The organism is Rhodococcus sp. BP-160, from assembly GCF_019836205.1.
In the GTDB taxonomy this organism is placed as follows: Bacteria; Actinomycetota; Actinomycetes; order Mycobacteriales; family Mycobacteriaceae; genus Rhodococcoides.
Genome location: NZ_JABUEK010000001.1, coordinates 572,185 through 628,722, shown reverse-complemented (window position 1 = coordinate 628,722; position 56,538 = coordinate 572,185). Strand labels below are relative to the sequence as shown.

Sequence of the window (56,538 nt, the reverse complement as noted above, 5' to 3'; positions counted from 1 at the left end):
GGCGCGAATTCTGACAGCTCCCGTCGAGGACCTCGTGGGCACGGACATCTCGGCCCACGCGCTCGCGGCGCTACGGGACAGTGCGGTGCGGGAGGTCACCGTGCTCGGTCGACGCGGTCCCGAGGTCGCCGCCTTCACCCGGTCCGAGTGCCAGGCGCTCGTCGATCGCACATCGGTGCCCGTTCTGGTCGCGGGCGACGACGATCTCTCCTCGGTCCTGGCGGCGCTGCCGCTGTCCGCGTCCGCTGCACCGCTCGCCGCCGCACCGCGCGCCGACGAGGCCGAGACGGGTGACGGCGCGCCGCGCATCGTCTTCTCGTTCGGGCGCGCACCGGTGGCGGTACGCCCGGGAGCGCTCGACGTCCGCGGATCCGGCGCGTCCGACGCGGGTGTCGTCAGCTCGATTCCCGCCGACCTGGTGCTGCAGGCGACCGGGTATCGCGGGTCTGCACTTCCCGGACTTCCCTTCGACGCGGACCGCGGAACCGTGCGCAACGTCGAGGGTCGCGTCGTGGACTCCGACGACCGCCCGGTGGCCGGGGCCTATGTCGTGGGATGGGCCAAGCGTGGCGCCACGGGAGGTATCGGCGACAACAAGCTCGATGCCGAGCGCACCGTCGAGCTGATGCTCGCGGACTCCCTCTCCGCAGCCACGTCGTCGGGTCGCGCGACGGCCGGCCGACGACCATTGTTCGGCCGCACCGGCCGATAGGCGAGCCGCGGCGAGCGACCGTTCCCGGTCTCCACCGTCAGCCCCGGACAGCACCTCCAGGAGGTGTGGTCCGGGGCTGACTGCGTTCCCGGGTGTCGGTGTGACGCTGTGAGAGCGCCCGAGTCGCCGTCGTGGGGCGCGAATTCGCCACGAATCGCCGACCAGCTCTTCGTGGCTTTTCACGAAATTCAGTCTGCTTCGTCGGTGCAGTTCTACGAAGAGTCACCAAAGCGACCCGGAATACGAACGGGTAACTCGGATATAGGTTGTCGTAACGGGTCAATGACCTGCGGTTCGTTCTCGGGCCTCGAAAAGGGCAGTTCCGTCGCACGTCACCGATTTCGGGGCGGAATCCACTTTTTGCTCGGGAAGCGGGACAATAAGTGTGTGGATTCGTCGTCCGGCGAGTCCGTGGTCTGTTGGTCGGGGCGCCGGACGGCGATCCGACAACTCTGTCCGAGAGGTGTCCGATGTCGACGACTCTGCTCGCCCCCACCCGCCTGATCACACAAGGGAGCACGCGCCTTGCAGATCGTGATAGTGGGACCGTTCTGGTGATGAGTTCCCCGTCCGCCGATCGTGGGCTCTGGGACGAGTACCTCGCCTGCGCCACGCGGTCCTACGAGCGCCACGGAGTGGGCGTCGCGCTCGACGTCGAGCGCGTCGCCGACGGTGCGGACACCGCTGTGTTCTACGCGGCCGTGGACCGTGCGGGGCAGGTCGTCGCCGGCGTCCGCGGCCAGGGCCCGTACCTCAGCGTGGACCAGTCGCACGCTCTGGTGGAGTGGGAGGGCAACGCCGCTCGGCCCGACGTCGCGGAACTCATCCACGGTCGACTGCCCGCCGGTGTCGTGGAGATGAAGACCGCGTTCGTCTCCGCGGACGCCGAGCATCCCGGTGCGCTCTCCGCGCTGCTGTCCCGTACGGCGCTGCCCACGATGGTCTTCACGGGCGCCCGGTACGTCATGGCCACGGCGGCCGATCACGTGCTGCGACGGTGGGAGTCCGGCGGCGGCCGCGTGGCCGAGAACATCGCCCCGGCCGCGTACCCCGACGAGCGCTACCGGACCCGCATGATGTGGTGGGACCGGTTCTCGATCATGGACGACGTGACCGAGGACGTGTGGGCACGCATCACTCGCGAGACGGAGGTGCTGACGGGCCGCGATCTGGTTCTGGCGGCGTGATCGCCGGGGTCACCGGTACCAGTCGGCGAGCCACCGAGCGCAACGTCACTGCCGCCGCGAGCGGCAGGACCGCCGCGGCCGCCCACGGAACCGCCTCGCCTGCAGGCGTGTCGGGCATCGCGTCGATGATCGCGCCGAGCGCGACCGACCCCACGAGCACCCCGATCCCGCCCAGCGAGGCCAGCAGACCGTAGTACGAGCCCGTGCTGCGCTCCCGCGCCATCCGCGGGACCAGGTCGCGCGCGAACGGCATGGCGATCATCTGACCTACCGTCAGCAGCACGACGAACGCGGCGGGCCCCACGAGCCCTGCGGCACCCTCGGTGCCGAGCAGTGCGGCCACGGCCGCCGCGGCGAACGCGGTCGCCATGACGGCGAAACCCAGTGGGAGCACGCGTACCAGCGGGAACCGGCGCAGTGCTCGGGTCACGCTCATCTGCCCGGCGACGACGAGTGCCGACGCCGCGGCGAAGAACCATCCCAGTGGTGCCTGCGATCCCCACACCTGCTCGACCCGCAGCGGCAGCAGGAGATAGAGCTGGTTGTACGCGACGAGCTGCGCGCTCATCGCGGCGGCGAAGACGAGGAACAGACGGTTGCGGGCGATCTCCCGCCAGTCGTCGAGCCAGGTGTCCGTGGTCGACTCGGCGCGTCGAGCTGGCAGCAGCACCACGTGCGCGAGCGTGATGACGACGAAGACCCCGGCCGCGACGAGGCAGGTCAGTCGGAAGTCCACCGCGAGCAGCGCGGAGCCCAGCAGCGGACCGGTGAACGCGCCGATCTGGCCGAACACGGTGAACAACGCGAACGCGTCCAGGCGGGACTGGCCACCCGTGCGTTCACCCTCGCCCGCTTCCAGCGCCACCGCGCCCTCGACGGCCGGCGAGAACAGCGCCGCGGCCACGCCGGTGAGCGCCGTGGCTGCGAGGACGGCCGGAAGGCTCTGGGCCAGAGCCAGTCCCACGAATCCGAGGACGCGCAGGAGGCAGCCCGTCAGCACCACCGGTTTGACGCCGAGGCGGTCCGCCAGCGTTCCGCCGACGACGAAGAGTCCCTGCTGCGAGAACGTGCGGACTCCGAGCACGACACCGACCAGCGCGGCGCCGAGACCGAGGTCGGACGTCAGGTGCACGGACAGGTACGGCAGCACCATGAAGAAGCCGATGTTGAAGGCCATCTGCGTGAGGACGAGCAGTCTCACGGTGGGCGTGGCCGCACGGAGGTCGTGCCAGGGGAGCACTCGACCGCGTCGAGACGCCCTCAGCACGCGGAGACCGGGGTGGGACGGTCGGCCTGCGCGGCGGGACCGTCGGTGGACCGACGCCCACGGCGGGACCGGACGGCACTCGACAGCGAGACCGCCGTGACCGACAGCAGTACGAGGCTCACCAGGGGCGCGAGGGCCACCCAGGGCGCCCGCTCCACCGTGGACACCCCGTCGGCCAGCACGAGACCCCAGTCGGGACTGGGTGGTTGCGGTCCGAGCCCCAGGAAGCCCAGGGCGGCGAGTGCCAGGGCGATACCCGGCAGCCGCACCACCCCGTGACGCAGAACGGCGGGACCGACCGCCGGCAGCACCGACCCGAACAGCACGCGCAGTCGACCCGCGCCGAGGGTGGGCAGGACGGCGACGTACGGCCTGGCCGCGACCTCGGCCGACAGCGCTGCAGTGTGCGCGGCCAGGGGTGCCCACGAGACCAGCAGGACAGCCACGGCGGCCGCCGCGGCGCCGGGGCCCACGACGGAGGCGACGATCACGCCGGCGATGACCGGTGGCGCGGCGTTGGTCACCTCGATCGGACCGGTGAACACCCGCGCCGCCGAACCGAGAACCAGACCCACCAGCACACATCCCAGTGCGACCGTCGCGGACACGGTGACGGTGTGCGCCGCACCGTGAGCGACGCGGGCGAGCACGTCGCGTCCCGACGCGTCGGTGCCGAAGGGATGCGCGAGGGACGGTGGCAGGAACTTGCCTCGCGTGGTGGCGAACGGGTCGCGGGGCAGGCCGACGAGCACCATGGTGCCCAACGCACTCGCGGCGACGGCGGGCACGACGAACGGGAACCGACCCGCGGCGACTCGAGCGGTGGGTACCGGGACGGCGTGATCGTGCACCGACCGGCCGAGCAGTGCCCGGTGGGCGGCCTGCGCGGCCACACCGATGAACACGCTGACCCCCATGAGCAGCAGGATGTCGGCCTGCAGCGCCGGAAGGTCCTGCGACTGAGCGTGTCCGAGCATCGATCGTCCGATCCCGGGGATGGCGAAGACGCGTTCGACCGCGACAGCTCCACCGAGCAGACCCACCATCACGAGGGCGATCTGGGACGTGAGCGACGAGGCCGCGCGACGCAGCACCGCACGGGCGAGCGTGCCACGGTCCACGTCGGCGACCGTCCACGTGGTCACCCATGCCTCGGTGAACGACACCGACACGGCATCGGCGAGCAGACGGCCGAGCAGCCCGCCGGCCGGGAGACCGAGTGCGAGAGCCGGGAGGATCGCCGAGGTCGGGCCGGTCCAGCCGTAGGACGGGAGCGACAGCCACACACTGCCGACGATCACCGCGACGGACGCCAGCAGAAACTCCGGCACCGAGGTGAGAACCGAGGCGCCGACACCCGACGAGCGGGTGGGCCGCCCCCGTAGCCCGGCGCGCAGTGCCGGAGCCACGATCACCGTCGCCACCGCACAGGCCACCGCGAGGGCGAACCCCATCAGGGTCGTCGAGACGGCGAGCGCGTCGAGGGCGCCCGGAAGGACGGGCCTGCCGGTGTTCCACGACGTGCCGAGATCGCCCCGCAGAACTCCGCCGAACCACCTGCGCAGCAGTGTGATCGGACCCACATCGAGTCCCAGATCGGCGCGGATCGCGGCGAGTGCGGCGGGTGTCGGCTCCTGGTCCGCGGAGCGCGCACGCAGGATCGACAACGCCGGGTCGCGGCCCGACAGCCACGGCAGCAGTGCGACCACCACGATCACGCCCGCGACGGACAGCAGCCGAGAGGCGGAGACGAGGACGCGGCCGGACGTCATCCGACCGTGGTCTCGGTGGTGACCAACATCCGTTCCCGCGGATCGCGCGCCGCACCCGACACCGACGCGGCCTCACCCTGCACGACGCGCTCGTGCAGCATCGGCACCACCGCATCGCGCTCGAGTATCAGCCGCTCCGCCTCGAGGACGGCGGCTCGGCGCGCTGCTCCCGGCTCGGTCGCCGAGGCGGTGGACAGAGCGGCGTCGACGGCGGGGTCGCAGAACTGCGCGATGGTGAAGGAACCGGCGCAGGCGAAGTCGGAGTACAGGTAGGCGACGGGGTCACCCGAGTCGAGCACGGTCGCCCGCGACAGGACGAACGCATCGAACGCGCCGGCGAGAGCATCGGCCTCGATGAACTGGTACTCCCGGACCACCTGCTCCACCTCGAAACCGCGGGCCTCGAGCTCCTGCTGCAACAACACCGCCACCTCGGGCAGTTCCGCGCGATCGGTGAAGGTGCCCAGGGTGATCCGTCGCCCCGCGGGATCGCCGGCCGGGGCGGTCGTGCGTGCGGGCCGGTCCGCCGTCCACGACAGGGCGGGACCCAGCAGTCCGCGGGCCACGTCGGCGCGGTTCTCGTAGACCTGGTCGACGAGTCGATCGGTGTCGACGGCCTCCCGCGCTGCGGCGCGCATCGACGGGTCGGCGAAGGCGCCCGTCCTGTTGTTCAGGTAGAGGGTGTTGGTGCGCGGCATGGGCACCTCGTGCACGAGAGCCGGATCGACCAGCGCCGCCTGCGACACCGGCACCGCCTCGACGATGTCGGCGGTACCGTTCCGCAGCGCCGCGGCCCGGGCCGTGCCGTCGGGGACGAAACTCACGTCGATGCCCGAGGCCTTCGCCGGACCACCCCAGTAGTCGTCGTTGCGATCGAGTGTCGCCGTGGACGTGCCGTCGACGGCGGTGAGCACGAACGCACCGGTGCCGTGTCCGACGGGATCGACGGGACCACCGCCCGCGTACGCGCCCGGCGAGAGGATGGCCAGCTGTGGGCTCGACAGTCGTTGCGGTACCAGCGGATCCACCGTCGCGGTGCGCACGGTCACGGTGTCCGTGCCGTCCGCCTCGACGGTCATGTCGACACCGTCGAGAATGCGGGGCTTCGGCGAGGCGGTGGTGGCCGCGGTGAGTGCGGTGACCACCGCGGCGGCGTCGAGCGGCGTCCCGTCGTGGAACCGGACGTCGGGCCGCAGGTCGATGCTCCAGGTCGTGTCGTCCACGCGAGTCCATGAGGTGGCGAGGGCAGGCTGTGCCTCGCCGAGATCGTCCAGTACGACGAGGGTCTCGGCCGTCGACCATCGGGACAACTTGAAGGCGTCGTCGCTCAGCGGGGTCAGCCCGGAGCGCGGCGGCTGCAGCATCGCCACACGCACTCGGCCGCTCCCGTCGTCGGCGGACGGTGATGCCGCGAAACAGCCGGACAGCGCGAGCACCGACACGGTGAGAACGGCGGAGAGGGGCAGCATTCGGCGGGGGGACCGCATCATGGGCATTCTTTCGAGGGAAGGTCGGACGGAACGAACTACAGGTGCGCGCGGACGGGAAGACGCGGTACCGCATCGACCAGGGCGCGGGTGTGGGTGTGCTGCGGGGACCCGAGAACCGTGGTGGTGCAGCCACTCTCGACGATCACGCCGTCGGCCATGACCAGAAGACGGTCACTCGTGCGGGCGGCGACGGCGAGATCGTGCGTCACCAGCAGCGACGCGGTGCCGTCGCGGTCGCACACGGTCTCGAGGACGTCCAGGACGAGATCTCGCAGGGGCAGGTCGAGTCCACTGACCGGTTCGTCGGCGACGAGGTAGCGGGGTCGGCACGCGAGGGCGCGAGCGATGGCCACCCGTTGTCTCTGGCCGCCAGAGAGCTCACCGGTGCGGGCGCCGACCATCGACGCGGCCACCTCCACCGAGTCCAGAGCCGCGAGGGCGCGAGCGCGGTGATCGCCCTCGCACCGCAGCCACCGCAGCGGTGCGGCGACCGAGTCGAGCACGGTGCGACGCGGGTCCAGTGAGGAACCGGGATCCTGCGGAACGTACTGCACCTCGCGGCGGAACCAGCGGGTCGAGCGGGCCGTTCCCGGCCGGATCGCGGCGCCGTCGAGTGTCACCTCGCCGGAGCCGGGTGTCTCCATCGCCAGCAGCATCCGGAGCAGGGTCGACTTGCCCGAGCCGGAGGCGCCGACGAGTGCGATTCGCTCCGAGGGCGCGACGGAGACGGTGACGTCGTCGACCGCGAGCGTGTGTCCGTCGTACCGGCGCGTCAGTGCGCGGCCGTGCAGACCGGGAGATCCCGACGTCACGATGCGACCGGGGCGGAGTGCAGCGCCGCGTCGGCGGACCGTGCGCGCGAGACGAGCCTCGCCGTGACGGGATGGCGCGGTGCTGCGAGAATGTCTGTGACGGTGCCTGTCTCGATGATCGTTCCCCGGTCGGCGACCACGACGCGGTCGCAGAGAGCGGCGGCGACGGCCAGATCGTGCGTGACGAACAGCAGGGCGGGTCCTCGATCGCCGCCGGTCGCGGCGCCGAGAGTCGCGACGACGGTGCTCTGGCTGACCACGTCGAGTGCCGTGGTGGGCTCGTCGGCCACGATCACCGGGGCATTCGAGGCCAGAGCCATCGCAATGCAGACACGCTGACGCTGCCCGCCGGAGAGCTGGGCCGGACGCGCTGCCGCGATGCGCTCGGGATCGGTGAAAGCCATGCCCCGCAACAGTTCCTCTCGATCGGCACGTCGCCGACTCGCCTCGCCGCGATGGCGCAGTGCGAGATCGAGCTGCCGTCCGACGGTGCGGAAGGGGGCGAGTGCGGACGACGCGTCCTGGAAGACCATCGCCGCCCGGGCGTCACGGGGGCGGCGGGGGACGGGCGTGCCCGCCACGTCGTGACCACCGATGCGCACGTGACCGGCGACGACCAGGTCGGGAGGAGTGACGCCGACGACGGCGGACGCGATCACGGATTTCCCGGAGCCGGACGCGCCGACCAGTGCGACACGGTGTCCCGCAACGACATCGAACGTGATGCCGGTCACGAGCGTGGTGACGCCGACCCGGACGGTCAGGTCCTCGACCTCGAGCACGGTGGTGTTCCTCCGCCTTCTGTCGATACTGATAATCGTTGTCGTCGAGACAGTAGGGGTTCGTGACGATGGGGGCAAACCGGCCGACGTCGCCCGTCCGATCCGACAACGGTTGTCGGTAACGCTATGATCGCTGCACGTCGTCCTCGCAGGCGATCCACCGTCACCGATCCGCAGCTGCTCGCAGCGCGGTGCAGAGGGAGTCCCACCATGATGTTTCCCGTCATCGCCAAGGCGGCGTCCACCGTCGTGACCGGGGTCGTGGGCGTCGCGGCCTACAACGGTGTGAAGAAGGTCGTCGAGCGTGCACCGCTGCGCGAGGCTGCCGTCCGGGTCACCGAGGTGAGCCTGCGGGGGGTGCGCAAGGCGGAGGTCAAGGCCGAGTCCGCCCGTCTCGCGGTCTCCGACGTGGTCGCCGAGGCGAAGGATCGCATGGGTGAGGAGGTGCGGCCCCCGGCGGCGTCCGACGTCGGTCACGGCCACGACCACTGAGCGCCGACGTGAGCACCGCGGTCGCCGCTCGCACGGACACCGATCCCGCCGAGACGCCGACACCCGCAGCACCCGAGGTCCTGTCCCACGGCGCCGGCAGGATGCGCGTCCGACTCGACTGGATCGCCGGCAGTGACGTCCGCGCGGTCGCGGTCGAGGACTTTCTCGACGCCGTTCCCGGTGTCCGCGCCGTGCACGCCTTCCCTCGGACGGCGTCCGTCGTCGTCTGGTACTCCCGCTCCCGTACCGACGCCGCGTCGGTGCTGGCCGCGCTGACGGCCGTACCCGCGGCGACCGCGCTCACGCCGGGCCAGGCCGCGGTGCGCACACCACGGTCGGCAGACGTCGGTACCGGCGAGCTGCTGCGCATGACGGTGGGCGGAGCGGCCCTGGTCCTGCTGGGCCTGCGCCGGTACGCGCTGCGCCGACCTCCCGTGCTGGGCCCCACCAGTCGGCTCGTCGCCACCGGGGTCACCGTCTTCACCGGCTATCCCTTCCTGAAGGGCGCCGTGCGGTCCCTCACGGGAGGCCGCGCGGCCGGAACGGACGCCCTGGTGTCCGCGGCGACGGTCGCGAGCCTCGTCCTGCGTGAGAACGTCGTCGCCCTCACCGTGCTGTGGCTGCTGAACATCGGCGAGTACCTCCAGGAGTTGACGCTGCGACGCACCAGGCGTGCCATCTCGGATCTGCTCAGCGGCACCCACGACACCGCGTGGATCCGGACCGGTGACGGTGCCGAGGTCTCCGTGGACATCGACTCGCTCGAGGTCGGCGACGAGGTCGTGGTGCACGACCACGTCGGAGTCCCGGTCGACGGCACCGTGATCGAGGGCGACGCCGTCGTCGACCAGTCCGCCATCACCGGCGAGACGCTGCCGGTCACTGTGACCGTGGGGACCCGGCTGTCGGCCGGATCCGTCGTGTTGCGCGGCCGCGTCGTCGTCCGCGCGTCGGCCGTGGGTCGCGACACGGCGATCGGCCGCATCATCGCCCGGGTCGAAGAGGCGCAGGAGGATCGCGCGCCCATCCAGACGGTGGGCGACAACTTCTCCCGTCGCTTCGTGCCCGCGTCGTTCCTGCTCTCGGCCGCCACGCTGCTCGTCACCCGTGACGTCCGCCGGGCCATGACCATGCTGCTCGTCGCGTGCCCGTGCGCGGTCGGTCTGTCCACCCCCACCGCCATCAGCGCTGCCATCGGCAACGGTGCCCGGCGCGGAATCCTCATCAAGGGCGGGTCCCACCTCGAACAGGCAGGCCGTGTCGACGCCGTCGTCTTCGACAAGACGGGAACGCTGACGGTCGGGCGCCCGGTGGTGACCAACGTGATCGCGTTCCACGACGCGTGGGAGCCGGAGCAGGTGCTCGCCTATGCGGCCAGCTCCGAGATTCACTCTCGGCATCCGTTGGCGGAAGCCGTGATTCGCAGTACCGAGGAACGTCGCATCGAGATTCCACCGCACGAGGAGTGCGAGGTGCTCGTCGGGTTGGGCATGCGGACCGTCTCGGACGGCCGGACGCTGCTGCTGGGCGGTGCGTCGCTGCTGCGCAGAGAGAACGTCGAGGTCTCCGAGGAGGCGTCCGACTGGGTGTCCCGTCTGCAGCACCGTGCCGAGACGCCTCTGCTCCTCGCGGTCGACGGCGTGTTGGTCGGGCTGGTCAGTCTGCGCGACGAGATCCGCCACAACGCCGCCGAGGTACTGCGCGCGTTGCGGGCCGACGGTGTGCACCGCATCGTGATGCTCACCGGGGACAACCCGGCCACGGCCGCCGCCGTCGCGGCCGAGCTCGGTATCGACGAGTGGCGCGCCGAGGTCATGCCCGAGGACAAGCTCGACGTCGTCCGCGCCCTGCAGGCCGAGGGCCACATCGTCGCGGTCGTCGGCGACGGCACCAACGACGCGCCGGCGCTCGCGGCCGCGGACATCGGCATCGCGATGGGCGCCGCCGGGACCGACGTCGCGGTGGAGACCGCGGACGTCGCTCTCGCCGGGGACGACCTGGCGCGACTGCTCGACGTGCGCGCGCTGGGGCGGCGCTCGGTGGCCGTCATCCGCCAGAACTACGCCATGTCGATCGCGGTCAACGCGATCGGGCTGGCCGTGAGTGCCGGCGGAGCGCTGTCACCGGTACTCGCGGCGATCCTGCACAACGCGTCGTCCGTCATCGTCGTCGGAAACAGCGCGAGACTCATCGAGTACAGGCCCGGATCCGGGTAGGTTCGACAGGATGACGACCACCGCACCGCGCACCACCGCAGCACCCGTCGGACCGCTCGATCTCTTCGCCGCCGACTCCCTGCTCGACGAGGACGAGCGGGACATCGCGGCCACGGTCCGCGCGTTCGTCGACAAGCGGCTCAGGCCCGAGGTGGGGGACTGGTTCGAGGCCGGCACGCTACCGCGGGAGATCGCTCGCGAGTTCGGCGGCATGGGTCTGATGGGCATGCACCTCGAGGGGTACGGCTGCGCCGGGACCAACGCGGTGAGCTACGGCCTCGCGTGCATGGAACTCGAGGCGGGTGACAGCGGGTTCCGGAGTTTCGTCTCCGTGCAGGGCTCGCTGTCCATGTTCTCGATCCACCGGTACGGGTCGGAGGAGCAGAAGCAGGAATGGCTCCCGCGTCTCGCCACCGGGGAGGCCATCGGATGTTTCGGACTGACCGAGGCCGACTTCGGTTCCAACCCGTCCGGGATGCGCACCCGTGCGCGACGGGACGGCGACGACTGGATCCTCTCCGGCTCCAAGATGTGGATCACCAACGGCACCCTGGCCGACGTGGCGACGGTGTGGGCGCGGACCGACGAGGGCTTCCGTGGGTTCGTCGTGCCCACGGACGCACCGGGATTCGCCGCGCACGCCATCGGTAAGAAGCTGTCGCTGCGCGCCTCGGTGACAGCGGAACTCGTCTTCGACGACATCCGGCTCCCGTCGTCGGCGATGCTGCCCGGTGCCACCAGCCTCGGAGCTCCGCTCTCCTGCCTCAACGAGGCGCGGTTCGGCATCGTGTTCGGCGCTCTCGGCGCAGCGCGGGACAGCCTCGAGACCGCCATCGCGTACGCGAGTTCTCGCGAGGTGTTCGACCGGCCGCTCGCGAGTTTCCAGCTGACGCAACAGAAGCTGGCCGACATGACACTCGAGCTCGGCAAGGGGTTCCTTCTCGCCGTCCACCTCGGCAGGATCAAGGACCGCGGTGAGATCACGCCGGATCAGGTGAGTCTGGGCAAGCTCAACAACGTCCGCGAGGCCATCGCCATAGCCCGCGAGTGCCGCACGATCCTGGGCGGTAGCGGCATCACTCTGGAGTACTCACCTCTGCGGCACGCCAACAACCTGGAGTCCGTGCTCACGTACGAGGGGACCAGCGAGATGCACATGCTGTCCATCGGTAAGGCGCTGACGGGACAACAGGCGTTCCGCTGACCTGTCACCGCTTCTTCGCGGTCTGCTTCCTGTTCTCCTTGTCGATGGCGTCGACCAACTCGTCCTTGGTCATCGTCGAGCGGCCGTGAATGTCGAGGTCGCGAGCGACCTCCTCGAGATGCTTCTTCGACGCGTTCGCGTCGACGCCGCCCGCGCTGCGGCCCTTCGGATTCGGGCCGCCGCTCTCGGCGCGCTCGTCGGAGGGGCCTTTCTCGTCCTTCGGCTCCCAGTGGTCGCCCACCTTCTCGTAGCTGTGCTTCAGCGAGGAGTAGGCGACTCGGTGCGCCCGCTGCTCGTCGTCGTATTCCTCCTCCGCGGAGTCGAGTGTCTTCGCGAAGGTGCGCTGCGCCTTCTCGTCCGATTTCTGCAGGGTGGAGGGCAGCTCCGACTCGATGGGCTTGCCGTCGTCGTTCGTGGTGGGCACGACTGCCTCCTTCTCTCGGGTCCTGACGTCGGGTCTCGTGTCCAGGTGGCCTACCCGCGTCCCGAGACGCGAAAACCCTGCCGACTTCACCGTCTCAGCGGCACCGTCTCGCCGCGCCCGACGTAGGTGATGCGGTCACCGAGACCTCGCGCGCGCATCTCGCGGGAGAAGTCGGACAGGGGAGAGGCGAAGACACCGTAGTCGTCGACATGCACGGGCAGTACCTGCGCCGGGTCGACGAGCTGCATGGCGTCGGTGCCCTGGCGGCCGTCCATCGTCACCATCGCTCCCCAGCGCGGGTTCTGCCCGAACGGCAGGGTGGTGCCACCGAGGTGCACGACACCGGTGTCGATGTCCGGATAGCGCGTGGGGATCTCCCGAAGCTCGTCGACCATCAGGGTGTCGCCGGAGACGTACACGCGCAGGTCGACGGTGTCGGACTCCGCGGATCCGAACTCGAGCATCGTGCCCATCACCGGCGGAAGCACCCGCAGACGCTGTGCCCAGACGGGGCCGTGCCGACCGGGCATCGCCGTGATCGTCACGACCTGCTCTCCGACTCGCAGGCGTCGTGATTCCCACGTCGACAGTCCGGTCGCCGCCTCGAAGCCGCGACGGGTCAGTTTCGAGGCAGCGTGACCCGTGGTGAACACCGGCAGCGACCGGTCGAGCCCGCTCTGTGCGCGCCGGTCCCAGTGGTCTCCGTGCATGTGCGACAACACGATCGCGGACAGCGGTGGCAACTCGTCGGTCGAGACGGCCGGATCGAGACGGCGTGTGGAGAACAGACCGTGACCGAGATAGGCACGCTCGCCGGCGTGCAGGAAGTTCGGATCGGTGAGCAGCGTGATATCGCCGTAGCTCACCAACCCGGTCGCGTTACCGATGAACGTGTAGCTGCCGTGGGAGACCATGCCGGCGGCTTCCCTGCCGACATGGTCCCAAACGACCTGGTTCTACTTGGACAGCGTGAACTGCATGATGTCGATGGTTCCGCGGCGGAACTGCTTCGCACATCCGCCGAGGTACTTGATGTAGCGCTCGTAGACCTCGTCGCCGGCGATCGCGATGGCCTCGTCCTTGCGGGCCTCGAGGTTCTCCGTCCAGATCTCCAGCGTGCGGGCGTAGTGCTGCTGCAACGAGTGCACCCGGTCGACCGAGAACCCGACGGACGTCGCGCGTTCCTGGATGGTGCCCGGGCGCTCGAGCTCCCCGCCGGGGAAGATCTCCCGGAGGATGAAGCGCATGAAGACGGCGTCGCGCTTGTCGACGGCGACACCCTTCTCCGCCAGATCGTCCAGTCCGTAGCCGACGATGGTGTGCAGCAACATGACTCCGTCGGAGGGGAGCAGCGAGTGCGCCTTCTCGAAGAACGGGACGTGGCGCGCGCGACGGAAGTGCTCGAAGGCGCCGATGCTGACGATCCGATCGACCGGCTCGTCGAACTCCTCCCAGCCCTGCAGGCGTACCTCGGCCTTGCGGTCGCCCGTGAGGTCGTCCAGACGGGACTGGACGCGTCCGAACTGGTGCTCGCTGAGCGTCAGGCCGACCACGTCCACATCGAACCGCTCGCGGGCGCGGATCATCGCGGTTCCCCATCCGCAGCCGACGTCGAGCAGGCGCATGCCCGACTCGAGGCCCAACTTGTCCAGGGCCAGATCGATCTTCGCGAGCTGTGCCTCCTCGAGCGTCATGTCCTCGCGCTCGAAGTACGCACAGCTGTACGTCCACGTGGGGTCGAGGAAGAGCGCGAAGAAGTCGTCGGACAGGTCGTAGTGCGACTGAACGTTCTTGAAGAAGGGCTTCAGGTCTGTCATGTGGTCTAGCAACCTCACACTCGACGGGCAGGAAGGAGCGACGGCACACCCTCCCCCGGGGATGTCTGTCATGCCCGAATCTACGGTCTTCCCAGTCGATCCGCGCTCGGAACCGCCAGGTCGACGCGCTAAACGAACCTGCGGTCCGAGTCTCGCGCGTCCGTCGTGGTCGGTCCCGGTTCTCGGCTCCCGCAGGTCGTCGAAGGTCCGTTTCGAGGCTGTCACTCGGCGATGTCGCGCTCCTCCAGGATCGTGGTCGCCAGGGTGCGGTAACCGTGTTCGGGAAAGTGCACGGTGACGCGGTCCGCCTCGGCCGACACCACGTTCCCCGCGCCCCAGTCGCGGTGATGCAGCGTGTCGCCGGGCTGGTAGCTCGTGTCACCGCCGTTGACGTCGGACTCGGCCGCGGTGCCGGACTCGCAGGTGTCGCACCGACCGCAGAGTTGCTCCGTCACCTCGCCGAGGTACTCGAGGAGCACCTGTCGTCGGCATCGCCGCGTCTCGGCGTAGGTCCGCACCATCTCCACCCGCGATCGCGCCGCCGTCTCCTGCCGGCGAGCCGCCTCCAGTGCGCGTTCGACGGCCTCGGTCGTCGAGAGGCTGCCGGGCACCCACCCGGCGTCCGTGTGGTGCACGGCGTCGACGTGATCGAGCAGCTCCAGGGCGGTCTCCACAGCGCGCGGTGACAGGCCGGGCAACCCCGTGAGCGACTCGGTCGACATCGGTTCCGTGGCGGACCGCAGCGCCCCCTGCACCGCCTCGAGCGCATCTCGGCGCGGTCGGCGAGTGGCGAAGAACGACGGCAGCCCCAGGTCCTCGGCGCGAAAGTGCAGGACGGCAGCGGCGTCCGCACCGTCGCGACCGGCGCGGCCGAACTCCTGGTAGTACCGCTCCAGCGAATCGGGCGGTGCAGTGTGGACGACGAACCGGACATCGGGCTTGTCGATGCCCATCCCGAACGCCGACGTGGCCGCGACGACGTCGACCGTCCCGGCCGCGAACGCCTCGTGCGCCTCGTCGCGCGCGGACCGTGCGAGACCGGCGTGGTACGCGAGCGCTCGGAGGCCGCGCTCCGCCAGCAGAGCCGCGAACTCCTCCGCCTGCGCGCGAGTGGCGGTGTACACGAGACCGGTTCCGGTTTGCCCGTTTGATTCCGACCGGCCGCCGGACTCCGAGCGCTGGACGACATCGTCCACGGCCGCCCGGAGTGCCACATCCGCATCGTGGTGCCGGACGACGGACAGCCGGATCTCGGGCCGATCGAAGGAGCCGACCACCGTCAACGGATCGAGCATGCCGAGGCGCGTCGTGATCTCGTCACGGATCGGCGGGGGAGCCGTCGCGGTGACGGCGATGATCGGCGGGCGTCCGATCGCCTCGGCCACGTGACCGAGACGAAGGTAGGCCGGACGGAAATCGTGGCCCCAGGCGGCGATGCAGTGGGCCTCGTCGACGGCGATGCACGCGACGCCGAGTGCGCGCAGCCGATCCTGCACCTCGTCCCGAGAGGCTGATTCCGGCGTCAGGTAGACGATGATCGCCTCACCGCGAGCGAGGGACTCCCACGAACGCTCGTTCTCGGTGTCGCTCTGCTCGGAGTGCACCGCGACCGCCCGCACGTGTGTCGACCGACGACGCAGACCGTTCACCTGATCGCGTTGCAACGCGATGAGCGGGCTCAGGACGACGGTCGGCCCGTCGAGCAGCGACGCGGCGACCTGATAGATGGCCGACTTGCCGAAACCGCTCGCCAGCAGTGCCAGCACGTCTCGTCCGGACACGACGGCATCGATCGAGTCACGCTGTCGCGGATGCAGTTCGGCATGACCGAGCGCCCGCGCGGCCGCATCGATGTCGGGCGGTGGGACGGTGTCGGGGCTCACGAACGCCCAGGTACCCGCGAGTGGGCGTGCGAATCCTGCGCGGCCGCACCGTCAGAAGCGGCGCGTCAACCGCAGCCGCAGTGGTCGGCCGTCGGGGTCGACCACCAGCCGGTAGAGGAGCGAGAACACCCGCTGCTTCCACAGCGGCGGCACCTCGATGGCATGCATGCGCAACCGTCCCCGCGGGCGATCACCGTCGCGGCCCCCGTCGTGCCACGCGTCGAGCTCGCTGACCTGCTCGGCGACCGCGTCGAAGCAGTCGTCCGGGTCGAGGAGGTCGGCGACGTCGGCGTCCGCGCCGCTCCCACGGGACAGGTGTTCGGCGAGGAGCTCGAGGCGGAGATCTCGGGCGAACACCCGCGCACCGTCACCCAGGCCACCGGGATCGACGGGCTCGCGCGCATCCCGCTCCTCGTCGACCACGGCCGCCGTGAGCTCCGAATCGTGCGTCCAGGAGCGGCGATTGAAGTTGTCGCTACCGACGGCCGCCCACACGTCGTCGACGATGCAGACCTTGGAGTGCACGTAGACCGGCACGCTGTCGTCGTTTTCCACGTCGAGGACGAGCACCCGGTCGGCGCCCGCGTCGCGTAGTAGATCCAACGCGGCGGCGTGACCCAGGAGCGACGGCGGGATGGTCATCGCACTGTCGTCGTCGAGGTGCCGGGGTACCACGATGATCATGCGGAGCCGGGGCGAGCGCCGCAGCGCACGCGCGAAGACCCGCGCGACGTCCACGGACCACAGGTACTGGTCCTCGATGTAGATCAGGCGCTCGGCGCGACCGAGGGCTTTGGCGTATGCACGGGCGGCGCTGCGCTCGCCGTCCTGCGCGAACGGGTAGGACGGTCGGCGACGCGGGTAGGTGCGGAGCAACTGCACCGAGCACGTTCCCGTCGCCTCCGGGTCGGGGAGGGCAGCGGGCAGCTCGGACGGCTCGCGCCGGTGCCGGCGGACGACGTCGCTCACCACGTGCCACGGCAGCCGCGACAGCGCCGCCGGATCCTCCCAGCGCTCCCGGAAGGTGTCCTCGACGTCGCGCACGGCCGGACCGCGCATCTCGAGCTGCAGGTCGTGCCAGGCGGGGGTCTCCCCGTACTCCGGCGGAAACGGTCGGCTCAGGGCATCGCCGTGATGGTGCGCATCGTCGCGTCGCGACCGGGCCAGATCGATCCCGCCCACGAAGGCGACGTTGCCGCCGGGCCGCGACGCGGAGCGCATCACCACGAGCTTCTGATGATGGGACCCGAAGGCCAGAACGCGCTGATCGAGAACGCACTCACCGCCCGCGTCCTCGAGCGCGGTCGCGAGGGCACTGTTCTTGCCGCCGGTGTATCCGAGGCCCTCCGCGTGCGAGCGCCACAGCAGACTTCGGACGACGACACCGCGCGTCGCGGCACCGGTCAGCGCGTCCTCGACCGTCGGACCGCGGTCGGTGAGCACCTGCTCCGGGTCGCCGCGCCAATCGGTGAACAACACCAGATCGTCCGGTTTCGCGTCGGCCAGGTGCTCGTTCAGCACGCGGAAGTAGGTGTCGCCGTGCACGAGAGCGACGCAACGGTTGCCCTCCGTCCAGGCGCGGATGCGAGTGTCCGGGTTGGCGCGCTCCTCCGCGGACAGGAACCAGGGATGCGTCTCGTCGTCGAAGTCGATGTCGGCGAAGATCGACGACCGACCCAGAGCGTTCGAGATGCGGTCGACCGCCGTCATCAGCACGTTGCCGCGCGGTGGTGCACCCGTCTCGACCGCGCGTCGTCCCGACCCGTGCGTCACGCGACGCGTGCCGCGGGTGGGAGGGACTCGGTGCCGCCGGTGGGCCACGCCAGAGGGTCGGAACCCAGGGCGTGCAGCTGACGGACCTGGTCCTGACACCACGGCGACAGATCGCTCTCGCCCGCCAACACGGTCGCGACGAACTCGTTCCACGGTTCCCAGCGGTAGTCGGCCACCTCGTCCGGTCGCGGATCGACGGTCCTGTCGTCGTGCAGGACGAGGAACACCGGGCAGATCTCGTACTCGACCACGCCGTTGTCCATCACGGCGCGGTACCGGAACGACGGGAGCACCGGAGCTGCGCTGCCCGCACCGATACCCAGTTCGTGATCGAGGCGCCGCAGAACCGCGGAGTCGAGACGTTCACCCGGAGCGGGGTGTCCGCAGCACGTGTTGGTCCAGATTCCGGGCCAGGTGCGCTTGTCGTGCGCCCGCTGTGTCACCAGGACCTCGCGCTCGCGGTTGATCACGTAGCTCGAGAACGCCAGGTGCAGCGGTGTGGCGTCGTGATGCACAGTGGCCTTGTCGTGGGTGCCGATGGCACGGCCGTCCTCATCGAGCAGTACTACGAGTTCCACACGTGTCCCTTCCGGATGTACGACCGGCCTCCGGTCCAGAGTAGTGGTCGCTCAGCGGGGCCGAGACGGGCGGACGGACACCACCTCGTGGGTGCGCACCGGACCGGCGACGCGGGCGTGGCACGTGGTGAGGATCGGCGCCGACCGAGACTCCTGGAGGACCACCTCGACGGTGTCCCCGTGGTGGTCGAGGAGGACGTGTCGCCGACCGTCCGGGCCGGGAGCCTCCGACAGGGGATGCAGGGTGTCGATGGCGAAGTCCTGCAGGACGGTTCGTGCGGCGTGCTGGGCCACCTGCACGGCCCCCGAGAGCGCACTGCGGCCGCGCAGGAACTCCGGGGTGACGAGTCCGTCGTGGTGGCGGCGCAGGATGCGGACGACGTCCGCGTCGTCGACGTTGCCGTAGTAGAGACCGTGCGGCAGGACGATCATCGTGCCGGCGAACCGGTCGCCACCGAGGTGCGAGCACTCCCACACCTCGCCGGGGTACGCCGACACGGCCGGCCCGAGGATCGTGCGACCGCGGACGGCGCAACAGCGGTCGTGCCTGCCGTGGGTGCACACGGCCACGATGGTCTCCGTCGACGCGGTACCCGACGATCCGTCGAGCGGGACGTCGAGCAGTTCGGCCGCGTCGGACACCTCGCCCCGGTGCACGCTCTCGTGCCCCGGCCGTGCGTCCACCGACGCCCACCGCCACCGGCCGCGGCCTCGGCGACGGCCGGGCTCCCGGACGGCGAGGGGGCGGAATCCGGCACTCTCGATGCGGCGCACGAGCGCTCCACCCAGTACGGGATCGAGGACGGACGGGGAATCGAGGAACGCCGACGGGCCCCAACTTCCCGCGACCTCGACGAGGAACCATCGTTCTCCGCGAGAACCGCTTCCCGCCAACGTGTCTCCCCGATCACGAGCATTGTCGCTGCACGGGCGCCACGCCGCGGTGGTGCTCACCGGCGTCGTCACGATCGGGCGACGACGAGACCCTCGCGGAGCAGGCGACGCACCACGACGATCGCGTCCTGATCGTCGAGACCCGTGAGGTCGCCGACCGCGCAGTCTTTCCCGCTGTGCAGCTGCCGAACGGCGTCCGCCGCGATCGAGGGCAGCGTGATCGTCTTGGTCCGCGTCGTCACGGCGACCGACTCGGGCGACTGCGTCACCCGCGCGGCGAGCCCGGATCGCCACGTCACCACGGTGGCCGCGGACAGGCCGGCCATCGTGCGCACGGTCTCGAGAGGACGCACCGGGGCCGGCCGCGTGACCTCGACGAAGCGACGGCCGACACGCTCTGCCGCCGTCCGCGCTCGACCGTCGCAGCCGTCGGTGTCGGCGAGGGTCGCGGTCAGATCTGCGATCAGCGCGCGCACGTGCGGTACGACGGCGTCCGGATCGGTCAGATCGAGCCCCACGGGCAGCGGGGCCCGGAAGCTCGCGTCGTCCGCGAGGGTGCCCAGCACGTGATGCAGGAGGTCGTACCGGGTGAAGGCCGACATTCCGACGGTCAGATGGATCGAGGTGTCACCCAGGGCCTCGGCGGAATGGATCCAGCCCCTCGGAACGTACAGCGAATCACCTTCGCGCAGAACGACGTCGAGGGTCGGGTCCGTGCGCGCCATGGCGGCGACGGCGTCCCTGCGGTCCGACCACGGCTGGTTCGACAGCGGGTGCTCGTGCACCGGGGGGTGCAGGATCCACCGCTTCTCGCCGGCGATCTGGAGGACGAAGACGTCGTGCACGTCGTAGTGGGGATCGAATCCGCGCGACGACGCGGGGGTGATGTACGAGTTGACCTGCACCGGGTGGCCGAGATCGGCGACCAGGTCGCCGGTGAAGTGGATGAGGGGAGGCCACAGTCGATGGAGTCCCTGCAGGACCAGGGTGTGGCCGTCCGCGAAGGCCGCCAGGATTCCGGCGGAGTCGAGCTGATCGGTCACCTCGGCCCCGAAGCCACCCGAATCGGTGAACTGACCGCGGTCGGTCAGCGCGCCGTTCCTGGCCATCCGGGCGAAGGGTGTGCGCACGCCGCGTTCGGACACCAGCTCGTCGACGGCGTCCGTCGACAGCAGATCGGTGAACGGAGCGGGAAGGTCGGCCGCGTGCGTCAGGAGCGGCGCGCGTCCCCAGTGGTCCTCGGCGAAGGCGCGGGGCTCGATGCTCAGAAGACGACGCAGCGCGGACCGGTCTCCCGGTCCGCGCTCGTCATCGGTCGGTCGGCTCAAGCCGTACCGTCCGCACCGCCGTCGTGGCCGTCGGGGTTCGAGCCGCCGTCGGCAGGGCCCTCGCCGCTGGCCGCGGAGCCGTCCGCGCCGCCGTCGTGTCCACCTGGGTTCGAGCCGCCGTCGGCGGGGCCCTCCGTGCTGGACGCGGTGCCGTCGGCGCCGCCATCGTGACCGTTCGGGTTGGAGCCGCCGTCGGCGGGGCCTTCGCCGCCTGCTGCTCCGGAAGTGGTGATGTCGTCGTCGTTGATAGCCATCGTCTACCTTTCAGTCGTCACGACCGGACGCCGGAATTCCGGCGTCGGACACACATCGAACGTCCCCGTTCTACAGGAGACAGGTCACGTGTTGACGATTTCGGGACTTCTCAAACTCCGTGTCCACCGCATCGCCGCGTAGAGCACGCCGCCGACCATGAGCAGCACGCCGGCACGCAGCCACGTCTGCGCGGTCTGCTGCGTCGCGAGCACGCCGCAGCTGATCAGAGCGAGCACCGGAAGGATCACCGGGGTGCGGAAGTGCGGGTGGTCCACCTGGTCCTTGCGCAGCACCAGCACGGCGAGGTTGGTGCTGACGAACACGATCAGGAGCAGCAGGACGACGGTCTCCGCGAGCGCTGCGACGGTCCCGGTGGCCGCGAGAATCATCGCCACCACCGTGGTCGCGACGATGGCCACCCAGGGAGTCTGCCGACGTGGCAACACCCGGCCCGCGACGGCGGGCAGTAGTCGCTGTCCGGCCATCCCGTAGGTGAGTCGGCTGGCCATGATCATGGTCAGCAGGGCGCCGTTGGCCACGGCGATCAACGCCACGAGTCCGAAGAGCCTGTCGGGGACACCGACGTCGGCCGCCGAGACGACGGCGAGCAGGGGCGCCGAGGTGTCCGCGAGGTCGCTCGCGGGCACCACCGCGCTCACCGCGAGTCCGACCGCGACGTAGACCGCACCGGCCGTCGCCAGCGAGAGGAAGAGCGCGCGAGGGTAGACGCGGTGCACGTCCCGGACCTCCTCCGCCATGTTGGCCGAGGTCTCGAACCCCACGAACGAGTAGAAGGCGAGCAGTGCCGCCGCGAGGACCGCCACGGCAGGGTTCACGGCATCGGTGAACTCGAGGGTGCGGCCGAGATCGCCGTCGCCGCGACCGAGCACGATGCAGGCGAGGACGACGACGAGGACGAGTCCGCTGACCTCGACGACGGTCATGACCACGTTCGCCCGCATCGACTCCTTGATGCCACGCGCGTTCAGGAGAGCGACGACGGCGAGGAACACCAGCGCGGCAGGAACCGTCGGGACGTCGAGGAAGGCGCCCAGATAGTCACCGGCGAAGGCGACGGACAGCCCGGCCGCGCTCGTCACACCCGCCGCCAGCATCGAGAACCCGACGAGGAACGACACCACCGGCCGTCCGAAGGCTCGCTCGGCGAACACGGCGGCACCACCTGCGCGCGGGTACTTGGTCACCAGCTCGGCGTACGAGGCCGCGGTGAGCATGGCCATCGCGAGTGCCACCAGCAGCGGCACCCACACGGCACCGCCGACCTCGCCGGCGATCTCGCCCACGAGTGCGTAGATGCCCGCTCCGAGAACATCACCCAGGATGAAGACGAACAGGAGTTTGCCGGTGACGGCGCGACGCAGACCGGGGGAGTCGCCCGGTGCCGCAGGGTCGTTCAGGTCAGTGCTCATCGCACCGGGTTACCCGTTCGCGGGGCCGTTACCCACGCGCACGACCCGGCGATCCGGGTCGTTTGTCGGGTCCGCCTCCGGGTAGCCGGGGCGCGACAAGAGCACGACCCCGAGCACTGTCAGGAGCCTTCATGTTCCGTCATACCGACCACCTCCAGTTCGACGTGAAGCCGGAGAAGCCGGATCCCGTCTACGCCCGCAAGCTGCAAGAGTTGATCGGCGGCGCGTACGGCGAGATGACCGTCACGATGCAGTACCTGTTCCAGGGATGGAACTGTCGCATGAAAGGCAAGTACAAGGACCTCATCATGGACATCGCGACCGAGGAGATCGGTCACGTGGAGATGATCGCGACCATGGTCGCGCGGCTCCTCGAGGGCGCACCGGCCACCGAGTCCACCAAGAACGCTGCCGCCGATCCCGTCGTCGCCGCGGTGCTGGGCGGGATGGATCCGCAGCAGGCCATCGTGTCCGGTGGCGGACCCACCCTCGCCGACAGCAACGGTGTCCCGTGGAACGGGCGCTTCATCGTCGCCAGCGGCAACCTGCTGGCGGACTTCCGCGCCAACGTCGCGGCGGAGGCGCAGGGCCGCGTGCAGACCGCACGCCTGTGGCACATGACCGACGATCCCGGTGTCAAGAACATGCTCAAGTTCAACCTCGCCCGCGACACGTATCACCAGAACATGTGGCTCGCGGCCATCGAGGAGCTGCAGGCGGACGGTCTGGAGGGTGTGGTGGCGCCGAACGACCTGTTCGACGAGGAGTACGACGAGCACGCGAGCACGCTGTGGCATCTGTCGGACGGCACCGAGTCCGACAAGGGCCGGTGGGCGCACGGCACCGCACCCGACGGCCGCCACGAGAACAGGTTCCTCGCCGATCCGCAGCCGCTGGGCAACAAGCAGAGTGGACCGCCGCCGGACCCGAAGCTCTACGCCACCTACGACGGCGGACTCGGCGAACCGTCGAACGCGGCTCTCGGCACGGAGAAGGGCGTCATGGGCAAGATCAAGGAGACGTTGGACCCCAACGCCGGCTGATCGGCCGACCCGAACGACGAAGAACCCCGGCGCCGATACGGCGCCGGGGTTCTGTCAGGTTGATGTGGATGGTGCGAGTCGATCCGGAGAACAGGCTCCGCGTGATCGTCCTCGCGTCGGAATGAACACGTGTCTCGTCGTCACCGTGTTGATACGCACCACCTGCCTCGAGTTCGTCCTACGACCTGTTCGGCTTGCGTCTCCGACGATAACCCCGCGGAGTGACGCTGTCCACACCTGCGTCATGGCGACGTCATCCGGCAGTCGTCGCGCGTTCGTTCGGGACGCAGTGCGTCATCTGCAGGTCGGCGACGTCGCGGGGGCCGTTCTTCCCGAGATTCGCGCGCCGCCGGTCCTCCTCCTCCGACAGGGTCTGCGATGCGAGCGGTTCGAGTCCGCGGACGTCGTCGGCCGAGATGCCCAGCCCCTCTCCCACGCGGGCGCCGAGTTCGTCGTCGGCCATGAAGAAGTGCCAGACCATCCGCTCCTGCACCTCGCGCGTCGCCTCCGAGATGTTCGCGACGAGATTCGCCACGAGGTCGTCCTTCTCCCACTGGTCCATCAGCTGGTACCGCTGACCGGCCTGCTCGTAGTCGTTGGTGCGATCGATCCGCTTGCGGGTGAGGCGGCCGTGGATCTCCGGACCCTGCTCGTCGTGCGTCGGGTACTCGGCCTCACGGAGACCGCCCGTGATGGAGGGCTCGTAGTTCACGTGCGGATTGCTGCCGGTGTTGTCCACCGAGTACTGCATCTGGCCGCCCTGCTGGTTCGTGGACACCCGCGCGTTCTTCGCCTGGTTGACGGGCAGCTGCAGGTAGTTCGGCCCCACGCGGTAGCGCTGGGTGTCCGAGTACGAGAAGGTCCGGCCGACCAGCATCTTGTCGTCGGAGAAGTCCAGGCCGTCGACGAGCACACCGGTGCCGAACGAGATCTGCTCGTTCTCGGCGAAGTGGTTCGAGACGTTGCGGTCCAGCACCATGCGGCCCACCACCTTCGGCGGGAACTCGTTCTCCGGCCACACCTTCGTGTCGTCGAGCGGGTCGAAGTTCAGCTCGGGATGCTCGTCGTCGCTCATCACCTGCACGCGCAGTTCCCATTCGGGGAAGTCGCCGCGCTCGATGTGCTCGTACAGATCCTTGCTCGCATGGCCCAGATCGTTCGCCTGGATCGCGGCGGCGTCCGCCTCGGTGAGCGACGCGACTCCCGCCTTCGGGATCCAGTGGTACTTCACCAGGTGAGTCTCGCCCTCGGCGTCGACCCACTTGTAAGTGTTCACTCCGAAACCCTGCTGCGTCCGGTAATTGGCCGGAATCCCGCGGGGGGAGAACAGGTTCACGAGCATGTGGGTCGCCTCGGGCGTCTGCGACATGAAGTCGAAGATGCGCGCGGGCTCCTGCCGGAACGTCACCGGATCCGGCTTGAGCGAGTGGATGACGTCGGGGAACTTGATGGCGTCACGGATGAAGAAGACGCCCAGGTTGTTCCCGACGAGGTCCCAGTTGCCGTCCTCGGTGAAGAACTTGATCGCGAAGCCGCGGGGGTCACGCGCGGCCTCGGACGAATCGCGCCCGCCGATCACCGTCGAGAACCTGACGGCGAGGTCCGTGCGCTTGCCGGCCTCGGCGAACAGCTTCGCGCGGGTGTACCGCTCGATGGGTTCGTCGCCCCACTTCCCGGTGGCCTCGAAATAGCCGTAGGCGACGGCTCCGCGGGCGTGGACGACGCGCTCCGGGATGCGCTCGCGATCGAAATGGCTGACCTTCTCGAGGAACTGGTAGTTCTCGAGGGTGGCCGGACCGCGTGAGCCCACGGTGCGCTGGTTCTGGTTGTCGTAGACGGGATGCCCTTGACGATTGGTGAGGATGTCCCGGTCGTCTGCCGGTGTCGACCCTTGCGACGCGACGTCTGTCATGTGTCGGCTCCTTGACTGCTCTGTGGAACGGAGGCTTCGTGCAGCGGACCGCGTACCCGACACGATCGCGAGAAAACGTGATCGGACAGAATCCTGGGATGAGGACGAGTGCCGGTGTGCTGCTGTTCCGCGGGGGTGGGGGCGAGCTGGAGGTGCTGCTGGCTCATCCCGGCGGACCCTTCTGGGCGCGCAAGGACGCCGGCGCCTGGTCCATACCGAAGGGCGAGTACGACGCCGACACCGAGGATGCGCGCACAGCGGCGGCCAGAGAGTTCGCGGAGGAACTCGGGTCCCCGGTGCCCGACGGGGACTGGATCGATCTCGGCACGGTCGCGCAGTCCGGAGCCAAATCGGTTCGTGCGTTCGCCGTGCGCGGCGAACTCGACCCCTCGACCGCCGTGAGCAACAGTGTGGAGATGGAGTGGCCACCCAGATCGGGGCGGCGGCTGGTGTTTCCCGAGGTCGACCGCGTGGAGTGGTGTGATCGGAAGTCCGCGCGGCGTCGGCTGCTGAGCGGGCAGGTTCCGCTACTCGACGCCCTCGACCGCCACCTCGAGCAGCTCTGAGGCGCACGTCGCGCGGGCGGAGAACCTGTGTGCAGAGATCCGCGGTGAACGCGGATCTCTGCACACAGACCGTCGACGCATCGCGGAGCGGACTGGTCGCCGACGTGATGAGACGGATCGCTCAGCCCACTCAGGCGGCGCCCTGACCTCCGCCGCCGCCCTCGGTCATGCCCTCGTCACGGTCACCGTCGGCGTTGCGGAACTCGTCGAGTGTCGCCTCCGCCGCGTCGCCGGTCTGTTCGGCGGCACCGTCGGAGGAATCGTGGAGATCGTCCTGATCCGTCCCGCCCTCACGCCGCTCGGGGATGTCTCCCGCCGCCTGCTTGGCCTCGTCGATCTTCTCCTGCACGGAGTCGAGCATCGTCTCGTCCAGTTCGTCGGCCATGAGAACTCCTTCGATCGCGGGGAATGTGCCTCGTCACACTGCGTTTTCCCCGTTGTACCGGCGGGTAACCACGATCTGTCACCGAATGACACGGGGCGGTCGTTCCGGCTGCTCTTGCACCGAGACTCAACTTCCATCACAGGGGGCACATCACATGGTCAGCACCACCGCACACACCGAACGGGCGACGCTCGTCGCCCAGCTTCGCGCTCTGCTCGCGCTCACCAACACCGAGGTTCAGGTGGCCGAGACCCGCGTCGCACAGGCTCGGACGGAAGCTGTCCGCGAGGAACTGCTGCAGAACGCGTCGAACGGACGCGATCGCGCTGCTCGCATCGATGCCGCCATTCGTGAACTCGGCGGCTTCCCCGGCGTCGTCGCACCCGTCGTCGGGCGCCTCACCGCGCTGCTCAAGGCCATCGGCGAGCAGGCGCAGCCGTTCGACGAGGCCCTTCTCGGCGATCTCGCGCTGGAGCACCAGCTGCTCGACCGCGCCCGTTACGTCAAGGCTCTCGCCACGACCGCGTCCACGCCGGGCGTCGTGTCGCTCGCAGACGATCTCGTGACCGCCCACACCGCGACCGTCGAGTGGCTCACCACCGTCCTCGCCGAGGACGCCCTCGGTGGACCGGCCGCACTGCGTCGCACGCCGATCCAGGCCGCCACCGGTGCTGCCGTGCGTCTCATCAACACGCCGGTCACCTGGTCGTCGCGAGGTGTCGACCGCGTCGTCGGCACGGCGAAGGACGTTCCCGCGAAGGTGTCCACCCTCATCGGCCGCGGCCAGCGCGCGACCGAACTGGCCGTCGACACCGTCACCGCGAGCCGCGACGCGGCACTCGAGACGGCCGAGGAGGTCACTCGTGACGGCGGCGCGACCGGTGTCGCCGACGCGATCCACCGCACCCGTGCGGCCGGCGGGACGCTCGAGGAGCACGAACTTCCCATCGCCGACTACGACGGTCTGAACGTCGCCGCAGCAGTCGCCGAGATCAAGGAACTGACCGATCCGGCAGATCTGCGCACCGTGGTCGCCTACGAGGAGCGCTACAAGAACCGCCACTCGGTGGTCTCCGCCGCGCAGACTCGTCTGGCAGCGCTGGCGAAGGACATCGTCGGCATCTCCTGATCCACTCACACGGAAGCCCCCGAGGATCATCGATCCTCGGGGGCTTCGTCGTTCGTCGGTCCGGTCAGCCCGCACGCCTGGTCGGGGTGTCGGCATGGTCCGGTCGTTCTCGGCGGGAGGGTGCCGAGTCGAGGGGAACGGGTCGTGCAGTCTCCGCTCCGCACCGTGCCATCACGGCCTCCCACCATTCCTGCCGCGGACCGGTCTCGGTCCAGACCACCGTGTCGATGTCCATCTGTTCATCTCCTGTCGAAACACCGGAATGCGTCGACGCCTCACTTCTCGAGCGCTGTGAGGGGGATTACCCGTTCGGAGCAGGATCACACCGACCGACCGAGACGGTCAGCGCCACCACGTCTCACTGGGGGTGACCGGAGTGGTGCGCTTGTGCCGGGTCTTGACGAACCAGTTCTCGATGGTGGCGGCGGCCTCGTCGGGCACGTCCTCGCCTTCGAGGTAGGCGTCGATCTGGGCGTACGTCACACCCAGTGCCTCCTCGTCGGGCAGCGCCGGCCGGTCGTCCTCGAGGTCGGCCGTGGGTACCTTCTTCCACGTGCTCTCCGGGGCACCGAGCTCGCGCAGCAGGGCCGCACCCTGGCGCTTGGTCAGGCCGGTCAGCGGTGTGAGGTCCACACCGCCGTCGCCGTACTTGGTGAAGAACCCCGTCACGGCCTCGGCAGCGTGATCGGTACCGACGACGAGCAGGTTCCGCTCGCCCGCGAGCGCATACTGGGCGACCATCCGCTCGCGTGCCTTGATGTTGCCGCGAACGAAGTCGCGCAGTCGATCGACTCCGAGGGCCGTGGCAGCCGCCACGCCTGCGCCGTCCGCGGACGGCTTGATGTCCACCGTCACCGTGGTGTCGGGGCGGATGAAATCGAGCGCGATCGCCGCGTCGGCCTCGTCCGCCTGCTCACCGTAGGGGAGTCGTACGGCCATGAACGTCGCGTCGCCGCCGCCGGCGCGAACGCGTTCCGCGGCGAGCTGGCACAGGCGTCCCACGAGTGTGCTGTCCTGTCCGCCACTGATGCCGAGTACGAAGCCGGCAGTTCGGGTGGCGACGGCGTAGTCGGCGAGAAAGCCCACCCGCGTGTCGATCTCCGCTGCGGGATCGATGGTCGGACGGACCTCGAGTTCGGTTCGAATGGTGTCGCGAAGGCTTGGCATGACTCAACGCTAGCGCCGATCCTCCGCGCGTGCCGGGGATGTTTGTCACCGGACGGAGCGGGAAGGACTACCGGTCCTTGCAGCACTGAGAGAGGAAACGGAAGACACATGTCTCACCACGTCGAGACCGAGGAACTCATCGAGGGCGAGGCGGCCGAACCGGAGCAGCGCGTCGACACCGACGAGGATCTCGCCGAGCTCTGTTCGGAGATCGCGGAACTCGCACTCGAACGCGACCTCCGTATCGCCACCGCCGAGTCGCTCACCGCCGGGAACATCGCTGCCAATCTGGGCCGCGCGTCGTCGTCCGGAACGTGGTTCCGCGGGTCGATCGTCGCCTACGCCAGCGAGGTGAAGTACTCGCTGTTGCAGGTACCCCGCGGCCCCGTGGTGAGCGAGGAGGCCGCCACGGCCATGGCGAGCGGAGCGGCGTCGGCGCTCGGCGCGGATCTCGCCGTGGCCGTCACCGGTGAGGCGGGACCGGAGACGAACGAGGACGTGGAACCCGGAACGGTCTGGTTCGGCATCGCCGACCACGGGACGACCAGCGCGGAGCGCGTGGTCTTCGAGGGCGACCCGAAGGACGTCCTGGCCGCGACCATCGAACGCGCGCTACGCCTGCTGCGCGACCACGCCCGGTCAGGCGCCCAGCGCGAGTAGGGCGATGTCGTCGATCGGAGAGAGGTCGGGGATGAGGGCGACCAGATCCTCGACCATCTTCGTCGTGGACAGTCCGAGGCGGGCCTGCGTGAACTGCGCGAGACCGTCCTCGCCGAACATGGTGCGCCCGTCGGGACGTGCCTCGGTGATGCCGTCCGTGTAGAGCAGCAGTGTCTGCCCCTCCTGCAACCGGAAACTGCACGCACTGAAGGTCGCGTTCGGCAGAGCGCCGACGAACATGCCTGTACTGGAACGGATCTCGTGCACCTCGCCGCGAGCGGGATCGAGGAGCAGGGCGGGCGGGTGCCCGCCCGTCGCCAGTGTGACGCGGAAACCGCCACGAGGATCCGGGGTGATCACACCGAACAGCACGGTGCAGAAACGCTGATGCGAGGTGTCCATCAACAACAGTCGATTGAGCTCGGCGAGCCCCTCCGTCGGATCGTCGTGGTGCAGCGCCGCGGCCCGCAGGGTGTAGCGGACCAGCGAGGTGACGGCCGCGGCGCCGGCGCCGTGGCCCTGGACGTCGCCGAGGAAGAACGCCCACCGGTCCTTGCCCAGCGCGAAGACGTCGTAGAAGTCGCCGCCGACCTGCAGCGGTGACGAGGCGTGGTAGTGCGACGCGAGCGTCAGGCCCTCGATGGTGGGAAGGGAGGGTGGGAGCAGCGTGCGCTGCAGCACGGCGGCGTAGTCACCGATGATCGCGGAGTCCGCCTCGGCGCGCGTGCGGAGTTCCCGCTCGGCGCGCACGGTGGTCGCGGCCGACAGTCGCAACTCGAACTCGTCCATCGCGATGTCGGCCAGTTCCATCAGGATGTCCGCGCGATCGTCGGACACCGTGCGCGGCACCACGTCGTAGACGTTGACCGTGCCGAGCCGGAAGCCGTCGGCGGTCACGATGGGGGCGCCGGCGTAGAAGCGGATGCCGAGATCGCCGCGGACGAAGGCACTACCGGCGGTGGCCGGGTTCGCCAGGGTGTCCGACGCGACGAAAGGCCCGTCGTGCGTCATCGCCATCGTGCACAGGGCGTCGTGACGTTCGGTGTGGTCCGGGAGCCCGTCGCCGTAGGTGGCGGTGAACCGCACCAGGTCGGCATCGATGATGGACACGGACGCGTACGGCGCGTCGAACCAGCGGGCCGCGAGGCGGGCGATGCGGTCGAAGGCGCCGTCGGCGGCGGTGTGCTCGACGTCGTACCGGGCCAACGCGGCCAGGCGTGCCGCCTCGGCGGCCTGCGCGAGGTCGGGACCGAGATCGAGGGCATCGATCGCCGTTCTCGACGTGGCACGGCGCGGGGAGTCGAACGCGTGGGACGAGAGTGCAGTCACGAAGCCTCCGGTGAGACGAGAGCGGTAATGCTCTCCCCGGGGCTGGAGGAGGAGAGACTCACGGGGAGCCTCAGCAATCGCGTACGAGTCTACGAGACCTGATCGTCGGTGTCGATGCCGGATGTCGGTGCCACGTCCCATGCCATGGTCACGGTGGTGCCCGAGTCGGCGGACGACAGCGTGACGTCGTCCGACAGGGTCTCGATCAGCGGCAGACCGCGGCCACGGAGGGGCCCCGGCGACGAGTCGGACCACGTCCCGTGATCACGGACGGCGACCTCGAGCCGAGCGGAGTCGTAGGTGGCCTGGAGGTCGAAGACGCGTCGACCGGTGGTGGCGGCATAGGCGTGCTCGACGACGTTGGCCATCGCCTCGTAGACGGCGAGCACGATGTCGTACGTCCGCGCCGTGTCGAACGGCGTGTGCGTCAACCACGCACCGAAGCGGACGCGAGCGTCGGTGATGCGCTGCGGTTCGGCGTCCAGATCGGTGAGGGACAACTGGGCGGGGGGCTGGTGGTGCTCAGTCGTCGCGTCGTCGATCACGAGGGGAGGAGTACCCCACGCGTGCCCGGTCCTCACACCGGGAGCGCCGCTCATGCGAGGTCGTCGACGGGCGAACCGGACGTGGTGACGGCCGCGAGCGCCGCCTCGCGGGTGTCGAGCACGGGGAACGTCTCGTCGAGACCGACCAACTGCAGGGGGCGAGCGGTGGCCGCACCGCGGGCGACGACGGCGAAGGCGACGTCGTCGCCCACCGCCTGATGCGAGGTCACCAGCACGGTCATACCGGCGGACGCGAGAAAATCGACACCCGTCAGATCGATGATCAGCGCGCTCGACGCCGTGGTCCGTACGGCGTCCACCGCGTCCTGAAGAATCGGCGCGGTGGCCAGATCGAGTTCGCCCACGACTGTCAGGATCGCTGCGTCGTCGTGCCATTCGGTGTCGACACGGAATGCGTCCGTGGTGTTCTCGGCGATCGACATCGGATGTCCTGCCTTTCGGTGTTCGGTCCAGAAAGGCCATTCAAGCAGCCGAGTCCGACCGATGCCACACCGGCTCCGAGCGCCGGGTGGGGAGTTTGACGGGGTTTTTCCAGGGTATCGAGCCCCGATGAGCAGCATCGGTACGGACGGCCGACGCGTTCTCGTCACGGGCTGGTGACAGGGCCTCACACCCGGTCCAGCTGGTCGTCCCCCGATACGTCCGCGGTGTCGGTGGAGGTCGGCTCCGGAAGCAATGACCGGTAGACCCGATCGGTGTCGACGGCGATCTGCTCCCACGAATACCGGGCGCGAGCGCGATCGGCGGCCGACATGCCGTAGCCGGTGCGTCGACCCTCGTCGTTCAGCAGGCGACGGACGGCGTCGGCGACGGCGGCAGGTGTGCGGCGATGGACCAGCACGCCGGTGACACCGTCGATCACGGTGTCGAGGAAACCGCCGACCGCGGTGGCTACCACAGGGATCCCGCACGCCATCGCCTCGAGCGGCACGATGCCGAACGGCTCGTACGTGGGAGTGCAGACCACGATGTCGGCGGAGCGGAGAAGGTCGGGCATCGCCTCACGGGAGACCTGCCCGACCAGGCGGACGCGGTCGGCCACACCGTGGGCGATCGCGATCTGCTTCAGGCGTCGAGCCTCGTCGTCGTCCGAGACGTCGCTGCGCTCGCCGCCGGCGATGATGAGGTCGGTGTCCGGAATCGACGCGAGAGCCGCGATCATCAGGTCGAAACCCTTGCGAGGCACCAGACGGCCGACCGCGACCAACCGCCGCCGTCGCGCGGGGCCGGGAGAGCTGACCGGCGCCGGCTGGAACTTCTCGAGGTCTACGCCGCACGGCACCACTGACACCCGTCGGCGCGGTATGCCCATCCGGACCAGTTCGGTGACCTCGTCCGAGCACGTCGCGACGACGTGATCGGCTCCGCGTGCGATGAGCCGCTCGATCTTGGGTCGGCTCGGCGGCGACGTGTCCCGCGTGCCCTGGTGCCGACGCTCGACCACACCGAGTGCGTGGAACGTCACCACGGTGGGAATCGCGAGCGGACGCGCCGCGAGCTGGGTCGCGAAGCCCGACATCCAGTAGTGGGCGTGGACCACGTCGGGTCGGTCTCGCGTCCAGCGCTCGGCCAGGTGCGAGGCGAAGTCGCCCATGTGGGGCAGTAGTTCGTCCTTCGGTACCGGCTCGGGCGGACCCGCTGGAACATGGACGACGCGGTAGCCCTCGTCGACGACGACCTCGTCGGGCTGTTCGCGCGAATCGCGTCGGGTGAACACCGACACCTCGTGGCCGCGGGCGACGAGGGCGACGGCGAGGCATCCGACATGGACGTTCTGCCCCCCGGCGTCGATACCGCCCGGCGCGGCGAGCGGGCTGGAATGTTCTGACACCATGGCGATGCGCATGAGGAATCCGTCCCTCGGATCGTGCGTTCCGAGTCGTCGCTGGTGACTGAACGACGTCTCGCTACTGTCGGTGGTGCAAGTCGAGGTCGGCTGAAGACCGGATCGGACAGAACGTCGGGCCCGCGGGTATGTCGAGAGCAGGCGGAAGTACGCGGGCCGTCGAACATCGTGAGTGATGAACACGCCGACGAGCTAGGTCGTGAATATCCCGAATCGAGAGAAGAAAACATCCGAACGCCGATCGGCTCCGAATGCCTGCTCCTCATCTGACGTGGGTGTCACTTCAGCGGATCGTGTCCCCAGTTCATCAGCGAGTAGCGCCACCGCGAGTGCTCCACGTCCTTCGAGGGGCCCTGGGCGCGATGTCGGTGCACGTATCCGACGACCTTGCGCATCGCGGCGACGTCGTCGTCCGTGAGATCGGATTTCTTCGTGTCCAGGATCGAGGTGATGCGCCGCCCCATCTCGTGCCCCGTCGACTCACCGTCCTTCGAGTCACCGACGGAGCGGGACTCGTCGGTCGTCAGCCAGTCCTCGAGCTCCTTCCGCGTCATGGTGACCGCGTCCTTCCAGTCGTCCCACACGTCGTCCACCGTCTCGTTCCTCTGCGTCATGACGCATCGCGTTCCCCGGAAGCGACGGCGACAATCACGATCTGTCGGCGCACCGACGCGGCGGGTCGACACCCGACGTGATCGAGCCCGCGCACCGCGCCCGTGCGACCATCTGCCGATGAGTGTGTTGGTGTGCTTTCATGCCCATCCCGACGACGAGGTGTTCGGCACCGGCGGGATCATGCGGTCGGCGGCCGACGCCGGCCACCGAGTGGTGCTGGTGACGGCGACGGACGGTGCGCTCGGTGAGGTGCCCGACGGCCTGTTGACCGAGGGCGAGTCGCTGCACGATCGTCGGCAGCGCGAGCTGGAGCGATCGGCCGAGGTGCTGGGTGCGCAGCGTGTGGTCCTGTTGGGATACGCGGACTCGGGGATGGCCGGGACCGAGGGCAACACGAACCCGCACGCCTTCGCCAACGTGGACGTCGAGGAGGCCGCTCGGCGGCTCGCGGACGTTCTCGTCGAGGAGCAGGCCCGTGTCCTGACGGTCTACGACTCGCACGGTGGTTACGGCCATCCCGACCACGTGCAGGTGCACCACGTGGGGGTGCGCGCCGCGGCCATCGCCGAGGTGCCGTTCGTCTACGAGGCGACGATGAACCGTGACCGCATGCGCGAGATGATGACGGCGAACCCCAACTGGGATCCGGGCGAGAACGAGGACGCCTCGCAGCTCGACATCGAGGCGTTCGGCCTGCCCGAGTCGGAACTCACCACCGCGGTGGACGTGTCCGGGGTCCTGGCCGCCAAGCGGGCGGCGATGGTGGTGCACGAGTCGCAGATCGGTGACTTCGGCCCGTTCATCCCCATGTCGGACGAGGATCTCGCGTCCGCGTTCGGCACCGAGTGGTTCCGACGCATCGTGCCCCCGGTCGACGCGCCCGACGCCGTGCGTGAGAGCGCCCTGCCCCTGTAGTCCGGTGTTCCGGGGACGGTTTGACGGCGGGAGCGCAGGGTAGCCCGGAGTATGAGCCTCGCCACAGGAGATGTCGGAGTACGCCTCACGGTCAACGGCGAGGAGCACCGGATCGAGTGCGACGTCCGGACGACCCTCCTCGACGCGCTCCGTGAACGGCTCGGGCTGACCGGGTCGAAGAAGGGATGCGACCGCGGCCAGTGCGGGTCGTGCACGGTGCTGTCCGGTGGTCGGCGCGTGGTCAGTTGCCTGACGCTGGCCGTCGCGGCGCAGGACGACGACATCACCACCGTCGAGGGGCTCGCCGACGGAGAGGACCTGCATCCTGTGCAGGCGTCGTTCCTCGCGCACGACGCGTTCCAGTGCGGTTACTGCACCCCCGGTCAGATCTGCTCCGCCGTCGCTGTCCTCGACGAGGTGAAGAAGGGATGGCCCAGCGCCGTCACCGAGGACCTCGACAGCGTGCCGACGGCTTCGGACGCGGAGATCCGTGAACGGATGAGCGGCAACATCTGTCGGTGCGGCGCCTATCCCAACATCGTCGATGCCGTGCGAGAAAACGTCGACGGCAGATCCGATCGGACGATGGAGACGGGCGCGGAACAGTGAGAACCTTCGCGTACGACCGTGCCGCCGACGCGTCGACCATCGCGTCCGCACTCGCCGAGGGGTCCACCCGCGTGCTGGCCGGCGGAACCAACCTCGTGGATCTGATGAAGCTGGGAATCGAGACCCCGGACCGGCTCGTCGACATCACGGGTCTGGCCTTGGCGGACATCGAGTGGAACGACGGCAGTGGCGGCGGGGTGCCGGGTCTGCGCGTCGGGGCCCTCGTTCGCAACAGCGATCTGGCCGCCGACCCCGTCGTGCGTTCGCAGTTCCCCGTCCTGTCGCGCGCCGTGCTCTCGGGTGCGTCCGGTCAACTGCGGAACATGGCGACCACAGGTGGGAACCTGTTCCAGCGCACCCGCTGTCCGTACTTCATGAACGTCGACACCGCGTGCAACAAGCGTGAACCGGGCTCGGGCTGCTCGGCCTTGGACGGCGATCGGCGCAACGCCGCGGTGCTGGGCGCATCGCAGCATTGCATCGCCACCCATCCCTCGGACATGGCCGTGGGTCTCGCGGTGCTCGATCCCACTGTCACCGTCGTCGGGACCGACGGAGTGCGCGAGATCCGGTTCGTCGATCTGCATCGGCTTCCCGAGTCCGCACCTGAACGCGATTCGACTCTGCGACAGGACGAGTGGGTGACACATCTCGACATACCGCCGCTTCCACCCGGTGCGCGCTCGACCTACCGGAAGGTGCGGGACCGTGCGTCCTACGCCTTCGCGAGGGTGTCCGTCGCCGCCGTCGTGGTCGTGGAGAACGGGGTGTTCACCACGGCGCGCATCGCGCTCGGCGGAGCTGCCCACAAGCCGTGGCGGGCCACGGTAGCGGAGTCCGAGCTGCTCGGGGCGATCCCGTCCCGGAGCGGCGTGATCGCTGCGATGGAGCACGAGCTCGCGGCGGCACACACGTTCCCCGACAACGACTACAAGCTGTCGCTCCTCGCGTCGACGGTGGCCTCCACCGTGATGTCCCTCGCCGACGCGGCCGCAGACGAGGCGGCCACCCGATGACCGTCACGGGAACACCGGTCGCACGGCTCGAGGGCCGCGACAAGGTCACTGGAGCCGCTCGGTACGCGGCGGAGTACCGGGACGTCGGCGGAGAACCGGCCCACGCGGCGATCGTCGGCGCCGCCGTTCCGGCGGGGCGCGTGCTGGACGTGGACCGCGCCTCGGCGCTGACGCTTCCGGGTGTCCTCGCCGTGCTGTGGCACGGCAATGGCCCGACGCTCGGGTCCGCCGGGGACGGCGAGTTGCAGGTGCTCCAGTCCGATGTCGTCGCCTACCGCGGGCAGATCGTCGCCGTGGTCGTGGCGGAGACGTCGGAGCAGGCGACGTACGCGGCCTCCGTTCTGGACGTCACGTACGAGAGTCGACAGTGCGACAACGAATTACGGGAGCATCACCCGGGCATCTACGCACCCGAGCAGGTGAACGCGGGCTTCGACACCGATGTCGTCACCGGGGAACCGGAGCGGCGCTTCGAGGAGTCCGCGGTGCGCGTCGACGTCCGCTACACGACGCCGCCCGAACACAATGCGCCCATGGAACCGCACGCGTCGATCGCCGCGTGGAGCGAGGACGGGTCGACCCTCACAGTCTGGGACTCGACGCAGGCGCCGTCCGGCGTGGCCGGAGATCTCGCCGATCTCTTCGGCGTCGACTCGGACGCCGTGCGCGTCATCGCCCGGCACGTGGGCGGCGGCTTCGGATCGAAGGGGAGCACCCGACCGAACGCTGTCGTGGCGGCCATGGCGTCGTCCGTCGTGGGTCGGCCGGTCTCGTTCCCGGTTCCACGTCGGTCGACCTTCGACTTCGTCGGCTACCGGACGCCGACGATCCAACGGGTCCGACTGTCGGCGGACGCGGACGGCTCGATGACGGCGTTGCTGCACGATTCGCTCCAGCAGACCTCCACCGTGATGGAGTACGTGGAGCAGACCTCCGAGGGCAGTCGCCACGTGTACGACATCGACGACGTCTCGACCACGCACCGCGCGGTCGCACTGGACGTCGGGACACCACGCTGGATGCGCGCTCCCGGTGAGGCGCCCGGCATGTTCGCCCTCGAGTGCGCGGTCGACGAACTGGCCCACGCGCTCGGAACGGACCCCGTCGAATTGCGGCTGCGTAACGAGCCGTCGGTCGACCCCGCGGACGGGCACCCCTACAGCTCGCGGACCGTCCGCGCCGTGTTCGAGGAGGGCGCGCGACGCTTCGGCTGGTCCGGGCGCGACCCGCGGCCCGCGATACGCCGAGAGGGACGCACCCTCGTCGGGACCGGTGTCGCGATGGCGACCTACCCCGCGATGACGTCGCCGAGCACGGCGCGGGCGACCGTCCGTGACGACGGGACGGTCGACGTGTCCGTCGCCGCGTCGGACATCGGTACCGGCGCGCGAACAGTGCTCGCCCAGATCGCCGCCGACGCGCTCGAGGTCGCGCTGGACCGGGTCCACATCCACGTCGGGGACAGTGCGCTGCCCACGGCGCCCGGCGCAGGTGGGTCCTCGGGTACCTCGTCGTGGGGCTGGGCGGTGACCAAGGCCTGTCGTGCGCTGCGCGCGGACGGAGACCTCGCACCGGGTGCGACGGCCACCGCGGACACCACCGACGACCTCGAGGAGCGTGCGGCGCTGGCGCGGCAGGCGTTCGGCGCCCATTTCGCCGAGGTGCACGTCGACGTCGACACGGGGGAGGTCCGCGTGACGCGGATGCTGGGCGACTTCTCCGTGGGCCGTGTGCTGAACCCTTGGTTGGCTCGGTCACAGCTCCTGGGCGGCATGGTGTTCGGTATCGGCATGGCACTCATGGAGGAGGGCATCGTGGATCGACGACACGGCGGCTTCCTCAACGCCGACCTCGCGGAGTACCACGTCCCGGTGGACGCCGACGTCGCCGACATCGAGGCGATCTGGGTCGAGGAGCACGACGACGATCTGAACCCGATGGGCAGCAAGGGGATCGGCGAGATCGGCATCGTGGGGTCGCCTGCTGCCATCGCCAACGCGGTGTTCCACGCGTGCGGTGTCCGGGTGCGAGACCTGCCCATCACTCTCGACACCCTGATCGAGCGGATGGACCCCGCGCTGCGCCTGTGACCACCCGTCAGCCCAGCAGATCGTCCAGGCGCTCGTAGCCCTCCCGCATGCCCTTCTCCATGCCGCTCGCTGCCATCGAGTCCCGCGCCTCCAGTGTCGGGTACACCGAGTGGCCCTCCAGCCGGCAGCGGTCACCCAGGTCGACGAACGTGAGGAACTCGATGCTCACCACGTCGGGGAAGCCCTCGTACTCGAAGGTCTGCACGGCGAACTCGTTCGTCCGCACCGTGTGGAACACGCCGTGGAACGCGTACTCCGCACCGCCGGGATCACGGTGGACGTAGCGGTACCGGCCACCGCCACGGAAGTCGTACTCCTCGACCGACATCTCGTAGCCGGCGGGACCGAGCCAGCGGGACACCAGTTCGGGCTCCGCGTGCGCCCGGAAGACCGCGGACACGGGTGCGTCGAACTCGCGCCGGACATCGATGAACGGCAGACCCGCCGGTGAGTGGATGTGCAGCGCCCTGTCGCCGGTTCCGGTCATCGTCGTCTCCTCGATCTCGGGTGGCGGGGAGGTCCAGTGTGAATCAGTGCTGGTCGTCGGTCGTGTGGATTCGAGAAGAACGGAAGGTGGTAGACACATCGGGACATGATCGCCGGTTCCACCGCGGCGAGGGTGTCTGCCATCACACTGCCGCGACAGCTCGGGGGACCCACGTGCGTATCGCTCTGCTGTCCTACCGGAGCAAGCCCCACGTCGGCGGTCAGGGTGTCTACGTCGCGCGTCTGAGTCGAGCGCTGGTGGACGAGGGGCACGAGGTCGAGGTGTTCTCGGGTCAGCCCTATCCCGATCTCGACCCGCGGGTGCGGCTCACGCGAGTACCGAGCCTCGACCTCTATCGAGACGACGATCCGTTCCGCACCCCGCGGCCCTCCGAGATCCGAGACCTGGTCGACGTGTCCGAGGTGCTGACCATGTGGACGGCCGGGTTCCCGGAGCCCCGCACGTTCGGGGCGCGCGCCGCTCGTCTGCTGCGCGCGCGAGCCGACGAGTTCGACGTGGTGCACGACAACCAATCGCTGAGCTACGGATTGCTGCGCATCCCGTTGCCGCTCGTGGCCACCATTCATCACCCCATCACCCGCGACCGTGCCCTCGACCTCGCGGGGGCGCCGTGGCGACGACGGATCACCGTGCGGCGCTGGTACGGCTTCCTCACCATGCAGCGGCGGGTGGCGCGCCGGATCCCGCGGTTGCTGACCGTGTCCCGCTCGTCCGCGGTGGACATCGTGGACGCGTTCGGGGTCGCTCCGGGTGCGGTGACGGTGGTCCCGCTCGGGGTCGACACCACCGTGTTCACCCCCGGCGCGGCGCCGCGAGTTCCCGGCCGCATCGTCGCCGTCGCGAGTGCCGACGTCGCCCTCAAGGGTGTGCGGCACCTTCTCGAGGCGGTCGCGAAGATGCGCACCGAGCGGGATGTCGAACTCGAACTGGTGTCGAAGGTGGACCCCGCAGGGCCGACCCGGACGTTGATCGACGATCTCGGTATCGACGACATCGTGCGGACGCGGAGCGGTCTCGACGACGCCGAACTGGCGCGCGTGCTGGCGTCGGCCGACGTGGCCTGCGTGCCGTCGCTGTACGAGGGCTTCTCGCTCCCGACCATCGAGGCCATGGCCTGCGCGACCCCCCTCGTGGTGAGCCGCACCGGGGCGATCCCCGAGGTCGTGGGGCCCGACGGGCTCTGCGCCGATCTGGTGCCTCCCGGTGACAGCGACGCCCTGGCGCGGGCCCTGATGCGCGCGCTGGACGACGAGCCCCGCCGACGCGCCATGGGCGAGCGCGGGCGGGAACGGGCCACGCAGACCTACGGCTGGCCGGCGGTGGCCGCCGCGACCGTCGCGGAGTACGAGAAGGCGATCGCCGATCGCCGTGGACGAGGGAATCGAGAGACGACATGCTGACGATGGACTTCGACCGGCTCGGCTTCGGTGCGGGCGATCGCGTCATCGACATCGGGTGCGGCCAGGGGCGCCACTCCTACGAGTTGTACCGCCGCGGGGCCCATGTCACCGCCTTCGACCAGAACGCGGACGAACTCGACGAGGTCAAGGTCATGTTCGGCGCGATGGCCGAGGAGAAGCAGGTACCGGAGTCCGCCACGGCGGAGACGGTCGTCGGCGACGCGTTGTCCCTGCCGTTCCCGGACGAGTGGTTCGACGGGGTGATCGTGTCCGAGATGCTCGAGCACGTGCCGGACGACGCGTCGGCCATCGCCGAGATCGCGCGCGTGGTGCGCCCCGGCGGCACGGTGGCGGTGAGTGTCCCGCGCTGGTTGCCCGAGCGGGTCTGCTGGTCCCTCTCCGACGAGTACCACGCGAACGAGGGTGGCCACGTCCGGATCTACCGTGCGAGTGAGTTGGCGGCGTCGCTCACCGCGGCCGGCCTCGAGGTCACGCACACCCACCACGCGCACGCACTGCACGCTCCGTACTGGTGGCTCAAGTGCGCGGTCGGGGTGCGGAACGACGATCACCCGCTGGTGCGCGGCTATCACTCGATGCTGGTGTGGGACATGATGAAGGCCCCGCGCACCACCCGAGTGCTCGAGCAGGTCCTGAATCCCGTCATCGGCAAGTCCGTGGTGATCTACCTGCGCAAGCCGGAGACCGGGATCGGCGGACCGGGGGCCGGACGTGGCGCTCACTGATCACGTGACGCCGTCGGTTCCCGGAATCCTGTCCGCCGAGCAGTGTCTCGCCAGTGCGCGCAGCATCGCCGCCGTCCAGGTCCGGTCCGGGGCGATTCCGTGGTCCGCGGGCGGGCACCTCGACCCGTGGGACCACGTCGAATCGGCCATGGCGCTCAGCGCCGCGGGCCTCGTCGAGGAGGCCGACGCCGCCTACGAGTGGTCGCGGCGCACGCAGCGCAGCGACGGCACCTGGCCGATCCGGCTGCGCGGCGACGTCGTGGAGGACGCCGGCGCCGACACCAACTTCTGCGCATACATCGCCGTGGGAGTGTGGCACCACTTCCTCGTCACCGGCGACGACAACTTCGCCCTGGCCCTGTGGCCCACCGTGCGCCGCGCCGTCGACTTCGTCCTCGGTCTGCAGACCGACCGCGGCGAGATCGCCTGGGCCGCAGGGCCGAACGGATCGCGTGCCGAGGCCCTGCTCACCGGGAACGCCAGCATCCACCACAGTCTGCGGTGCGCGCTGGCACTCGCGGCGTACATCGGCGACCCGCAGCCGGACTGGGAGGTCGCCGTCGGCCGGCTGGGTCACGTTCTGCGGCATCACCTCTCGGCTTTCACGCCGAAGCCGTCGTACTCCATGGACTGGTACTACCCGATCCTGGGCGGCGCCGTGCGCGGACCGGCGGCCGGGCGGCGCATCGACGACCGGTGGTCGGACTTCGTCGTGGAGGGGCTCGGAATCCGCTGTGTCGACGACCGACCGTGGGTCACCGGTGCCGAAACGTGTGAGCTGGTTCTGACTCTCGACGCGATGAACCGGGTCGACGTGGCGACGGACCTGCTCGGAAGCATGCAGCACCTGCGGGAGGACGACGGGTCGTACTGGACCGGGCTGGTCTACGCGGACGGCAAGCGGTGGCCCGTCGAGAGGACGACGTGGACCACCGGAGCCATGATTCTGGCGGCCGACGCCCTGTCCCGGTCCAGTGCCGGATCCGGCATCTTCCGGGGGGACGATCTGCCCGTCGGGCTCTCCGGTGCGCATCGCAGCTGCGGTTGCGCCGGGGAGTTCTACCCGGCGAGCGTGCCCGGCTGACCCGAGGTCCGCACCAGCACTCGCAGTGAGCCGACCACGCGGTTCTCGGTGAACATGCCGCTGTCGAGGGCGCGCCGGTAGATGCGGTACGGGGCCTGCCCGCCGTCCGCCGGATCCGGGAACACGTCGTGGATGAGCAGGGCGCCTCCGACCGCGACCCACGGCGCCCACCCCTGGAAATCGACCGTGGCCGCCTCGTCGGTGTGGCCGCCGTCGATGAACAGCACGTCGACGGGATGCTTCCACAGCGCGGCGACGTCGCCGGAACGGCCGACGACGGCGACGACGACGTCCTCGAGGCCCGCCCCCGCCAGGGTGCGGCGGAATCGTCCGAGAGTGTCCAGCGCACCGGTGGCCGGGTCGACGAGCGTGGTGTCGTGGTACTCCCAGCCGACCTGGTGCTCCTCGGATCCGTGGTGGTGGTCGACGGTGACCACACGGCCGCCCGTGGCGCGCGCCGCGGCGCCGAGGTACACGGTCGACTTGCCGCAGTAGGTGCCGATCTCCACCACCACGCCGTCGCCCAGGAACTCGGCGGTGGCGTCGAAGAGCGCGAGTCCCTCGTCGGCGGGCATGAATCCTGTTGCCGCCTCCGCGAACTCGCGCAGGTCGTCGGGCATGACGGGACGTGCGGGGGTGTCGGTCACACGGGCGAGCCTAGCTGGTCGAACACCTTGCCCGGGTTGAGGATGCCCTGCGGATCGAGTGCGTCCTTGACCGCGCGGTGCATCGCGAGGACCACCGGATCGAGTTCCTGGACGAGTCCGTGCATCTTGAGCAGGCCGACGCCGTGCTCGCCGGTGACCGTGCCGCCGAGGGCGAGTGCGGCGTCGATGATCTCGGCGAACGCCGCCTGCGAGCGTGCTCGGGCGGCGTCGTCTCCCGGGGGTGTGATGAGCAGTGGGTGCAGGTTGCCGTCGCCGGCGTGGGCGATGTTGGCGATGACGACGTCGTGGGCGATGCCGATCTTCTCGATCCGCGACAGCATTTCCGGCACATGCCGTTTGGGGACGCACACGTCCTCGGTGAGCACCGGGCCCAGTCGTTCCATGGCCGGGTAGGCCAGGCGCCGCGCCGCGAACAGCGCGTCCGCCTCCTCCTGATCGGTGGACACCGCCGACCAGGTGGCGCCGCCTTCGTCGAAGCAGGCGAGCATTTTCTCCGCTTCCTGGTCACCGATCTGCCCGGGGGTGTCCACGCGGCCGAGCAGCACCACTTCGGCGTCGACGGACAGTCCCATGTTCTTCCACGCGTCCACCGCGAGGAGGCACTGCTTGTCCACCAGTTCCAGAGCGGAGGGGGTGAGCCCGGCGGCGGCGACGGCGGCGACCGCTCGGCCCGCGGCGACGATCGAGTCGAAGTAGCCGGCGACGGTGCGTTGCGGGTCCTGGAGGGGGCGCAGTTTGACGGTGATCTCGGTGATGACGCCGAGTGTTCCTTCCGAGCCGACCATCAGTCCGGCGAGGTCGTACCCCGCGACGCCCTTCGCGGTGCGTCGGCCGAGTCGGACCTTCTCACCGGTGCCCGTGACCACCTCCATGCCCATGACGTAGTCGCGGGTCACGCCGTACTTCACGCAGCACAGGCCGCCGGCGTTGGTGGCGACGTTGCCGCCGATGGTCGACCACGGCGAACTCGCCGGATCCGGTGGGTACCAGAGGCCGACCTCCGCGACGGCAGCGCGCAGATCGTCGTTGATCACGCCCGGTTGCACGACGGCGTACCGCTCGAGGTGGTCGATCTCGGTGATCGCGGTCATGCGGTCGAGCGCGAGGACGATGCACCCCGCGGTGGCGTTCGCGCCTCCGGAGAGCCCTGTCCCGGCGCCGCGGGTCACCACGGCGGTGCCGTGGTCGAGGCACGCCCGTACCGTCGCCTGGACCTCGTCGGCCGTGGCCGGACGCACCACCGCGAGAGGGGTCGCGGACGGCGCCCACTCGGCCTCGTCGTGCTGGTAGGACGCCATGACGTCGGGATCGACCACCACCCGATCGGCGGGGAGTACGGCGAGCAGGGCATCGACGATCATCGGTCGAGCGTAGCGCCGGGCGACCGCCCGCCCGCCAGATCCCGCCCCCCTCTTCGGAGGGTGGTGGGAGTGGTTCAGGTCACATACGTTCCTCCCGAGTCCGACGATTCGGACGATCCTCACCTCGGATGGAGAACCATGACCACAGTTTCGCCGGACGACGCGACGGCGCGCGCCACCTCGGCACCACCCGTCGCGGCACCGCCCGCCACGAGCGTCCGCAAGGTGGCCGTCGCCAGCGGCATCGGAACGACCATCGAGTTCTACGACTTCTTCATCTACGGCACCGCGGCCGCGCTGGTGTTCCCGACGGTGTTCTTCCCGGCACTGGGATCGACGGCCGGCACCGTCGCCTCGTTCGCCACCTTCGCTGTCGCCTTCGTCGCGCGTCCCGCGGGAGCTGTGCTGTTCGGCCACTTCGGCGACCGCATCGGGCGCAAGAAGACGCTGATCTCGACGCTGCTGCTGATGGGTGTCTCCACCTTCGTCATCGGGCTGCTCCCCGGTGCCGCGACCATCGGCGTCGCCGCACCGATCATCCTGGTGGTGCTGCGGTTCGGGCAGGGGTTCGCCGTCGGCGGCGAATGGGCGGGAGCGACGCTGCTGACCGCCGAGTACGCACCGGCGAAGCGGCGCGGCTTCTACGGCATGTTCCCGCAGCTCGGTCCGGCCGCCGCCTTCATCCTCTCCAGCGCGACGTTCCTGGTGACCGGCGCCGTGTTCGGCGACACCAACGACACGTTCCTGAACTACGGGTGGCGCATCCCGTTCCTCTTCAGCGCCGTGCTGGTGCTGATCGGTCTCTACATGCGCCTCGCGATCGAGGAGACGCCGGTGTTCAAGGCCGATCAGGCCGCCGCCGCGACCACGCCGTCCGCTCCCACCCGGCTCCCGGTGCTCGAGGCGTGGCACGTGCAGAAGCGCGAGGTGCTGCTCGCGGCCGGTGCGCTGGCGTCGCTGTTCTCGCTGTTCTACATGGGCACCGCGTATCTCACGAGCTACGGCACGAAGACCCTCGGCTTCGACCGGCCGTTCGTGCTGTGGACCGGCATCGTCGGTGCGGTGATCTTCGGCATCACCATCGCGCTGTCGGCGACGTTCTCGGATCGGGTGGGTCGGCGCCGCGTCATCATGGTGTCCTGCGCGGCGGCCGTTCCCTGGTCGCTCGCCCTGTTCCCGATCCTCGACACGGGATCGAGTACGGCGTACGTGATCGCGATGTGCGTGACCCTGTCCATCTTCGGTATCGCCTACGGCCCCACCGGTGCGCTGCTCCCGGAGCTGTTCCGGACCCGGTTCCGCTACACCGGTGCCGGTCTCGGCTACAACCTGGCGGGCGTGCTCGGCGGTGCGATCCCACCGCTGCTGGCGGCTCCGTTGACGGCGCAGTTCGGCAGCATCGCCGTGGGCGTCATGCTGGCGCTCCTGTCGGTGCTCAGTCTGATCTGCACGCGAGCACTGGTGGAGACGAAGAACAACGACCTGACCTGACCCCACGACGACGAATCCGGTGCAGAGATCCGCGGTGAACGCGGATCTCTGCACCGGATCTCGTGTGCGTGGAGGCTAGCGAGTGCCGCCCTTGGCGTACTCGGCGATCGCGTCGATGTTCGTCGAGTCGATGAAGGCCGGGCCGGTCAGAACGGGCGTGCCGCCACCGATGGTGTTGCCGTTGTTCAGGTACAGCCACAGCGAGTCGACGGCCAGGTAGCCCTGGAGGTACGGCTGCTGATCGACGGCCCACGCGACGTCGCCGCTCTGGATGGCCTCGACGAGTGCGGCGTTGGTGTCGAAGGTGACCACCGTGGCCTCGGAGTTGGCGTTCGCCTTGGACTGCACCGCGGTCAGCGCGATGGGGGCGCCCAGGGCGACGATGTGGTCGATGGTCGGATCCTGCTGCAGCTTGGCCGTGATGGTGGCCTCGACGGACGGCATGTCCTTGCTGTTGACGTTCAGGATCTCGGTGGAACCGCCGGTGAAGCCCTGCGTCACACCGGCGCAACGGGATTCGAGGGCGACCTGGCCCTGCTCCTGGATGATGCAGAGGGTCTTCTTCGCACCCTCGGTGGTCAGACGCGCACCGACGGCCTGGCCGGCGATGGTCTCGTCCTGGCCGAAGTACTGCTGGACGCCCTGGTCCTTCCACGCGTCGTAGCCGGAGTTGAAGGCGACGACCGGGATGCCGGCGGCCGTGGCGGCCTCGACGGCGGGTGCCATGGCGTCGGGCTTGGCCAGTGTGACCGCGATGCCGTCGACGTCGGAGTCGATGGCGCTCTGCACCAGGTTGGCCTGGTTCGGGGCCTCGGGATCGGCCGAGTAGCGCAGCTCGATGTTGTCCTTGGCCGCAGCCGCCTCGGCGCCCTTGCGGATGAGGTCCCAGAACGTGTCACCGGGAACCTCGTGCGTGATCATCGCGATCGTGGCGCGCGGGGTGTCGGCCGTGCCGGCGTTGCCGCCGCCGTCACCGGAGGACTCCGGTGCGCCGCCCGAACTGGAGCAGCCCGCTGCCAGGCTGACGCTCAGTGCCACGCCGAGAGCGACAGCAGTGCCCCGACGGGTGAAATGACGTGTCATTCGGTCTCTTTCTCGAACGCCGACGAGAGAACAACGCGGCGACATACTGGGTACGACTGGAATGGATCGAGCCGGTGACCTGTTCGGTCGCGGCCCGACATATGTGTAATCCACATCACAAGGGAAGTCAATAGTTTGTTCGGACAATACGTCCGCAGCACAGCGAGCCGTCAGGATCGAGGTCCGGTCGCGATCATCGCCAGGACGGCCGGGCGGTCGAGCTTGCCGCGGGCCGTGCGCGGTAGCGCGGGCACCGTGACCACGCGGGTGGGCATCGCCGGTGCCTCGAGGTGCGCCCGCAGATGACGCCGCAGAGCGGCGCGGTCGACCGGCTCCGAGACCGTGATCGCCGCGACCGGGACGTGCCCCATCCTCGGATCCGGCTCGCCCACACACGCCGCGTCGAGCACGCCGGGAAACCCCCGCAGGGCGGTCTCCACATCGAGTGGCTCCACCTTGAGGCCGCCGCGCACGATGGTGTCGGAACTGCGGCCCGCGAGAAACAGCCACCCGCCGCGGATCTCGCCTCGATCGCCCACGCTCGTCCACCCGTTCACGGGCCCGTCGGACGGTTCCGCGTGATCGGGGTGGGTCAGGTATCCGCCGAACAGCATGTCGCTGTGCACGCTGACGACGCCGTCCACGGTTCTCGTGCGGACTCCCGAGACGAGCCGCCCGGCGGAGCCGTCGGGAACCGGTTCGGTGGAGGAGTCCACGGCCACCAACGACAGTTCCGAGGCGCCGTAGAAGTGCACGAGCCGAGCGCCGGGAACGCGAGCGGACAGGGTGTCGCGACCGGAGCGCGGCCAGAAAGCACCCGAGGACAACACTTCTCGGACCTGCGCCAGCCCGGGTCGGGTGGACACGGCGATGTCGTGTGCGAGGGTGGGCACGGTGTAGACGTGCGTCGGGTCGACATCTCCCGCGGAGGACCACGACTCGAGGGGTCGTAGGTCCACGGCAGCACCTCGCGTGAGCGCGTGCACCAGTCCGTAGAGGAAGTGGGTGTGGTCCAGGACGCCCGGTGCGGCCACCCGGGAGTGCCGGTCCACGGTGAACTCCTCGTCGGACCGATCGAGCGTGCGCGACCACGACCGCCGCGAGCGGACGAAGAGCTTGGGGGTGCCCGACGTGCCGGACGTCAACCCCGCCAGCAGTTCTCCGGCCTCGTCCGGTGCCGGGAGGGGGACCGCGGGCGCGGCGGCGAGGTCGTCGGGCGAGGTGAGCGTGCCGGTGACGCCGAGTCGACGCAGCCGGGTCCGCCCGCGCTCCGTGGCGATCACCGCAGCGGGGCGACCGATCTCGAGAACCGATGCGAGGTGGTCGGGAAGCAGGTGGCGGTGCAGGAGGACGAGCGAGCAACCTGCACGGATCGCGCCGAGAACCGTGACGACGGAACCGAGATCGGACGCCGGGAGTACGGCCACTCGCTCCGCACCGAGCAGGCGTGCGGCGACGCGTCCCGACCGATCCCACATCTCACGATAGGTGAGACTGCCGTCCGCGGCGACGACCGCGAGCGAGTCCGGACGGTCCCAGGCGCGACGACCGATGCGCTCGTCGATCGAGTCCGCGATCACGCGTCATCGTCCCGGTCGTCGTCCACACCGCGGGCGACGAGACTGTCTCCCAGCGCATCCGCGGTCCGCAGCGCGCGGACCACCACGGGTGTCGCCAGCGCGGTCATCGACCACTGCAGTCCGCGGGCCTTCCGTGCGTCGGAGACCTCGTGCACGATGCCGGTGAGGACGGGGACGAGCCGGATCGTCAGTGCCAGCAGCAGTCCGATGCGGTCGGGGTCGACGCCGAAGCGCCGCAACGGTTCCAGGACCCTGCCGCACACGTCGAGCATCGCGGTCACCCGGGTGGTGAGGGTGACCAGACTCGCCGCGGCCACCGTGACGACGAGAATCCCGCACACGACCACGGCGCGGGCCGGGGTCGTGATGATCACCTGGAACACCGCGATGATCGCGATCATCCAGAAGAGCGGCCGGATCTGCGCGAGTGCGGTCCGCGGGCCGATGCCCCCGATCCCGAAGAGAACGGCGACCACGCCGGCAGCGACCGCGACGTCGACCGGTCGGCGAACGAGGGCGATGACCGCGATGACGCCGACCATGAGCAGCAGAAGCTTCCACCCGGCCGGAAGTCGGTGCAGGAGCGAGTGACCGGGTCGGTAGAGGCCGATCATTCGAGCAGCGCCTCGTACGCGGGCAGGGCGTCGGCGGGCCGTCCGTCGTGGGCGACCCGAGCGTCGTGGATCACGATGACGCGATCGAAGTTCGTCAGGAGATCGAGGTGATGTGTCACCACGACGACCTGCTGCTCGAGAGTGTCGAACACTGCGCCGACCTTGCGGGAGTTGCGGAGATCGAGAAGCGTGGTGGGTTCGTCGGCCACCAGGACGTCGGGTCGGCGGATCAGCACTGCGCCGATCGCCAGCATCTGTTTCTGTCCGCCGGACAACAGGTGCGCGGGATGATCGGCGTGACCGGCCAGCCCGAAACGGTCGAGCATGTCGGCGACGCGGTCCGCCACCTCGTCCTTCGACGCTCCGGTGCGGCGCAGCGAGAACGCCAGATCCTCGGCGACGGTCGGCATCACGATCTGGTTGTCCGGGTCCGTGAACACGAACCCGACCTTCCGTCGCACCTGGCCACCCTTGCGCGCGACGTTCAGACCGTCGACGGTGACGGTGCCGGAACTCGGCGACACCAGACCGTTGATCATGCGGGCCAGGGTCGACTTCCCGGAGCCGTTGGATCCGACGATGCCGACGCGGTGTTCGGTGATCTCGAGATCGATGTCGCGCAGCACGGGCCGATCGCCGTATCCGTGCGAGACGTGATCGAACCGGATCACGCTCATGCTCCGACTCGTTCCACGAGCATGGCGATGCCCTGACCACCGCCGATGGCGCACACCGCAAGACCGAGAGCGGGGGAGTCGGTCGTGGCCATCTGCTCAGCCAACCGGACGAGGAGAATCGCTCCGGAGGCGCCCCACGGGTGTCCGAGCGCGATGGCCCCTCCGTGCGGGCACACGATGTCCGGATCGATGCCCAGCCGGTCGACGGCCGCCAGGGCCACCGAGGCGAAGGCCTCGGTGATCTCGACGATCCCGACGTCGGACAGGTCCACTCCGCAGCGGTCGAGGACGGCGCGGACCGCGGGCACGGGGGACAGTCCGGGGAGCGCGGGATCCGTCCCGGCGACGGCCCAGCCGAGTACCCGCAGGGCAGGGCCGTCGGCCCGGTCCGCGGTCGTCACGGCGAGCACGGCCGCGCCGTCGGAGATGCCGCACGAGTTGCCCGCGGTGGCGGTGCCGTCGGGGGAGAACGCCGGACGCAGCCTGCTCAGACGCGCCGTGGTGAGTCCGCCGCGCACCCGCTCGTCCCGATCGATCCCGGCGACGGTGACGATCTCCGCCGAGAAGTCCGTCTGCGAGGCGAGCCGGTGCGAGCGTTCGGCGTACGCGTCCTGTTGCTCCCGGTCGATGCCGAGCGTGCGGGCGAGATCGTCCGCGGCCGTGCCCATGTCGGGGTCGGGGTGACCGCTCGGGGTGAACGGTGCGCGCGTGTACCGCTGCGGACCCCCGTCGCCGACCGGGGCGTGGAAACGCCACGGCGCCGTGCTCGCCGATTCGACTCCCCCCGCGAGAATCAGGGCGTCGTCACCCGCGCGGACACGGGACGAGGCCAGGGCCACGGCGTCGAGACCCGAGCCGCACTGGCGGTCGACCGTCACGCCGGGAACGTGGTGACCGAGACCGGCCTGCAGCGCGGCGACCCGAGCGAGGTCGCCGCCGGGACCGAGGCAGTTGCCCAGGACGACGTCGTCGATGCGGCCGAGATGGTGCAGCCGGCGAGCGACGTCGGCGAGGACGGGTGCCGCGAGGTCGGCGGCCGTCAGGTCGGCGAACGCATGCCCCGCCGTGCCGATCGCCGTCCGCCGTCCCGCCAGCAGGATCGGATCGCGCGGGGACGAGCGCACCATGTCAGGCGGCGGACCCGACGGTCGCGCGACGCCGCGGCGCGACGAGACCGGGGTAGGCGCGGTGCACGCCCTTCGCGACGACGGTCGCGACGACGACCTTGACCGCGTCGCCGGGAACGTAGGCGCCCGTGGACGCGATGGCCGCCCCTACGCCGAGGTCGGTGCGCAGCAGCAGGCCGAGGACGCCGAAGACGTAGATGACGGCGATGCCGCCCACGGCGTTGACGAGCAGACCGGCCCACAGCGGGTAGGACGGGACGATCAGCCGCGTGAGCGCGCCGATGACGAAGGCGCCCACGACCCATCCGACGAGGTACCCGACGCTGGGGGCCGCGAAGACGCCGAGTCCGCCGCGTCCGCCGGCGAGCAACGGCAGGCCGATCGCGACGAGTGCGAGCAGGACCAGTACCGCGGCCGCACCCTTGCGGGCGCCGAGAACCGCGCCCGCGGCGATGACGCCGAGGGTCTGCAGGGTGATGGGCACACCGCTGATGCCGACCGTGATGGAGCCGGGAAGGCCGAGTGCCGCGATCAGTGCCGCGAAGACGGCGACCTGAGCGAGGTCACGAGCCGAGAAACGAGGGGACACGGTCGGGACTCCTGTGCGTGGCGTGAGCGAGAACTACTTGAACGGTGTTCAAGTGCGCGGAGTCACGCTAGTGGGGTGCTCGTACCCGGTGCAACTCCCCGTCGTGTCACAGCGACGCGACGAGGGCGTTCAGAGTGGCGGAGCTGCTGTGCGCGGGATGCCACCCGAGGTCGCGCTTGGCCTTCGAGGTGTCCATGACGACGGACGTCCGTCCCACGTGCACCCACTCCACCATCGACGGGACGAACGGGAGGGTGCGGATCACCGCCGACGCCGCAGACCCGAGCAGGGACGGCACCCGCACCGGGAAGGCGCCCAGCGCGGCCGCCACCTGCGACAGGGACACCACCCCGTCGCCCGCGATGTTGTACGGGCCGGGAGGTGCGTCCGTGGTCGCGGCGAGCGCGATGGCCGTCGCCACGTCGTCGTGGTGCACCAGTTGCAGCGGGTGTCCCGGGTCGGGGAACACCGGACGCACCGCGCCGACCACGGCCCCCAGTGGTGCGGGGAGCTGGGCGGCGATCGAGCGCCACGGCATGGAGTCGGCCAGGGCGGGCGCTTTCGGGCCGGCGACGATGCACGGCCGCAGGACGTACACCTCGAGGTCCGATCCCGCGGTGACCTCGTCGAGGACCTCCTCGAGTTCGGCCTTCTGCTCGGAGTAGTAGTGCTCCTTCGATCCGCGCGTCGGCGTGTCCTCGGTCAGCGGCACCCGGTTGTCCGAGTGATAGCCGTACGCGGCGACGGACGAGGTGTAGACGAGCCGTGTCGGCCGCGCGGCGGCCACCGTCGCCTCGAAGACGGTGCGAGTCCCGGCCAGGTTGATCCGTGAACTCTCGGCACGCGATCCCATGATGAGGAAGGCGAGGTGCACCACGACATCCGCCTCGGCGACGAAGGCGTCCACCGCCTCACGATCGAGTATGTCGCCCTGCCGGTACTCCGTCTTGGTCCAGCCGTGCTCGTCCACGTCGAACGGTCGTCGCGCCATGCCGAGGATGCGGTCCACGGCCGGATCGCGCTCGAGCGCGTCCACCGCCGACATGCCGATCTCGCCGGTCGGACCGGTCACTGCCACTGTGAGTCCCATGGGTCGATGATGCCCGCTGACGTCGGGATTCAAGCAAGGTTCGGTGGGAGTGAGAGACTGCGACGATGCAGGATCCGGACCATGTTCTCGGCGCGCTCCGTCGCTCACCCGATGTCGAGGCGCCCAATCTCCACGCCGTCGACGCCTCCGACCGGTTGATCCTGGCCGAGGCCGCGGAGTCGACCTCCACCGCCGAGCCCGGGTCGGTCGCGGTGATCGGCGACCGGTACGGCGCGCTGACCCTCGGGACCGCCGCCGCGCACGGCCTCGCCGGCATTCGCGTGCACCAGGATCCCCTCACCTCCGAGCTCGCGCTGGCCCGCAACGCCGGCGCGCTCGGCTTCGGCGACGTCTACACGAACCACGCGTTGGATCGAGAGTTGCTCGACGGTGCGACCGTGGTGCTGCTGCAGCTTCCCCGCGCCCTCGCCGAGCTCACCGAGATCGCCGAAGCCGTTGCCCGCTGGGCGGATCCGTCGGTCCGCGTCATCTCGGCGGGTCGACTCAAGCACATGAGTCGGTCGATGAACGACGTGCTCGCCGCGAACTTCACCGACGTGGCGGCCACCCGCGCGGCGCAGAAGTCCCGCGGGTTGGTGGCGACCGGGCCGCTGCCTCGGGAGAGCGCGACGTACCCCGTGTCGACCGTCCTCGCCGATCTGGACCTCACCGTGGTCGCCCACGGTGCAGTCTTCTCCGGGGACCGGCTGGACATCGGCACCCGGTACCTGTGCACGTTCCTCGACCGGATGTCGCCCGACGCGCGCCGCATCGTCGATCTGGGGTGCGGGACCGGCATTCTCGCGGTCCTCGCCGCGCGCCTGCGGCCGGACGCGGAGGTGGTCGCCACAGACCGCTCGGCCGCGGCGGTGGCCTCGGCGGCGGCCACGGCGAAGGCGTCCGGCGTGCGGGTCACGGCGCGTCGGGACGACGCCATGGCGTCGGAGGCGCCCGCGAGCGCCGACGTGATCCTGTGCAATCCACCGTTCCACGAGAACGCGGCCGTGCACACCGGGGGAGCGGAGAAACTGTTCGCGGCCGCGCGGACCGTCCTGCGCCCCGGCGGCGAACTGTGGGCGGTACACAACTCACACCTGCGGTTCCGCTCCATGCTCGCGCGCATGGTCGGGCCGACGGAGGTGATGGGCCGCAACGACAAATTCACCGTCACCCGGTCGATCAGGTGACGGTGAACTCGTCGGCCGCACAGGTCCGGCGGACGTGACTCAGTCGAAGTAGGAGCCCGCGTCCTCGGGGGTCCCGTCGATCTGGCCGCGGTGCGTCGCGGAGTTCTCCACCACGACTCCGTCCACCACGTCCGCGTCCTTCACGGCGGCGCCGTCGGTGCCGTCGTCCTCCGTGGCGTCCGCGATGTAGTCGTTCTCGTCGTCGCTGTCGACGACTCGGTCCACCAGTTCCTCGGTCAGATCGTCGTCTGGTGTCGCCGCCACGGGGACGTCGAGTTCCTCCTCGAGCGGGACGTCCGGGACTTCCTCGGCCAGCTTCTGGTCGAGGCTCTCACCCTCCCGCGCCTCGCGTTCGGTGGTGCCGAACTTGTCGGCCTCGGTCCACGAGTCCGGCGGGGTGACCACGTCGTCGACGTCGTCCGTGCCTCGGATCTCGTCCGAGTCGAGACTCTCACTCTGGTCCAGCGTGTCTCCGGGTCCGTCTTCGATGCTCATGAGGGAGAAGGTGCCCGGATCGCCCGAGCGACAAACGTGAGCGGACAAACGTGCGCCGACCGTGTGTACTGATGCGGTACTGCGCTGGGGGAACGGCGACGTCCGCCCGGTACAGTCCGTTTTGTCCGATGGGAACTATTCCGTCGCATCCGAACGTTGAGAGATACACAGGCTCCACCACACGAAAGGGATGAGACACGGTGCGCACTTCCAGCAACCCGGTGTTCCGCAATCTGCCCAAGCAGGCGGGAGGCGGATATGCCTCCTTCGGTTCGGCCGCCGCCGGTGCCGGTGCGGTCACCCAGCAGTACGGCTCCCCGCAGGGGCAGCCGCAGCCGTACCAGACCGGTCCGCAGCAGCGTGCGATGACGATCGACGACGTCGTCACCAAGACGGCCACCACCCTCGGTGTCCTGACGGTGTTCGCCATCGCGTCCTACGTGCTCGCGAGCAACAACCCCGGCCTGGCCCCGATGTTCGTCATCGGCGGCGGACTCATCGGCTTCGTCCTCGTCCTCGTGGCGACGTTCGGCCGCAAGATGGACAGTGCGCCCCTGGTGCTCGCGTACGCGGCCTTCGAGGGCGTGTTCCTCGGTGCCCTGTCGCTCATGTTCACCGACATCAGCTTCGGCGGCGTCGGCGGCAGTGCGCTCATCGCCCAGGCCGTGCTCGGCACCTTCGGCGTCTTCTTCGGCATGCTCGTCGTCTACAAGACCGGCGCCATCCGTGTCACGCCGCGCCTCACCCGCATGGTCGTCGGCGCCCTCATCGGTGTCGTCGTGCTCATGCTCGGCAACCTGGTCGCCAGCTTCTTCACCCCCGGCGGGCTCGGACTGCGTGACGGCGGCACCGTCGCCATCATCTTCAGCCTCGTCTGCATCGGCATCGCCGCGTTCAGCTTCCTGCTCGACTTCGACTCCGCCGACCAGCTGATCCGTGCCCAGGCACCGGAGAAGGCTGCCTGGGGCGTCGCGCTCGGTCTGACCATCACCCTGGTCTGGCTGTACGTCGAGATCCTGCGACTGCTGAGCTACTTCAACAACGACTAGTTCCAGCGGTAGTCGTCACAGCCGACAGCCCCCGTCCTCCTCTCGGAGGGCGGGGGCTGTTCGCTGTGTGCGGGACGACTCAGCTGAGGCGCTCGAGCACCATGGCCATGCCCTGTCCGCCGCCGACGCACATGGTCTCGAGACCGAACTGCTTGTCGTGGGCGCGCAGGTTGTTGAGCAGGGTCGCGGTGATGCGGGCACCGGTCATGCCGAAGGGGTGGCCGAGGGCGATGGCGCCGCCGGAGACGTTCAGCTTGTCCTCGTCGATCTTCAGTTCCCGTGCGGAGCCGATCACCTGGACGGCGAAGGCTTCGTTGATCTCGACCAGGTCGATGTCGTCGATGGTCTTGCCGGCGAGCGCGAGCGCCTTCTTCGACGCCTCGATGGGGCCGAGGCCCATGATCTCGGGCGAGAGGCCCGAGACACCGGTGGACACGACGCGGGCGAGCGGGGTCAGCCCGAGCTCCTTGGCCTTGGTGTCCGACATGATCACCAGTGCCGCGGCGCCGTCGTTCAGCGGGCAGGCGTTGCCGGCGGTGATGGTGCCGTCCGGGCGGAAGACCGGCTCGAGCTGCGAGATCTTCTCGTAGGTGGTGCCGGCGCGGGGGCCGTCGTCGGTGCTGACGACGGTGCCGTCGGGCAGCGTCACCGGGGTGATCTCGTTCTCGAAGTGGCCCTTGGCGATGGCTTCCTCGGCGCGGTTCTGGCTGCGGACGCCCCAGTGGTCCTGCTCCTCACGGCTGATGCCGGCGAGCTGGGCGACGTTCTCCGCGGTCTGGCCCATCGCGATGTAGGCGTCGGGGAGGTTGCCGTTCTCGCGGGGGTCGGACCAGGTCTGGCCACCCTCGGCGATCTTCTCGGTGCGGGCCTGGGCGTCGGCGTAGATGGGGTTCTGGGTGTCCGGGTACGAGTCGGAGTTGCCCTTGACGAAGCGGGAGACGGTCTCGACGCCGGCGGAGATGAACACGTCGCCCTCGCCGGCCTTGATGGCATGCAGGGCCATGCGGGTGGTCTGCAGCGAGGAGGAGCAGTAGCGGGTGATGGTGGTGCCGGGGAGGAAGTCGTAGCCGAGCTGGATGGCGACGTTGCGGCCGATGTTGAAGCCCTGCTCGCCGCCGGGGAGGCCGCAGCCCATGAGGAGGTCGTCGATCATGGTGGGGTCGAGGGCGGGCACCTTGTCGAGGGCTGCCTTGACCATCTGCGCTGCGAGGTCGTCGGGACGCATGCTGACGAGCGACCCCTTCATCGCGCGCCCGATGGGCGAACGGGCCACGGACACGATCACTGCTTCTGGCATGGGAGGACTCCTCGGGTTGGCGACGATATGACTGGAGGGTAACTCTCGTCGGGTCTGCCCCCGGTCACTGCAGGGCGTCTCGCGGCCGTAGCCGCGACACGTGGCGGTTGGCCGAGGCGGTGAGGCGGGAGACGAGGCGACGCTGCTCGGCGACGTCCGACACCGTGGGCAGCGTCGGCAGGGGGCCGCCCGCCCATTCGCCCAGCGCGGCCGCCAGCACGGGCAGGATCTGCTGGGCAGCGAGTTCGTATCCGGCCGCGGACGGATGGAAACGGTCGGCCGAGAACATCCGCTCCGGTGCCGCGAGGAACTCCGGGGCGAGCAGATC

At 69.6% G+C, this 56,538-nt stretch carries 55 protein-coding genes (2 of these 55 cut by a window edge); 19 read left to right on the top strand and 36 right to left on the bottom strand.

Annotation, left to right across the window (positions count from 1 at the left end):
* Together HQ306_RS02900 and HQ306_RS02895 are read left to right on the top strand one after the other, a co-directional pair.
* On the top strand, window positions 1–712 hold the 3' portion of the coding sequence (locus tag HQ306_RS02900; RefSeq protein WP_222627506.1) for a 4Fe-4S binding protein. It extends 773 nt beyond the left edge of the window; only the last 712 of its 1,485 coding nucleotides appear in the window; its start codon lies beyond the left edge, outside the window; it ends in the stop codon at window positions 710–712.
* A gap of 557 nt (window positions 713–1,269) precedes the next feature.
* Window positions 1,270–1,899, top strand: a complete 630-nt coding sequence (locus HQ306_RS02895) for a hypothetical protein (protein ID WP_037183902.1) — start codon at window positions 1,270–1,272, stop codon at window positions 1,897–1,899.
* Here HQ306_RS02895 and HQ306_RS02890 read toward each other — a convergent pair.
* The 5 genes from HQ306_RS02890 to HQ306_RS02870 are packed head-to-tail and all read right to left on the bottom strand — an operon-like array spanning window position 1,847 to window position 8,022.
* Window positions 1,847–3,100, bottom strand: a complete 1,254-nt coding sequence (locus tag HQ306_RS02890; RefSeq protein ID WP_308115376.1) for an MFS transporter — start codon at window positions 3,098–3,100, stop codon at window positions 1,847–1,849. The two genes, HQ306_RS02895 and HQ306_RS02890, sit on opposite strands and share 53 nt — an antisense overlap.
* Before the next feature lie 59 nt (window positions 3,101–3,159).
* Window positions 3,160–4,938 (bottom strand): ABC transporter permease subunit, encoded by a 1,779-nt coding sequence (locus HQ306_RS02885; protein WP_222627504.1) that lies wholly within the window; start codon window positions 4,936–4,938, stop codon window positions 3,160–3,162.
* Window positions 4,935–6,428 (bottom strand): ABC transporter substrate-binding protein, encoded by a 1,494-nt coding sequence (locus HQ306_RS02880; RefSeq protein WP_261769682.1) that lies wholly within the window; start codon window positions 6,426–6,428, stop codon window positions 4,935–4,937. Before HQ306_RS02880 ends, HQ306_RS02885 begins: the two co-directional genes overlap by 4 nt.
* Before the next feature lie 35 nt (window positions 6,429–6,463).
* On the bottom strand, window positions 6,464–7,240 hold the full coding sequence (locus tag HQ306_RS02875) for an ABC transporter ATP-binding protein (protein WP_308115377.1): 777 nt from the start codon (window positions 7,238–7,240) through the stop codon (window positions 6,464–6,466).
* Complete coding sequence (locus HQ306_RS02870; protein WP_222627502.1) at window positions 7,237–8,022, bottom strand: ABC transporter ATP-binding protein; 786 nt, start codon at window positions 8,020–8,022, stop codon at window positions 7,237–7,239. Before HQ306_RS02870 ends, HQ306_RS02875 begins: the two co-directional genes overlap by 4 nt.
* Window positions 8,023–8,232: 210 nt before the next feature.
* On the opposite strand from HQ306_RS02870, the gene HQ306_RS02865 reads away from it, so the two are divergent.
* The 3 genes from HQ306_RS02865 to HQ306_RS02855 all read left to right on the top strand — a co-directional run bounded on the left by HQ306_RS02865 (window position 8,233) and on the right by HQ306_RS02855 (window position 11,934).
* Window positions 8,233–8,514 carry a DUF1490 family protein gene (locus tag HQ306_RS02865; protein WP_056447595.1) on the top strand — a complete coding sequence of 94 codons (282 nt, stop codon included), beginning with the start codon at window positions 8,233–8,235 and terminating at the stop codon, window positions 8,512–8,514.
* Window positions 8,515–8,615: 101 nt separating this feature from the next.
* Window positions 8,616–10,730, top strand: coding sequence for a cation-translocating P-type ATPase (locus tag HQ306_RS02860; RefSeq protein WP_222628871.1), 2,115 nt, complete (start codon window positions 8,616–8,618; stop codon window positions 10,728–10,730).
* Between the two features lie 10 nt (window positions 10,731–10,740).
* Window positions 10,741–11,934 (top strand): acyl-CoA dehydrogenase family protein, encoded by a 1,194-nt coding sequence (locus tag HQ306_RS02855; RefSeq protein WP_222627500.1) that lies wholly within the window; start codon window positions 10,741–10,743, stop codon window positions 11,932–11,934.
* A gap of 4 nt (window positions 11,935–11,938) precedes the next feature.
* Here HQ306_RS02855 and HQ306_RS02850 read toward each other — a convergent pair whose 3' ends face one another.
* The 10 genes from HQ306_RS02850 to HQ306_RS02805 form a co-directional block, all read right to left on the bottom strand.
* A complete protein-coding gene (locus HQ306_RS02850; protein WP_222627498.1) occupies window positions 11,939–12,358 on the bottom strand; it encodes a ChaB family protein in 420 nt (139 codons plus the stop codon).
* Between the two features lie 86 nt (window positions 12,359–12,444).
* Window positions 12,445–13,272 carry an MBL fold metallo-hydrolase gene (locus HQ306_RS02845; protein WP_222627497.1) on the bottom strand — a complete coding sequence of 276 codons (828 nt, stop codon included), beginning with the start codon at window positions 13,270–13,272 and terminating at the stop codon, window positions 12,445–12,447.
* A 42-nt stretch (window positions 13,273–13,314) separates the two neighbouring features.
* A complete protein-coding gene (locus HQ306_RS02840; protein WP_027503980.1) occupies window positions 13,315–14,175 on the bottom strand; it encodes a cyclopropane mycolic acid synthase family methyltransferase in 861 nt (286 codons plus the stop codon).
* Window positions 14,176–14,396: 221 nt separating this feature from the next.
* Window positions 14,397–16,058 carry a RecQ family ATP-dependent DNA helicase gene (locus tag HQ306_RS22505; protein ID WP_222627496.1) on the bottom strand — a complete coding sequence of 554 codons (1,662 nt, stop codon included), beginning with the start codon at window positions 16,056–16,058 and terminating at the stop codon, window positions 14,397–14,399.
* Between the two features lie 51 nt (window positions 16,059–16,109).
* On the bottom strand, window positions 16,110–17,768 hold the full coding sequence (locus HQ306_RS02830; RefSeq protein ID WP_222628868.1) for a phospholipase D family protein: 1,659 nt from the start codon (window positions 17,766–17,768) through the stop codon (window positions 16,110–16,112).
* Window positions 17,769–17,827: 59 nt separating this feature from the next.
* On the bottom strand, window positions 17,828–18,409 hold the full coding sequence (gene idi / locus HQ306_RS02825; protein WP_222627495.1) for an isopentenyl-diphosphate Delta-isomerase: 582 nt from the start codon (window positions 18,407–18,409) through the stop codon (window positions 17,828–17,830).
* 51 nt (window positions 18,410–18,460) lie between these two features.
* Window positions 18,461–19,363, bottom strand: coding sequence for a sucrase ferredoxin (locus tag HQ306_RS02820; RefSeq protein WP_222627494.1), 903 nt, complete (start codon window positions 19,361–19,363; stop codon window positions 18,461–18,463).
* Window positions 19,364–19,371: 8 nt separating this feature from the next.
* Window positions 19,372–20,631 carry a cupin domain-containing protein gene (locus HQ306_RS02815; RefSeq protein WP_222627493.1) on the bottom strand — a complete coding sequence of 420 codons (1,260 nt, stop codon included), beginning with the start codon at window positions 20,629–20,631 and terminating at the stop codon, window positions 19,372–19,374.
* Window positions 20,628–20,885, bottom strand: coding sequence for a hypothetical protein (locus HQ306_RS02810; protein ID WP_027503975.1), 258 nt, complete (start codon window positions 20,883–20,885; stop codon window positions 20,628–20,630). Before HQ306_RS02810 ends, HQ306_RS02815 begins: the two co-directional genes overlap by 4 nt.
* An 84-nt stretch (window positions 20,886–20,969) precedes the next feature.
* Window positions 20,970–22,316 carry an APC family permease gene (locus tag HQ306_RS02805; RefSeq protein ID WP_222627492.1) on the bottom strand — a complete coding sequence of 449 codons (1,347 nt, stop codon included), beginning with the start codon at window positions 22,314–22,316 and terminating at the stop codon, window positions 20,970–20,972.
* A 131-nt stretch (window positions 22,317–22,447) separates the two neighbouring features.
* Here HQ306_RS02805 and HQ306_RS02800 point away from each other — a divergent pair, with 131 nt between their 5' ends.
* Complete coding sequence (locus HQ306_RS02800) at window positions 22,448–23,359, top strand: manganese catalase family protein (protein WP_222627491.1); 912 nt, start codon at window positions 22,448–22,450, stop codon at window positions 23,357–23,359.
* A 253-nt stretch (window positions 23,360–23,612) separates the two neighbouring features.
* Here HQ306_RS02800 and HQ306_RS02795 read toward each other — a convergent pair whose 3' ends face one another.
* Window positions 23,613–25,271 (bottom strand): catalase, encoded by a 1,659-nt coding sequence (locus HQ306_RS02795; RefSeq protein WP_222627490.1) that lies wholly within the window; start codon window positions 25,269–25,271, stop codon window positions 23,613–23,615.
* A gap of 98 nt (window positions 25,272–25,369) precedes the next feature.
* Between HQ306_RS02795 and HQ306_RS02790 the strand changes: the two genes are divergently transcribed.
* Complete coding sequence (locus HQ306_RS02790; RefSeq protein WP_222627489.1) at window positions 25,370–25,837, top strand: NUDIX domain-containing protein; 468 nt, start codon at window positions 25,370–25,372, stop codon at window positions 25,835–25,837.
* A gap of 130 nt (window positions 25,838–25,967) precedes the next feature.
* Here the strand turns inward: HQ306_RS02790 and HQ306_RS02785 are convergent, their stop codons facing one another.
* The gene (locus tag HQ306_RS02785) at window positions 25,968–26,222 is read right to left on the bottom strand and encodes a hypothetical protein (protein ID WP_222627488.1); all 255 of its coding nucleotides are present in this window, start codon (window positions 26,220–26,222) and stop codon (window positions 25,968–25,970) included.
* 154 nt (window positions 26,223–26,376) lie between these two features.
* Here HQ306_RS02785 and HQ306_RS02780 point away from each other — a divergent pair, with 154 nt between their 5' ends.
* Window positions 26,377–27,351, top strand: a complete 975-nt coding sequence (locus tag HQ306_RS02780; RefSeq protein ID WP_222627487.1) for a ferritin-like domain-containing protein — start codon at window positions 26,377–26,379, stop codon at window positions 27,349–27,351.
* Between the two features lie 342 nt (window positions 27,352–27,693).
* On the opposite strand, the gene nadE is transcribed toward HQ306_RS02780, so the two are convergent.
* Window positions 27,694–28,518 carry an ammonia-dependent NAD(+) synthetase gene (gene nadE, locus HQ306_RS02775; RefSeq protein WP_027503969.1) on the bottom strand — a complete coding sequence of 275 codons (825 nt, stop codon included), beginning with the start codon at window positions 28,516–28,518 and terminating at the stop codon, window positions 27,694–27,696.
* A 108-nt stretch (window positions 28,519–28,626) separates the two neighbouring features.
* Between nadE and HQ306_RS02770 the strand changes: the two genes are divergently transcribed.
* Entirely contained in the window at window positions 28,627–29,178 is a 552-nt protein-coding gene (locus HQ306_RS02770; protein ID WP_081821031.1) for a CinA family protein, read from the top strand.
* Here HQ306_RS02770 and HQ306_RS02765 read toward each other — a convergent pair.
* The 5 genes from HQ306_RS02765 to HQ306_RS02745 all read right to left on the bottom strand — a co-directional run bounded on the left by HQ306_RS02765 (window position 29,158) and on the right by HQ306_RS02745 (window position 33,533).
* A complete protein-coding gene (locus tag HQ306_RS02765; protein ID WP_307109085.1) occupies window positions 29,158–30,507 on the bottom strand; it encodes a PP2C family protein-serine/threonine phosphatase in 1,350 nt (449 codons plus the stop codon). The genes HQ306_RS02770 and HQ306_RS02765 overlap by 21 nt on opposite strands.
* An 89-nt stretch (window positions 30,508–30,596) precedes the next feature.
* On the bottom strand, window positions 30,597–31,052 hold the full coding sequence (locus tag HQ306_RS02760) for an ATP-binding protein (protein ID WP_308115378.1): 456 nt from the start codon (window positions 31,050–31,052) through the stop codon (window positions 30,597–30,599).
* Window positions 31,053–31,102: 50 nt separating this feature from the next.
* Window positions 31,103–31,495: an STAS domain-containing protein gene (locus HQ306_RS02755; protein WP_051612937.1), complete on the bottom strand. Its 393-nt coding sequence runs from the start codon at window positions 31,493–31,495 to the stop codon at window positions 31,103–31,105.
* Window positions 31,496–31,680: 185 nt separating this feature from the next.
* Window positions 31,681–32,919, bottom strand: a complete 1,239-nt coding sequence (locus HQ306_RS02750; RefSeq protein ID WP_222627484.1) for a glycosyltransferase — start codon at window positions 32,917–32,919, stop codon at window positions 31,681–31,683.
* A gap of 278 nt (window positions 32,920–33,197) precedes the next feature.
* Complete coding sequence (locus tag HQ306_RS02745) at window positions 33,198–33,533, bottom strand: DUF3140 domain-containing protein (protein WP_056447328.1); 336 nt, start codon at window positions 33,531–33,533, stop codon at window positions 33,198–33,200.
* Window positions 33,534–33,651: 118 nt separating this feature from the next.
* Here HQ306_RS02745 and HQ306_RS02740 point away from each other — a divergent pair, with 118 nt between their 5' ends.
* The 4 genes from HQ306_RS02740 to HQ306_RS02725 are packed head-to-tail and all read left to right on the top strand — an operon-like array spanning window position 33,652 to window position 38,164.
* The gene (locus tag HQ306_RS02740; protein ID WP_222627483.1) at window positions 33,652–34,449 is read left to right on the top strand and encodes a PIG-L family deacetylase; all 798 of its coding nucleotides are present in this window, start codon (window positions 33,652–33,654) and stop codon (window positions 34,447–34,449) included.
* A gap of 51 nt (window positions 34,450–34,500) precedes the next feature.
* A complete protein-coding gene (locus tag HQ306_RS02735) occupies window positions 34,501–35,058 on the top strand; it encodes a 2Fe-2S iron-sulfur cluster-binding protein (protein WP_222627482.1) in 558 nt (185 codons plus the stop codon).
* A complete protein-coding gene (locus HQ306_RS02730; protein WP_222627481.1) occupies window positions 35,055–36,074 on the top strand; it encodes a xanthine dehydrogenase family protein subunit M in 1,020 nt (339 codons plus the stop codon). Before HQ306_RS02735 ends, HQ306_RS02730 begins: the two co-directional genes overlap by 4 nt.
* Window positions 36,071–38,164, top strand: coding sequence for a xanthine dehydrogenase family protein molybdopterin-binding subunit (locus HQ306_RS02725; RefSeq protein ID WP_222627480.1), 2,094 nt, complete (start codon window positions 36,071–36,073; stop codon window positions 38,162–38,164). The genes HQ306_RS02730 and HQ306_RS02725 overlap by 4 nt, the downstream gene beginning before the upstream one ends.
* Before the next feature lie 7 nt (window positions 38,165–38,171).
* On the opposite strand, the gene HQ306_RS02720 is transcribed toward HQ306_RS02725, so the two are convergent.
* A complete protein-coding gene (locus HQ306_RS02720) occupies window positions 38,172–38,651 on the bottom strand; it encodes an SRPBCC family protein (protein ID WP_027503962.1) in 480 nt (159 codons plus the stop codon).
* A gap of 173 nt (window positions 38,652–38,824) precedes the next feature.
* Here HQ306_RS02720 and HQ306_RS02715 point away from each other — a divergent pair, with 173 nt between their 5' ends.
* Genes HQ306_RS02715 through HQ306_RS02705 form a run of 3 tightly spaced genes read left to right on the top strand, consistent with a single transcriptional unit; the run spans window position 38,825 to window position 41,902 of the window.
* The gene (locus HQ306_RS02715) at window positions 38,825–40,072 is read left to right on the top strand and encodes a glycosyltransferase family 4 protein (RefSeq protein WP_027503961.1); all 1,248 of its coding nucleotides are present in this window, start codon (window positions 38,825–38,827) and stop codon (window positions 40,070–40,072) included.
* Complete coding sequence (locus tag HQ306_RS02710) at window positions 40,066–40,818, top strand: class I SAM-dependent methyltransferase (RefSeq protein ID WP_027503960.1); 753 nt, start codon at window positions 40,066–40,068, stop codon at window positions 40,816–40,818. The genes HQ306_RS02715 and HQ306_RS02710 overlap by 7 nt, the downstream gene beginning before the upstream one ends.
* On the top strand, window positions 40,805–41,902 hold the full coding sequence (locus HQ306_RS02705) for a prenyltransferase (RefSeq protein ID WP_308115379.1): 1,098 nt from the start codon (window positions 40,805–40,807) through the stop codon (window positions 41,900–41,902). Before HQ306_RS02710 ends, HQ306_RS02705 begins: the two co-directional genes overlap by 14 nt.
* Here the strand turns inward: HQ306_RS02705 and HQ306_RS02700 are convergent.
* The gene (locus HQ306_RS02700) at window positions 41,878–42,522 is read right to left on the bottom strand and encodes a class I SAM-dependent methyltransferase (RefSeq protein ID WP_222628841.1); all 645 of its coding nucleotides are present in this window, start codon (window positions 42,520–42,522) and stop codon (window positions 41,878–41,880) included. The genes HQ306_RS02705 and HQ306_RS02700 overlap by 25 nt on opposite strands.
* 23 nt (window positions 42,523–42,545) lie before the next feature.
* Complete coding sequence (locus HQ306_RS02695) at window positions 42,546–43,931, bottom strand: FAD-binding oxidoreductase (protein WP_222627479.1); 1,386 nt, start codon at window positions 43,929–43,931, stop codon at window positions 42,546–42,548.
* A gap of 138 nt (window positions 43,932–44,069) precedes the next feature.
* Between HQ306_RS02695 and HQ306_RS02690 the strand changes: the two genes are divergently transcribed.
* Entirely contained in the window at window positions 44,070–45,422 is a 1,353-nt protein-coding gene (locus HQ306_RS02690; protein ID WP_222627478.1) for an MFS transporter, read from the top strand.
* Between the two features lie 75 nt (window positions 45,423–45,497).
* On the opposite strand, the gene HQ306_RS02685 is transcribed toward HQ306_RS02690, so the two are convergent.
* The 7 genes from HQ306_RS02685 to HQ306_RS02655 form a co-directional block, all read right to left on the bottom strand.
* Entirely contained in the window at window positions 45,498–46,505 is a 1,008-nt protein-coding gene (locus tag HQ306_RS02685) for a substrate-binding domain-containing protein (RefSeq protein ID WP_027503955.1), read from the bottom strand.
* Window positions 46,506–46,675: 170 nt separating this feature from the next.
* Window positions 46,676–48,085 (bottom strand): AMP-binding protein, encoded by a 1,410-nt coding sequence (locus HQ306_RS02680; protein WP_308115380.1) that lies wholly within the window; start codon window positions 48,083–48,085, stop codon window positions 46,676–46,678.
* On the bottom strand, window positions 48,082–48,699 hold the full coding sequence (locus HQ306_RS02675) for an energy-coupling factor transporter transmembrane protein EcfT (protein ID WP_222627477.1): 618 nt from the start codon (window positions 48,697–48,699) through the stop codon (window positions 48,082–48,084). The genes HQ306_RS02680 and HQ306_RS02675 overlap by 4 nt, the downstream gene beginning before the upstream one ends.
* A complete protein-coding gene (locus HQ306_RS02670) occupies window positions 48,696–49,376 on the bottom strand; it encodes an energy-coupling factor ABC transporter ATP-binding protein (protein WP_222627475.1) in 681 nt (226 codons plus the stop codon). The genes HQ306_RS02675 and HQ306_RS02670 overlap by 4 nt, the downstream gene beginning before the upstream one ends.
* Window positions 49,373–50,503 (bottom strand): thiolase family protein, encoded by a 1,131-nt coding sequence (locus HQ306_RS02665; RefSeq protein ID WP_222627473.1) that lies wholly within the window; start codon window positions 50,501–50,503, stop codon window positions 49,373–49,375. The genes HQ306_RS02670 and HQ306_RS02665 overlap by 4 nt, the downstream gene beginning before the upstream one ends.
* A gap of 1 nt (window position 50,504) precedes the next feature.
* Window positions 50,505–51,092, bottom strand: coding sequence for a biotin transporter BioY (locus HQ306_RS02660; RefSeq protein WP_037183888.1), 588 nt, complete (start codon window positions 51,090–51,092; stop codon window positions 50,505–50,507).
* 106 nt (window positions 51,093–51,198) lie between these two features.
* Window positions 51,199–52,182, bottom strand: coding sequence for an NAD-dependent epimerase/dehydratase family protein (locus HQ306_RS02655; RefSeq protein WP_222627471.1), 984 nt, complete (start codon window positions 52,180–52,182; stop codon window positions 51,199–51,201).
* Window positions 52,183–52,247: 65 nt separating this feature from the next.
* On the opposite strand from HQ306_RS02655, the gene HQ306_RS02650 reads away from it, so the two are divergent.
* Window positions 52,248–53,369: a class I SAM-dependent methyltransferase gene (locus tag HQ306_RS02650; protein ID WP_222627469.1), complete on the top strand. Its 1,122-nt coding sequence runs from the start codon at window positions 52,248–52,250 to the stop codon at window positions 53,367–53,369.
* 39 nt (window positions 53,370–53,408) lie between these two features.
* Here the strand turns inward: HQ306_RS02650 and HQ306_RS02645 are convergent, their stop codons facing one another.
* Window positions 53,409–53,864: a hypothetical protein gene (locus HQ306_RS02645; RefSeq protein WP_056447352.1), complete on the bottom strand. Its 456-nt coding sequence runs from the start codon at window positions 53,862–53,864 to the stop codon at window positions 53,409–53,411.
* Between the two features lie 200 nt (window positions 53,865–54,064).
* Between HQ306_RS02645 and HQ306_RS02640 the strand changes: the two genes are divergently transcribed.
* Window positions 54,065–54,913: a Bax inhibitor-1/YccA family protein gene (locus tag HQ306_RS02640; protein WP_222627467.1), complete on the top strand. Its 849-nt coding sequence runs from the start codon at window positions 54,065–54,067 to the stop codon at window positions 54,911–54,913.
* 79 nt (window positions 54,914–54,992) lie between these two features.
* Here HQ306_RS02640 and HQ306_RS02635 read toward each other — a convergent pair whose 3' ends face one another.
* Both HQ306_RS02635 and HQ306_RS02630 read right to left on the bottom strand, forming a co-directional pair.
* Window positions 54,993–56,210 (bottom strand): acetyl-CoA C-acetyltransferase, encoded by a 1,218-nt coding sequence (locus HQ306_RS02635; RefSeq protein WP_222627465.1) that lies wholly within the window; start codon window positions 56,208–56,210, stop codon window positions 54,993–54,995.
* A gap of 64 nt (window positions 56,211–56,274) precedes the next feature.
* A protein-coding gene (locus HQ306_RS02630) for an SGNH/GDSL hydrolase family protein (RefSeq protein ID WP_051613045.1) crosses the window boundary here: on the bottom strand, window positions 56,275–56,538 show its end. Its footprint extends 711 nt past the window's final position; only the last 264 of its 975 coding nucleotides appear in the window; the start codon falls outside the window, past its right edge; its stop codon occupies window positions 56,275–56,277.

Coding starts and splice junctions, on each gene's coding strand:
- HQ306_RS02895 (WP_037183902.1), top strand. CDS start 1,270: ATGAGTTCCCCGTCCGCCGATCGTGGGCTCTGGGACGAGTACCTCGCC.
- HQ306_RS02885 (WP_222627504.1), bottom strand. CDS start 4,938: ATGACGTCCGGCCGCGTCCTCGTCTCCGCCTCTCGGCTGCTGTCCGTC.
- HQ306_RS02880 (WP_261769682.1), bottom strand. CDS start 6,428: ATGATGCGGTCCCCCCGCCGAATGCTGCCCCTCTCCGCCGTTCTCACC.
- HQ306_RS02865 (WP_056447595.1), top strand. CDS start 8,233: ATGATGTTTCCCGTCATCGCCAAGGCGGCGTCCACCGTCGTGACCGGG.
- HQ306_RS02860 (WP_222628871.1), top strand. CDS start 8,616: ATGCGCGTCCGACTCGACTGGATCGCCGGCAGTGACGTCCGCGCGGTC.
- HQ306_RS02855 (WP_222627500.1), top strand. CDS start 10,741: ATGACGACCACCGCACCGCGCACCACCGCAGCACCCGTCGGACCGCTC.
- HQ306_RS02845 (WP_222627497.1), bottom strand. CDS start 13,272: ATGGTCTCCCACGGCAGCTACACGTTCATCGGTAACGCGACCGGGTTG.
- HQ306_RS02840 (WP_027503980.1), bottom strand. CDS start 14,175: ATGACAGACCTGAAGCCCTTCTTCAAGAACGTTCAGTCGCACTACGAC.
- HQ306_RS02830 (WP_222628868.1), bottom strand. CDS start 17,768: ATGACGGCGGTCGACCGCATCTCGAACGCTCTGGGTCGGTCGTCGATC.
- HQ306_RS02810 (WP_027503975.1), bottom strand. CDS start 20,885: ATGGCTATCAACGACGACGACATCACCACTTCCGGAGCAGCAGGCGGC.
- HQ306_RS02805 (WP_222627492.1), bottom strand. CDS start 22,316: ATGAGCACTGACCTGAACGACCCTGCGGCACCGGGCGACTCCCCCGGT.
- HQ306_RS02800 (WP_222627491.1), top strand. CDS start 22,448: ATGTTCCGTCATACCGACCACCTCCAGTTCGACGTGAAGCCGGAGAAG.
- HQ306_RS02795 (WP_222627490.1), bottom strand. CDS start 25,271: ATGACAGACGTCGCGTCGCAAGGGTCGACACCGGCAGACGACCGGGAC.
- HQ306_RS02790 (WP_222627489.1), top strand. CDS start 25,370: ATGAGGACGAGTGCCGGTGTGCTGCTGTTCCGCGGGGGTGGGGGCGAG.
- HQ306_RS02785 (WP_222627488.1), bottom strand. CDS start 26,222: ATGGCCGACGAACTGGACGAGACGATGCTCGACTCCGTGCAGGAGAAG.
- HQ306_RS02780 (WP_222627487.1), top strand. CDS start 26,377: ATGGTCAGCACCACCGCACACACCGAACGGGCGACGCTCGTCGCCCAG.
- nadE (WP_027503969.1), bottom strand. CDS start 28,518: ATGCCAAGCCTTCGCGACACCATTCGAACCGAACTCGAGGTCCGTCCG.
- HQ306_RS02770 (WP_081821031.1), top strand. CDS start 28,627: ATGTCTCACCACGTCGAGACCGAGGAACTCATCGAGGGCGAGGCGGCC.
- HQ306_RS02755 (WP_051612937.1), bottom strand. CDS start 31,495: ATGTCGATCGCCGAGAACACCACGGACGCATTCCGTGTCGACACCGAA.
- HQ306_RS02750 (WP_222627484.1), bottom strand. CDS start 32,919: ATGCGCATCGCCATGGTGTCAGAACATTCCAGCCCGCTCGCCGCGCCG.
- HQ306_RS02745 (WP_056447328.1), bottom strand. CDS start 33,533: ATGACGCAGAGGAACGAGACGGTGGACGACGTGTGGGACGACTGGAAG.
- HQ306_RS02740 (WP_222627483.1), top strand. CDS start 33,652: ATGAGTGTGTTGGTGTGCTTTCATGCCCATCCCGACGACGAGGTGTTC.
- HQ306_RS02735 (WP_222627482.1), top strand. CDS start 34,501: ATGAGCCTCGCCACAGGAGATGTCGGAGTACGCCTCACGGTCAACGGC.
- HQ306_RS02725 (WP_222627480.1), top strand. CDS start 36,071: ATGACCGTCACGGGAACACCGGTCGCACGGCTCGAGGGCCGCGACAAG.
- HQ306_RS02720 (WP_027503962.1), bottom strand. CDS start 38,651: ATGACCGGAACCGGCGACAGGGCGCTGCACATCCACTCACCGGCGGGT.
- HQ306_RS02710 (WP_027503960.1), top strand. CDS start 40,066: ATGCTGACGATGGACTTCGACCGGCTCGGCTTCGGTGCGGGCGATCGC.
- HQ306_RS02700 (WP_222628841.1), bottom strand. CDS start 42,522: ATGCCCGACGACCTGCGCGAGTTCGCGGAGGCGGCAACAGGATTCATG.
- HQ306_RS02695 (WP_222627479.1), bottom strand. CDS start 43,931: ATGATCGTCGATGCCCTGCTCGCCGTACTCCCCGCCGATCGGGTGGTG.
- HQ306_RS02690 (WP_222627478.1), top strand. CDS start 44,070: ATGACCACAGTTTCGCCGGACGACGCGACGGCGCGCGCCACCTCGGCA.
- HQ306_RS02685 (WP_027503955.1), bottom strand. CDS start 46,505: ATGACACGTCATTTCACCCGTCGGGGCACTGCTGTCGCTCTCGGCGTG.
- HQ306_RS02675 (WP_222627477.1), bottom strand. CDS start 48,699: ATGATCGGCCTCTACCGACCCGGTCACTCGCTCCTGCACCGACTTCCG.
- HQ306_RS02670 (WP_222627475.1), bottom strand. CDS start 49,376: ATGAGCGTGATCCGGTTCGATCACGTCTCGCACGGATACGGCGATCGG.
- HQ306_RS02665 (WP_222627473.1), bottom strand. CDS start 50,503: ATGGTGCGCTCGTCCCCGCGCGATCCGATCCTGCTGGCGGGACGGCGG.
- HQ306_RS02655 (WP_222627471.1), bottom strand. CDS start 52,182: ATGGGACTCACAGTGGCAGTGACCGGTCCGACCGGCGAGATCGGCATG.
- HQ306_RS02650 (WP_222627469.1), top strand. CDS start 52,248: ATGCAGGATCCGGACCATGTTCTCGGCGCGCTCCGTCGCTCACCCGAT.
- HQ306_RS02645 (WP_056447352.1), bottom strand. CDS start 53,864: ATGAGCATCGAAGACGGACCCGGAGACACGCTGGACCAGAGTGAGAGT.
- HQ306_RS02635 (WP_222627465.1), bottom strand. CDS start 56,210: ATGCCAGAAGCAGTGATCGTGTCCGTGGCCCGTTCGCCCATCGGGCGC.